The organism is Streptomyces amakusaensis, from assembly GCF_039532665.1.
Taxonomy (GTDB): Bacteria; Actinomycetota; Actinomycetes; order Streptomycetales; family Streptomycetaceae; genus Streptomyces; species Streptomyces amakusaensis.
The window spans coordinates 112,357-168,485 of sequence record NZ_BAAASB010000013.1; the positions used below are offsets into that span (position 1 = coordinate 112,357).

The window sequence follows — 56,129 nt, forward strand, 5'->3', positions numbered from 1 at the left end:
GTTCGTCGTCGGCCACTTCGGCCTCGGCGACCTCGCGGCCTGGGCGATGTCCAACAGCACGATCTACGCGGCCGTCGACCCGGGCCCCAAGCACGACGCCGTCATCCCGCTGGAGCGGCTGAACGCTCAGGCCGATCTCTACGACTCCGACACCGAGTGGGTCGAGCACGACGCGGATCGCGCGGTTCTCCGTATACGGCACTGCGCGATCTGGGACTACCGGGAACTCGCCCGAAAGCGGGGCGTCACGATCACCCTCCGGTCGCCGTGCGAATACTGCGTGCCCGCGACGACCGGAATGATCACCAATAAGGGGCTCAGCGCCACGCACGAACTCACCGAGGACCAGAGCGGAAAGGGATGCGTCTGGACCACGTCTCGCAGCGTCTCCCGGCCCGCCGAGGGCCACTGACCGCGCCGTTCTTTTCGAAAGGGTGACCACCATGGCTGGACAGACCGGACTCGATCCGCAGGCGACCGCCGACACCGAATGGGAGCTGTTCCGCACACTCCCCGCACGGCAGCAGCCCGAATGGCCCGACCGGGACGCGCTGCGCGACACGCTGCGCGCGCTCCCGCCGCAGGATCTCGTGAGCCGTGAATCGGTGAACGAACTCAAGCGCGAACTCGCCCATCTGGACGCGGGCGGCGGGCTGATCCTGCAACTCGGCGACTGCGTCGAGAACATCGAATCCGATGTGAACACCGACACGCGCAATATGATCGCCTTCCTCACCCACTTCCGCTCGCATCTGCGCACCCGTACCGGCCGTCATGTCGTCGGCGTCGGACGGTTCGCCGGGCAGTACGCCAAACCGCGCTCCCAGGACCACGAGGTGGTGGACGGGGTGACCCTGCCCAGCTTCCGCGGTCCCATCGTCAACTCCCCGTACCCGTCGGAGCAGGCGCGCAGGCCCTCGCCGGTCCGCGTCGCCGAGGCGCACGCCGCCTCGGTGACGTCGTACGCGGCGATCGCGGACTACCACCGGGCGACCGCGAACCTCGACCCCGTCTGGTCGAGCCACGAGATGCTCCTGCTGGACTACGAACTCCACTTCCTGCGCCGGGGCGAGGACGGCCACCATCTCGCCAGCACCCACTGGCCGTGGATCGGGGCGCGCACCCGGCAGCACAACGGGGCGCACATCGCCGTCGCGGCCGCCCTGAGCAACCCCGTGAGCGTGAAGATCGGACCGGACACCTCGCCGGAGGTCGCCGCCGAGCTGGCCGCCACCCTCAACCCCCGGGACGAGCCCGGCAAGGTCACCTTCATCAGCCGTATGGGCCACACCCAGGTGGAGCGGCTGGCGCCCATCGTCCGGGAGGTGCGCCGGCGGGTCGAGCATGTGCACTGGATCAGCGATCCGATGCACGGCAACACGGTCACCAGCTCGTACGGGTTCAAGACGCGCCATGTCGAGCACATCGCCGCCGAACTCACGGCCTTCCAGCGGATCCTCCTCGACGCGGGGCAGCGTCCCGCCGGTCTCCATCTGGAGGCCACCCCCGACGATGTGCACGAGTGCACGGAGAACGGCGACGAGCCGCGCGACCCGGCCCGGTACCGGTCGCTCATGGACCCCCGGCTCAACCCCGAGCAGACGGCACAGGTCCTGAGCCACTGGTTCATCTGAACCCGGCTGAACCAGGCTGAACCAGGCACTCGAAAACGGAGAAGCAGAGCCCATGACACGTTCCATCCTCGACATCGAAGACGCCGCCACGACGACCACGACGATCGACCCCGAGGAGTTTCTGCGCGCCGCGCTGCGCTGGCACTTCTCGGAGGAGACCGGTTCCCCGCTGTGGCTGGCCCTCGCCAAGGAACTCGACTTCGATCCGCTGACCGACATCCGCACCTTCGCGGACCTCGGCAGATTCCCCGACATAGCCGCGCAGCTGCGCGACCGGCCCGTCGAAGACCTGATCCCCCGGGGGCTGGCGGACGATCCGCCGCCCTCCGTCTTCGAGACCGGCGGCACCACCGGGTCCCCCAAGCGCCTCCTCTACACCGAACGCTGGGTGAAACGGGCCCTTCGCTGGAAGACGGCCGAACTCCGGGAGGCGGGGTTCCCCGTGGGCCGGCCCTGGCTGGTGGCGATGCCGTCGGGTCCGCACGCCTTCGGACACACCACCCGTCTCCAGGCCAAGGCCCTGCGGTCCGTCCTCCACACCGTGGACCTCGACCCGCGCTGGGTGAAGAAGCTGATCGCGGCGGGCCAGAGCCCCGCCCCGTATCTGGCGCATCTGATCGACCAGTTCGGCCACATCATCCGCTCGCAGGACATCGCCGCCATCACCACCACACCGCCGATCTTCTCCGAACTCCTCCTCCACGAGGAGCTGGCGGAACGGCTGCGCGGCTCGCTCAAGTACCTGGCCTTCGCCGGGGCGCACCTCGACGAGGACACGTACGACCTCATCGCCGAGACCCTGCCGGACACCGTGATCCAGAACATCTACGGCAGCACGATGATCCTCACCACCGCGAGGCCGCGCCCCGCCACCGAGGCGTCGGCGACCGTCTACGACGGCTACTCGCCGTTCGTCAGCTTCGCCGTCGTGGACCCCGAGACCCGGGAGCCCGTGGAGTTCGGCGAGCGGGGGCAGGTACGGATGACCCATGTGAGCAGCGGGATGTTCATCCCCAACAACTTCGAGCGGGACTCCGCGATCCGGGTGCCCGCCCCCGAAGGGGCCGTCGGCGACTCCCTCAGCTCGCCCGCGCCGCTCGCCGCGTTCGACGGCGAGCCCGTCATCGAGGGGGTGTACTGATGAGCACCGGCCCCTCCCCCTCCGGAGACTTGCTCGCGCTGCCGCTGCTCACCCACCGGGGCACCCACAGCACCCGTGCCCGGGAGATCGTGCACGGCGTCGACGGCCGCCCCCTCGCCTCCCTCTCCCTCAGCCCCGATCTGCTCATCTCCCAGAGCGTCCTGGCCCAGGGGCGCGCCTCCCCCCTGGCCCCCGAGGAACGGGCCCAGCGCCTCCTGGAGGCGTCCCGGCGATTCCTGGAGGACGACCTCGGCGGGATCTCCTTCGCCCGGCACCTCACCCATGTCAACCGGGTCTCCGGGCACAACGCGCCGCTCACCGAGCAGCTGAGCCGCGCCGTCGCCGCCGCGATCGCCGAAGCGCCCGCCCGTGCCGACCGCGCCAGGCCCAACGGCTCGCTCCGCTCCTGGGAGGAGGCCGCCGAAGGCGGCGGCAGCGGCGTCTGGACCCGGCGTGGCGAGACCCTCGCCGCCGTCCTCTCCGGCAACGCCCCCACCATCCAGAGCGGCTGGCTCCAGGCCCTCGCCCTCGGCTACCGGGTCGCGGTGCGCCCCTCGCGCCGCGAACCCTTCACCGCCCACCGGGTCGTCCTCGCGCTCCGCGCCGCCGGTTTCCCCGACACCAGCGTCACCTGCCTCCCCACCACCCACGAGGGGGCCTCGACCCTGCTGCGCCGCGCCGACCTGGGCTTCGTCTACGGCGGGGAGGACGTCGCCGCCAAGTACGGCGCCTCGCCCACCATCAAGGTCGGCGGCCCCGGCCGCTCCAAAACCCTCGTCGCCCACGACCGTCTCACCGCCGAGACCCTCGACTCCGTCGCCCACTCGGTCACCGCGCTCTCCGGCTCCGCCTGCGTCAACACGACCGCCGTCCTGGTCGAGGGGGACCACGAGCGCTTCGCCCACGACCTCGCCGCCCTCCTCCGCGAACGCGCCGGGGACCACCAGACCACCGACCATCACCTCGGCCCCCGCGTACCCGCCCGGTCCGCCGACACCCTCATCGGGCATCTGGAACGCACCGCCTCCCACGCCCGCCCCGCGATCCCCCTCGAAGAGATCGCCACCCCCCACCCGGACGGCGGGGTCGTCCTCGGTCCCGCCGTCTTCACCCTCACCGATCCGCATGACAGGCTCATGGCAACAGAGCTGCCCTTCCCCTGCGTCTGGGTCGCCCCCTGGACCAGGGCCGACGGCATCGCCCCCCTGCGCGACTCCCTCGTCATCAACGCGATCACCCGGGACGCGGACCTCATCAACACGCTCCTGCACGAGCCGAGCGTGAAGAACGTGCACGTCAACGCGCCGACCGTGCACAGCGACGGGAACCTTCCGCATGAGGACTACACCGGGGACTTCCTGATGCGGAACAAGGCGGTGGTGTCCTTCTGAGGGCCCCGCCCACCGGGCCCTGAGCACTGAGCACTGAACCCGACCCCGCCGTGTGACGGCGGCGGGGTCGGGTTCTCGCTCGTGCAGCCCTCGGGGCGTGGCGGTCACGCCCCCCGCTGGGCCGCCATGACGTGATCGCGGGCGCCTTCGACATGCGCGGTGATCACGCGGCGCAGCGCGGCGGCGTCACGGTCGCGCAGGGCGTCGACCATCCGCTGGTGTTCGTCGTCGATGCGTTCGAGGTCGTGGCCCGAGCGCACCCAGCGCCGGCTGTACGGCTCGACCAGGTGCAGCAGCTGGTCCACGAAGCGCAGGGTCAGCCGCTGCTCGGAGAGCGCGTAGACCCGGCGGTGGAACTCGTAGTTGAGGGTGGCCCGGCTCGCGGCGTCGGCACCCTGGCGGCGCATCTCGTCGGCGAGGTCCTGGAGTTCGTCGATGTCCCGGTCTCGGGCGCCGCGCACGATCTCTTCGGCCAGGTGCGGTTCCATCTGGAGGCGCAGCTCGAAGAGTTCGGCGATCTCGCCGTGGCTCAGCTCGGCGACGACCATGCCGCGCTGCGGCTGCAATTCGATCAGCCCCTCGGCGGCCAGCGCGTGGAGGGCCTCGCGCAGCGGGATACGGCTCACCTTCAGCTCGGCCGCGAGCTTCTCCTGCACCAGACGGGTGCCCGGGAGCAGTCCGCCGTCGCGAATGGAGGCGCGGAGCCGTTCGGCGATGACGCCGGCGCTGTTGCTCGTGCTGGGGGTGCGGGCTGCTCGGGTCACCTCGGAACTCTACCCCTTGTGTATCCACGCAGCGGCTGTATACATTCCCTTTCCTGTCCGCAGCGAATGTATACAGTCGCTGCGAATCTCGCGTTCGCGCCACCAGAAAGGGTTGCCGGATGTCACGTGCCGTCGATGTCGCCGTCATCGGAGGAGGACTGCTCGGGCTCGCCACGGCCCGGGCCCTGCTGAGGGCCCGGCCCGACCTGTCCGTCACGGTCCTGGAGAAGGAGGCACGCTGGGGCGCCCATCAGTCCGGGCACAACAGCAACGTCATCCACAGCGGTCTGTACTACGCGCCCGGCTCCCTCAAGGCCCGGCTGGCCCGGGCCGGCGGCGAGGAGATGATCCGCTACTGCGAGCAGCACGAGGTGCCCGTCAAACGCACCGGAAAGCTCGTGGTGGCCACGTCCTCGGCCCAGCTCCCCGGCCTGGACGCGCTCGCGGAGCGCGGCCGGGCGAACGGTGTCACGGTGCGGCGGCTGAGCCGCGCCGAGTTCGCCGAGCGGGAACCGCATGTCGCCGGGGTGGCCGCGCTGTCCGTCGCCGACACCGCGATGACCGACTTCGCCCAGGTGTGCCGGGCGCTGGCGGCCGAGCTGACCGGCCTCGGCGCAGAGCTGCGCCTCGATTCCCCGGCGCTCTCCTTCACCGCCGCCGGGGACCGGACCGTGATCGCCACCCCCGGCGAGGAGCTCCGGGCCCGGACCCTCGTGAACTGCGCGGGCCTGCACAGCGACAAGATCGCGGCGGCGGCCGGTGACCGCCCGTCGGTACGGATCATGCCCTTCCGCGGCGAGTACGCCGAGATCAGGCCCGGCCGCCGAGGGCTGGTCAACAACCCCGTGTACCCCGTACCCGATCCCGAGCTGCCCTTCCTCGGGGTGCACATCACCCCCATGCTCGACGGCTCGGTCCATGTGGGGCCCAACGCGGTGCCCGCGCTGGCCCGCCAGGGCTACCGCTGGCGCGATGTCGACCCCCGCATGATGGCCGAGCTGCTGCGGGACCCGGCCCTGCGCCATCTCGCGCGGCGCTTCTGGCGGCACGGGGTCACCGAGATCAGCCGGTCGCTCTTCTGGCCGCTGTTCGTCCGCGACGTACGCCGTCTGGTCCCGGAGATCGAGAGCAGGGACATGCGGCGGCACGGAAGCGGCGTACGCGCACAGGCGGTCACGGCGGACGGGCGGCTGGTCGACGACTTCGTCATCAGCCGCACCCCGCGCGCCGTCCATGTGCTCAACGCGCCGTCCCCCGCGGCCACGTCGAGCCTCCGCATCGGGAGCCGGATCGCGGCCGACGTCTTCGAGCAGCTCGGCCTCGATGTGGCCGCGGCCTGACCGCTCCCCGCCGGCCCAGGACCCCCACCCCCACCCCCACCCCCACCCGTTCACGCCCTTCCCCGTACCTACCTCTCTTTCAACGGTGATCGAGGACAGCACATGGCGAACACCCCGCACACAGCCGCTCAGGACCCCGGACCACCCCCCGCCGTCGCACGCCGCCGCGTGGCCACCGCCACCATCGTGGGCTCCGCGCTGGAGTGGTACGACTTCTATCTCTACGCCTCCATGGCCGCGCTGGTCTTCGGCAAGATCTTCTTCCCGCAGTCCGACGACTCGACCGGCACCATGGCCGCCTTCGCGACCTTCGCGGCCGGATTCCTGGCCCGCCCGCTGGGCGGCGTCCTCTTCGGCCACCTCGCCGACCGCATCGGCCGGCGGAACGTACTGATCGTCACCTTCGTCCTGATGGGCATCTCCACCGGCCTGATCGGACTGCTGCCCACCTACGAGACCGCCGGCATCGCGGCACCCGTCGCCCTGGTGGTCCTGCGCATCCTCCAGGGCCTCGGCGCCGGAGCCGAGTACAGCAGCGCGGCCGTGGTCGCCTACGAGCACGCCGACGAGAACCGGCGTGGCCGCCAGGGCGCCTGGCCGGCCCTGGGGCTCAACCTCGGACTGCTGCTGTCCTCGCTGACCGTCACCGTGCTCACCACCCTGGACGAGGAGACACTCCTGACCTGGGGCTGGCGCGTACCGTTCGTCGCGAGCTTCGCCCTCGCGGGCGTGGGCATGTGGGTGCGGAGCCGGGTGCCCGAATCACCCGACTTCCACAAGACGAAGGAGCAGCGGAAGCAGGACGCCGCCTCCCAGATACCGTTCGTCACCCTGCTGCGCGAGCAGCGCCGCAGCCTCCTCACAGTCCTGGCCGTCTCGCTGGGATACAACGCCCTCAGCTACATCTTCAAGACCTTCTCCCTGGCCTACCTCTCGGACTTCCAGGACGTGTCGGCGAGCGTCGGCGCGTTCGGCGTCACCCTCGCCAGCGCCACCGCCATCGTCACCGTCCCGCTCTTCGGCTGGGCCAGCGACCGCTTCGGCAGCCGCAAGGTGCTCGCGGGCGGCGGCATCGCCTCGGCGCTCTTCGCCTTCCCCTTCTTCATGCTCCTCGACACCCAGAACTCCATCGTGATCTGGCTGTGCCTCATCATCGCCACAGGCGTACTGGCCCCGGCCATGTTCGCCCCCCAAGGTGCCTTCCTCTCCCGCCAGTTCCCGCCCGACGTCCGCGTCAGCGGAGTCGGCACCGGCCGGGAGATCGGCGCCGCCCTCTCCGGCGGTCTGGCCCCCCTCGCGGCCCTGGCCATCGTCGGCGCGAGCGCGACCCACGCCACCTGGGGCGTCTCCCTCATCCTCATCGCCGGAGCCGTCATAGTCGTCATCGGCGCCTTCTTCGACCAGGGCACCCGCCCGCCCGCCCCACCCTCCACGCCCGCCGCCCCCGCCGCCCCCGCCGCACCGGCCACCGGGCAGGACCCCGACCAGGCATCGGCCCGGGACGACGACCGCGTGCCCCAGGCCCGCTGACGCCCAAGCAGCTCGGCCCGGACCGAACACGGTCCGGGCCGACGGTCGTACCCTCCCCGGGCAGGGTCAGACGGTGGTGGGGCGGTGTGCGGAGCGGCCGAGCTGGTGCACAGTCCAGCCGGCACGGGCCCAGCCGGCCGGGTCGACGGCGGTGCGAATGTCGACGAGGACGGGGCGGCGGACGAGACCGGCGGACGCCACGGGGAGGGACGGGTCCTTCGTGTACTGGGGCCATTCAGTGGCCAGGACCACGAGATCCGAGCCGGCCAGAGCCTCGCCGAGAGTGTCGGCGTAGGTGTATTCGGGGTGCAGACGGCGGGCCGCCGGGACGGCTTCGGGATCGTGAATGACCGTGCGAGCGGCGGCATCCTGAAGGAGTCCGGCCAGACGGAGGGCGGGTGAGGAGCGGACATCGCTGGTGCCTGCCTTGAAGGAGGCACCGAGTACGGCGATCGTGGCGGTGCCGAGCGGGCCTCCGTGGGCGTGTTCGACGAGAGCGCGGGCGGCGTCGAGCCGACTGTGGTTGATCTCCTCGACGGCGGTCAGGAGCGCGGAGGCACCAGTGGCGCCGAGTTCGCCGACGCGGTGGGTGAAGGCGGCGACGTCCTTGGGGAGGCAGCCCCCGCCGTAGCCGATGCCGGGCCGCATCCCCGCGTGGCCGATGCGGTGATCGATCCCGATGCCGTGGGCGACGGTGGCAACGTCCGCGCCGGTGATCTCGCAGATCTCGGCCATGGCGTTGATATAGCTGATCTTGGTGGCGAGGTAGGCGTTCGCGGCGCTCTTGAGGACCTCGGCGGTGGCGGGGTCGGTAACGATCAGTTCGGCGTCGCCGCGTTCGAGGATCGGCGCGTACACCTCCCGTACGGCCTTCTCGGCGGCGGAGGTGGTGAGACCGGCGACGATCCGGTCGGGACGGAGGGAGTCCTCAATGGCGTGGCCCTCGCGCAGGAACTCCGGGTTCCACACAAGGTCCACCCCGCCCTGGGCGTGCTCGGCGAGGATGGTCTGGAGGTGAGCGACGGTGCCGACGGTGACGGTGGACTTGCCCACGACAGTCGCCGGGCGCTTCAGCAGCGGGGCGAGGTCACGTACGGCTCCGATGATCTGGCCGGTGTCGTAGCCATGGCCGTCGGAGCGGATCGGAGTGCCGACCGCGATGAAGTGGAGGTCGGCGAAGTCGGCCGCCTCGGCGAGGTCAGTGGTGAACCGGAGCCGACCGGTCGGGACGTGCTTGGCCAACAGGTCGTCAAGGCCCTTCTCGTAGAAGGCGCCGCGTCCGGACTGGAGGATCTCGCAGGTTTCCGGGTTGAGTTCGACGCCGATGACCTCGTGACCGAGTTCTGCCATCGCGGCGGCGTGCGGGGCTCCGAGGTGCCCGCAGCCGATCACCGAAACACGCATGACGCTGTCCTTGGGGTGGGTGCTGTCGCAGAGGCGCTCCGTGATCCGGGCACCTCCACGACGCTATCCCTCTTCGACATCAGGGAGGTTCGGCTTCAGGCCGGTTGACAGTCAGAAGGTGACGTCCAGGAGCTTGCACAGGTGCTGGAGGGCGGGAGTCGCCTCGGCGCGGACGATGGTGTCGCCTTCGCGGGCTCCCTCGATCGGGTACTCCTCGAAGGTGCCGTTCTCCATCAGGCCCTCAGGGTCGACGTAGAAGATCTTCATGCCCTTGGCGCGGGCGCGGGCCTGGACGGAGCGCCGGTCGGCGTGCAGGCCGATCACCAGGAGGGCGCGGGCCTGGTCGAGGAGCGGTACCGGGGGGATCTTCTGGTCGTACCGGCGGACGAAGACCTCCTTCAGTCCGGCGCGGGCTGCGAGGACGTCGAAGTTGTGGGTGATGACCGGGCCGATCATGTGACCGGCGGTGTGCAGGGCCTTGAGTGCCCGGTGGGCACCGGTGGGTTCGGCAGTGAAGCAGGCCGCGAACATCCGGGTCAGCGACTCGGCCTTGCTCGGGGCGTCGAGCAGCATCTCCCGTACGAGGCTGTCGGCCTGCGGAGTGAGGGTGAAGCCGTGGGACTGGGTGAGCGCGTTGTCCTTCCGGGCGGTGACCCGGTAGACCTCGTGGAGGTAGTGCAGCGGGGGAATGCCCGCCTCGATCGAGGTGCCGCACCCGACCTCGACCTGGAAGGGGAGATGGCTCAGCAGCCCGGACAGATCCTCGGCGAAGGCCGGGGCACCGCGCTGCTCCTTGATCCGGATGCCGCCGGCGAGGACGTCCCAGGGCAGGTTCCGCAGGCGGCGGGGAACGGTGTAGCCCTCGGAGGTGATGAGGACGTCCAAGGTTCGGAAGCCTGCGGAGACGGTCCGGTCCGCGCGTTCGTCCTGGGGATGGGTGTCGTACTCGGTGAGGGTGGTGACGAGGTCGCCGTGGTGCCGGCCGGTACTACCCCGACGCCACCGGCCCTGGCCGAGCCAGCCGTCGAGGTCTTCGGCGTAGGTGTGGATCTCGCTGTCCGGGGCCGTGAACGACACGTACAGATACAGGTCGGCGAGGACGAGCCTCGGGACGGGGAAGGTGTAGTCGAGGGCGTAGGTGTAGCGGTAGTGCACAATCCGCCGACGGCCGGAAGCGTCCTCGCTCCAGCCGGACTGCTCGGCGTTGGCGGGGACCTGGGTCCGGCGCCAGATGCCCTCCTCGACGCTGCGGGGCCGCTCGTGCCCCTCACCCTCGAAGAAGGTCTTCCAGGTCATCACCTGGTCGTCGGACAACTGCTCGATGACGGGATACGGCAGATACACAGGTGCTCCTTCAGGGCTGAGGGGTGGTGGTGCGCGCGGGATTCCGGGAGGCCGTTGGCCACGAGAGCCGCCTTCGGCCGGTGAGCCGACGGCACACCACCAGAGCACCACCCGAACGGCCCTGCCGGTGATCGACTACCGCGCCCCGCACACCGCGTGCAGATGCTGCAAACGCCGTCGGCGCAACCGTCCCCGTGCCCTACCGTTTGGGCCTCAACCCGGGCGTGTGGGAGGGCTGATGCTCACCTCTGACTCAGATATCTGGGCCACCCGCGAGGCGCGCGAGCATGTCGAACGCCGTGCCCCAGGCCGCCTCGTCAGGCTCGGCCGTCATCGCCTCGGCTGGCGGCAGACCGACCTCGGAGTGCGGATCGGCTGCTCCGCCTCCACCGTCTCCCGGCTGGAAGCCAACAGGCACCCCGCAGACATCCGCCTGCTGACGGCTGCCGCGACCGCCGTCGGACTGCCGCCCACTCTTCTGGCGGCAGCCTGCGGCATCACCACCGGAGCCGCTCCCCGTCCCATTAGAGTGGCGCCGCACGCTCCGCCCGCCGAGGAGGACCCTATGCATCGCCGTACCCTGCTCACCGCCGCAGGCACGGCCGTGCCCGCCTCCCTGCTCCTGGCGATCGACGACGCCCTCGCCCTCACTCCCAGCGGTGCCGGTGCCGGTGCCGTGCCGGTCGACCAGCGTCTCGGCCAAGCCCGGAAGATGTGGGACACCGGCCGCCATACAGCCCTCCTCGCGGAGCTGCCCGGCCTCCTCGGCGACGCCCACCGGGCCGCCCGATCCCGCACCCCTCTGGACCAAGCCCGGCTCTCCGCCTGCTATCTCCTCGCCACCCAGGTCCTGGGGAAGATCGGCCGCTACGAACGGGCCCGGCTCACCGCCGACCGCGCCACCACCTACGCCGCTGTCGCCGAGTCCCCCATCGCAACCGCCGCAGCCGCCCGCGAGCTGTCGATCGTCCTGCGCCACCAAGATCAGCCTGCCGCCGCCCAGCGCTTGGTCCTGGCAGCGCTCACCGAGGTCGAGGCCACCGGCCTGACTACCGGCGCGCAGACGGCGGCGTACGCGCAGATGCTGTGCACCACCGCCTACACCGCCGCCCGCACGGGCGACCGGACCCGGGCCCTGGCCATGATCGCCGAAGCCCGCCGGGCCGCCCACCGGCTCCCCGACACCGTCGTGGCGGGTCGCCTCTTCCGTATCTCACCGGCCAGTGCCGACCTCTATGCCGTCGGCGTCCACTGGGCCCTCGGCGACGCCGGGGCCGCGCTGGAGGCCGGGCGGCATCTGCGGCCGGACCAGTTCCCCACCCCCGAACGCACCAGCCGGATGCACACCGACCTCGCCCGCGCCTGGTGGCAGTACGGCAAACCGGAACAGACGGCCCGGGAACTCCTCGCCGCGCTGCGCGTCAGCCCGGCAGAGGTCCGCGACCGCCCCTCCATCCGCACGATCGTCGGCTCACTGTCCTCTCGGCATCCCCGCACCCCCGGGGTCCGCGAACTGACGCTCGCGCTCGCCCGCTGACCCACAGCTGGCGTGTGGCGGAATCCCGCCGGCGGCCTCAGATCCGCGAGTTGCGCAGCGACTGCCACGCGGCGCCGGCCAGCGCCCGCGTCGACCGGGGGACCGACAGCCTCTCGTGCTCGCGGTACAGCTCCCAGTTGTACCGGACCAGGGACAGCTTGTTGGAGGAGAGCGATCCCGCCTGGTGGGACCTGTACACCGCGAGCGGCTCGGTCAGGCCCCGGGCGTCGGCGCCGTCGCGCATGATCGACAGCCAGAGGGCGTAGTCCTGTCGCTTACGCATCTCCGGCATGAGCCGGGTGCCCAGGACGGTGCGGTCGTACATGGCGGTCAGGGCGCCGATGTGGTCCCGGACCAGCATCGCGCGGTAGTCCACGTGTTCCCGCGCGCGGACCACGCGCCCGTTCGGGGCGAAGTCGGTGCTCTCACCCCCGTAGTCGGCGTCCATCTTGAAGTACGAGGTGAAGGTGAGAGGCGCACTGCCCGCCGCGGCGAATTCGATCTGCCGCGCGGTCTTCTCCGGAAGCCACATGTCGTCGCTGTCGAGAAAGGCGATGTAATCCCCCCGGGCCCGCTCGATGGCGAGGTTCCGCGCCCGGCCGGCACCGCCTTGTTCCGGTGCCGATTCCACCAGGACGCGCTTGTCCTGCCGGGCGAACTCCATGAGCAGGTCCATGGAGCCGTCGAAAGACTTGTCGTCGGTGACCAGGAGCTCAAGGTCGCTGTGAGTCTGCGTGAGCACCGACCGGATCGCCGCGCCGAGAGTGGCCGCCGAGTTGTACACCGGCATCACGACAGAGACCAGAGGCACAGCGCTTCTCCTTGTGAGGTGGGGCAGACGAGTCGGGCTGTACGCCGGGTTCTGTGCCCCGGGACCTCGCGGTCGTCGGGGCGACGGCCATCCATCTAGGACCGGTGTTGCCACCGGCCTCGTGCGGTCTACCCGCGGACTCGGGCGGGCAGCCCTCGAACGTCCGCGCAGGGCCGCCGGTTGGGGCGGCCCCTCTTGACCTTGCTCCGGGTGGGGTTTACCTAGCCGCCTGGGTCACCCCAGGCGCTGGTGGTCTCTTACACCACCGTTTCACCCTTACCGGGGTCCGTACGCGTACGGTCCCCGGCGGTCTGTTTTCTGTGGCACTGTCCCGCGGGTCACCCCGGGTGGGCGTTACCCACCACCCTGCCGTGTGGAGCCCGGACGTTCCTCGGGGGGATCCGGAGATCCTCACGCGGCCGTCCGCCCGGCTCGTCTGCCGTGTGGACCATGCTACCCGGCGGGGGCGGGTGGGTTGACCTTGTCGCGACGTCATGGTTTCCACTGGGGGCATGAGGATCGGAGAGCTCGCCGCGCTGGCCGGCGTGACCACACGTACCGTCCGGCACTACCACCGGCTGGGGGTGCTGCCCGAACCGGGGCGGCTGGCCAATGGGTATCGCGAGTACGGGATCCGGCACGCGGTGGCGCTGGCGAGGGTGCGGAGGCTGACGGGGCTGGGGATGGGGCTGGCGGAGGTGCGGGAGGTGCTGGCGGACGAGGCGGGGGTGGAGCTGGTGGAGATTCTGGAGGAGCTGGACGCGGATCTGGCGCGGCAGGAGGCGGTGATCGGGGGGCGGAGGGCGCGGCTCGGGGAGCTGATGAGGCAGGCGCGGGAGGGGCGGCTGCCGGTCGAGGGGCCGGTGTCGCCGGAGCTGTACGGGCTGCTCGGGGCGGTGGGGGCCGGGGATTCCGGCGTGGCGGCGAAGGACCGGAGTCATCTGGTGCTGCTCGACACGGTGCTGGGGGAGGGCGATCGGGAGCGGTTCTTCGGGGCGCTTCGGCCGTTCGCCGACGACGAGGCCCTCACCGGGCGGGTGCGGGGCTTGTACGAGCGGCTGGACGCGCTCGCGGACGCGGAGCCGGACGATCCCCGGGTGGGGCCGCTCGGGGACGAGCTGGCGGCGGTCGTGCCGGAGGAGCTGGTGCGGATGATGGGCGAGGGAGCGGAGGGCGTGGATCCGCTCGGGGACTCCTTCGGGAAGGCGCTGCTCGCCGACTTCGCGCCCGCCCAGGCCGCGACCGTCCGGCGCATGATCGCGAAAATCGCGGCCCGGGCCGGGGCCGGGAGAGACGAGGGGCCGGCGTGAGGGGCGCTCGGGTCGCGGTGTGGGGCGTACTGCTCGCGGAGATCTCGCTGCTCGTCGCGCTCGCGGCCGGGGCCCGGCCGCCGTACGGCGTGGTGCTCGCGGCCGAGGCGCTGGTCGTGGCCGCCGTCGGGTGGCGGGCCGCCGTGTTCGGCGGGCGGTACGCGGCCGAGCGGCGGGCCGGGGCCGGGAGACGGGCGGCCTGGGCCGGGACGGTGCGGGCGCTGGTGCCGCCCGTGCCGCGCAGGCTGATCGCGCACGAGGCGCGGGCGGTGGGGAGCATCGGGCTGTGGGTGCTCCGGCGGCGGCACGGGGTGGGGCGGGGCGCGTACGCGGCCGGGTACACCGGGCCGCAGACGGCCGTGATGTGGTCGCTGATCGGGGTGGCGCTGGTCGAGACGGTCGTGCTCGCCGTGGTGCTGCCGTGGCCGCTCGCGCACCGGGTGATGCTCGTCGTCGATGTGTACGGGGTGCTGATGGTGACCGGCCTGCACGCCGCCTGTGTCACCCGGCCCCATGTGGTGGAGCCGGACGGCTCGCTGCGGATCCGCTACGGCGCGCTGTTCGAGCTGCGGGTGGCTGCCGGGGAGATCACGGGCGTACGGGTGGACCGCAGGTTCCCGGTGGGGAAACTGGTGCAGCCGCGCGAGGACGGCTCGCTGGAGCTGATCGTCGGCGGGCAGACGACCGTGGCGGTGGAGCTGGCCGGGCCCCTGGCGTACACCCGGCCGCTGGGCGGGCGGGGGACCGCGCACACCGTCCGCTTCCACGCGGACGATCCGCAGGCGCTGGTGGCGGCCGTGCGGTGGGCACAAGCACAGGCCCAGACACAGGCCCAGACCTGAGCGAAGGGGCTCAGGCCGGGACGAAGAGGACCTTCGCCGTGCCCGGGGCGGCACGGGCGAGGCGTACCCGGAGCCGCTCCCCCAGCGGGAGCGGGCGGGGGCTCTCCACCCGGCCCACCACCGCCGGGTCCTCCAGATGGACCGTGCCGACATGGACCGCGCCGGCGGCCGGCTCGCGCTCCCTGACGTCGATCACACAGCCGTCGAAGACCTCGCCGACCCGGCCCGAGAGCAGCGCGGCCTCCACCAGGTCCACGCACTCGCGCTCGACCGTGTTGGCGCGGCGGGAGCCGTCCGCCATCTCGCCGGGGAGTGCGTCGAGCGCGGCGAGCACCCACTCGGGCACCCCCTGCCCGGCGCGGGCCGCGAGACAGAGTTCGCCCGTGTAGCGGTCGATCAGCCGGCGCAGCGGCGCGGTGCAGTGGGTGTACTCGGCGGCGACCGCCGCGTGGATCGCCGGGGAGGGGATTCTGCCGCCGGTGAAGACCGTGTACCCCGCGCCGCGCAGCAGGGCCGTGCACTCCTGGAGGAAGGCCGCGTTCCGGGGGCGGCGCGGGTCGAGGGAGCGGATGAGGTCCGCGTACGAGACATGGTGCGGCCAGTCGATGCCCAGCGCCTTCGCCGAGCGGCGCAGCCGGGCGACCGCGCCGTCCGGGGCGGTGGGGAGGGTACGGAGGACGCCGGTGCCGGCGGCCGTCATGATCTCGGCGGCGGCCATGCCGGTGAGCAGGGAGATCTGGGCGTTCCAGCCGTCGGCCGGGCGGGGTGCGCGGTAGGAGAGGAGGTATGCGCCGTCCTGTTCGGTGATCTCCTGCTCGGGCACCTGGAGGGAGATTCCGCCGCGCTCCCTCTCCAGCGTCTCGCGCAGTGTTCCGATCTCCTTGAGCAGGGCGAGGGGCTCTTCGGCGGCACCGGTGTCGATCAGCCGCTGGGCCGTCGCGTAGTCGAGCCGGGCGCGGCTGCGGACGAGCGCGCGGTGGACGTCGGCGGAGTGGGTGCGGCCCTCGGCGTCGAGGTCGAAGCGCCAGAGAAGGGCGGGGACCTGCTGTCCCGGGAGAAGGCTGGCGGCGGCCTCGGAGAGGGCCGGCGGGTGGAGGGGGATCTTCCCGTCCGGGAAGTAGAGGGTCTGTACGCGGCGGTGGGCCTCGGTGTCGAGCGCGCCGCCCGGGGTGACGAAGGCGGCGACGTCGGCGATGGCGTAGTGGACGCGGTAGCCGCTGCCGTGGCGGGCGAGGTGCATGGCCTGGTCGAGGTCGGTGGAGGCCGGCGGGTCGATGGTGAAGAGCGGGATGCCGGTCGCGTCGGTCTCCGGGAGCCGTGGGGCGCGTGCCGACTCCGCCGCCTCGGCGAGCACCTCGGGCGGGAACTCCCCCGGGACGCCGAGCGCCTCGCGCACCTCGCGCAGCGCGGTGCGCAGCGGGGCCTCGGCTGCGCCGGTGGCGTGGATCAGGCGGCGGGGCATGGAACCGAGCGTAGGCCGCGCGGAGGGTGTCGGCATGCCGGGCGGCGGAGGCCCCGGGGCGGGGGCGTCCAGGCGCGGTGCGGGCGGTCACCCGCACGGGCGACTGTGGGTACCGGGACGGCTACCCTACGTTGACCTTCGAGGGGGTCGGCCGGCTCGGGCGGCCCCGAGTCATCGATCGAAGGATTCCCCGTGCGACGTATCGCCTCCCTGCTCGGCTCCCTCGCGGCGGCCGTGGCGCTGACCGTCACCGTCCCGCACTCCGCCGCGTTCGCGGCGAATGGCGCGATCATGCTCAATGGCACGGTGCACCAGCAGCCCAGCGGCTGCTACCCCAGCGACCGGCGGCCGTTCCAGGTGAACAACCGGACGGACGAGATCGCCCTCGTCTTCGCGAGCCGGGACTGCTCGGGGCCGATCGTGCAGGTGGTCGCGCAGGGCGAGCCGGCCGTGTCCGAGCAGGGCAGGAGTGTGTACATCCCCTGACGGCGGCCGGGTGGGGCCGGGCGGGCCGCGTACCCTGGCGCGGGGTGGTTTTTCCCCCGGTGACCCGGGTTGCCCGGGTGGAACGCGTGAGGAGAGGGTCCGTGCTCGTACTTTTGCCGCCGTCGGAGGGCAAGGCCGCCTCGGGGCGCGGGGCCCCGCTGAAGCCCGAGTCGCTGTCGCTGTCCGGGCTGGCCGAGGCGCGCGCGGCCGTGCTGGACGAGCTGGTGGAGCTGTGCGCCGCCGACGAGGAGAAGGCGCGGACGGTCCTCGGGCTGAGCGAGGGGCTGCGCGGCGAGATCGCGAAGAACGTCGAGCTGCGGACGGCGGGCACCCGGCCGGCCGGGGAGATCTACACGGGCGTGCTGTACGACGCGCTGGGGCTCGCCACCCTGGAGCCGGACGCCCGGCGGCGCGCGCGGTCCTCGCTGCTGGTCTTCTCGGGGCTGTGGGGCGCGGTGCGGGTGGGCGACCGGATTCCCTCGTACCGCTGCTCGATGGGGGTGCGGCTGCCGGGGCTCGGCGCGCTGGGGACGCACTGGCGGAAGCCGATGGAGTCGGCGATTCCGGAGGCCGCCGGGCGGGGGATGGTGCTGGATCTGCGGTCCTCGGCCTATGCGGCGGCGTGGAAGCCGAAGGGCGCGCTCGCCGAGCGGACGGCGACGGTGCGGGTGCTGCACGCGCAGCTGGTCGACGGGGTGGAGAAGCGCTCGGTGGTGAGCCACTTCAACAAGGCGACCAAGGGCCGGATCGTACGGGATCTGCTGATCTCGGGTGCGCGGCCGAAGGGTCCCGGCGAGCTGGTGGAGACGCTGCGGGAGCTGGGGCATGTGGTGGAGGCGCAGGCTCCGGCACGGTCGGGGCAGCCGTGGGCGCTCGATGTCGTGGTGAGCCAGATCCACTGAGCCGTTGCGCGGTGTGCAACATGCGTTGCGTATCGCGCGGGTGCCACGGCAGGATGAGCGTATGACCTCCGTGCTGGATCTCGCGCCCGTCGTTCCCGTCGTCGTCATCGAGGACGCCGAGGACGCCGTACCGCTCGCGCGTGCCCTCGTCGCGGGCGGGCTGCCCGCCATCGAGGTGACGCTGCGGACGCCCGCCGCCCTCGACGCCATCCGCGCCATCGCGGCCGAGGTGCCGGACGCCGTCGTCGGCGCGGGCACCGTGATCTCCGAGGCGAATGTGGACGCGGCCGTCAAGGCCGGGGCCACCTTCCTGGTGAGCCCCGGGTGGACGGACCGGCTCCTGGACGCGATGCGGGCCTCGGGCCAGGCGCTGCTGCCCGGAGTCTCGACCACCTCCGAGGTCGTCGCGCTGCTGGAGCGCGGGGTGAACGAGATGAAGTTCTTCCCGGCCGAGGCGGCCGGCGGCACCGCGTACCTCAAGTCCCTCTCGGGACCGCTCCCCCAGGCCCGCTTCTGCCCCACCGGCGGGATCTCGCTCGCCTCCGCCCCCTCCTATCTCGCACTGCCCAACGTCGGCTGCGTCGGCGGCACCTGGATGCTCCCCGCCGACGCGCTCGCCGCGAAGGACTGGGCCCGCGTGGAGTCGCTGGCCGCCCGGGCCGCCGCCCTGCGGACGAGCTGACCGGCGATCAGTTCGCCCTGCCGGGAACGGAGTCCGCGCGCGGGGCGCTGGAGCTGCTGCGGATCTTCGACGAGGTCCGGAGCGGAGGCATGAGGTGACGCGGAGGCGTGAGGTGACGCGCGTACCCCGGCAGGCGGCGCGGATCGCGGTGCTGGATCCGGCCGGTGCCGTCTTTATGTTCCGGTACGACAACGAGGAGGTCGGCGTCCACTGGGCGCTGCCCGGCGGCGGTCTGGAACCGGGCGAGGATCCGCTGCGGGGTGCCGTGCGCGAGCTGCGCGAGGAGACGGGCTGGACCGATGTGGAACCGGGTCCGGCGTTCTGCCGGTGGGAGCACGACTTCACCCGGGCCGGGGTGCCGGTCCGGCAGCGCGAGGTCATTCACCTCGGGTACGGGCCCCGGCGCGATCCCGTCGGGGATCTGGCCGAAGCCCACGCCGAGGACGCGATCCTGCGCTGGCGCTGGTGGTCGCCGGCCGAGCTGTCCGCCGCCACGGAGGCGCTGTGGCCTCCGCGGCTGGCGGAACTGCTGGACGGCATACGGCGGAACGGGCCGCCGCGGGGCGGGCCGGTGGAGCTGGGCTTCGTCCCGAACCGGTGAACCGGCTCACTGTGGTGAACCGGCCGTGCGGCCGGTCCACCACGGTGTTCAGCCGCGCAGGTGCGAGGTGTCGTTGAGCAGGCGTACGGACGCGTTGCCGTCGGAGTAGTACGCCACCGCCGAGAGGGAGGCGGCCGACAGCTCCATCCGGAACAGGGACTCGGGCGGCGCTCCGAGGGCCAGGCGCACCAGGGTCTTGATGGGCGTGACATGGGTGACGAGGAGGACCGTACGGCCCGCTGAGCGGGCGGCGATCCGGTCGCGGGCCGAGGCCACGCGGCGGGCGACGGTGGCGAAGTTCTCGCCGCCGCCGGTGGGCGCGGCCTTGGACGAGGCGAGCCAGGCGGCGAGATCGTCGGCGTACCGCTCCTGGACCTCGGCGAAGGTCAGCCCCTCCCAGGCGCCGAAGTCGGTCTCGCGCAGCCCCTCCTCGACGCGGACGTCGAGGTTCAGCCGGGCGGCGACCGCCTCGGCGGTCTCGCGGCAGCGCTTGAGGGGGGAGCTGACGATCTCCTGGACGGTGCCGCGCGCGGCGAGGGCCGCCGCCACGGCCTCGGCCTGACGGCGGCCGGCCGGGGAGAGCGAGGGGTCGCCGCCGCCGCTGCCCGAGAAGCGCTTCTCGGGGGTGAGGGCGGTCTCGCCGTGCCGGAGGAGGACGAAGGTCGAGGGCGCGCCCAGGTCGGCGGTGGCTCCCCAGCCGACGGAGGGGGCGGCCGTGAGCGTACCGGCGGTGGATCCCGATCCGTTCCGGCCGGCGGAAGCCGCCGGGGCGGGGGCGGCGGAAGCCGCTGATCCGGCGAGGGCCGCGCGGGCCTTCGCCGCGCCCGCGCTCGCGTCGCCGACGATCCGGGCCGCCGCCTCGTCGCGGGCGGAGAACTCCGCCGTGGAGCGGGCGGGCTCCCACTGCTTGCCCCGCTTGCCCGCGTCCATCGCCTCATTGGCGAGCCGGTCCGCGTGCTTGTTCTTCTCGCGCGGGATCCACTCGTAGGTGACGGACGACGGAGGGTGGACCTTCGCCGCCTGCGCCGCGAGCGGCTTCATGTCCGGGTGCTTGATCTTCCAGCGCCCGGACATCTGCTCGACCACCAGCTTGGAGTCCATGCGGACATGGACCCTGGCCTCGGGGTCGAGCTCGTGCGCGGCCCGCAGGCCCGCGACCAGGCCCTTGTACTCGGCGACATTGTTCGTGGCGACGCCGATGAACTCCGCCGCCTCGGCCAGCGTCTCGCCCGTGGCGGCGTCGATCACCACCGCGCCGTAGCCCGCCGGGCCCGGGTTGCCCCGGGAGCCGCCGTCCGCCTCGACGACGAACTTCCGCATCAGATGCCGGACTCGGAGGTACGGATGAGGATGCGGTGGCAGTTCTCGCAGCGGAGGACGGCGTCGGCGGACGCGGCGCGCACGTCGTTCAGCTCGGTGATGTTCAGCTCCAGGCGGCAGCCCTCGCAGCGGCGCTGGTAGAGACGGGCCGCGCCGACGCCGCCCTGCTGGACGCGGAGCTTCTCGTACAGCTTGAGGAAGTCGGCGGGAATGACGGCGGCGACGGCCTCGCGGTCCTTGGTCACCGACGCGGACTCGGCGTCCAGCTGCGCCTGCGCCTCGTCCCGGCGGGCGGTGGCGTCGTCGGTCTTGGCCTGGACGGCCGTGACACGGGCGGTCAGCTCACTGACGCGCTCCTGGACGGACTCGCGGCGCTCCATCACGTCGAGGACGATGTCCTCCAGGTCGCCCTGGCGCTTGGCCAGCGAGACGATCTCGCGCTGGAGGCTCTCCAGGTCCTTGGGGGAGGCGACCGCGCCGGAGTCCAGACGCTGCTGGTCGCGCACGGCGCGCTGGCGCACCTGGTCGACGTCCTGCTCCGCCTTGGTCTGCTCGCGGGCGGTGTCGCTCTCCTCCGTCTGCGCCGCTACCAGCAGGTCGCGGAGCTGGACGAGGTCTTTGGTGAGCGATTCGATCTCGGCGTGCTCGGGGAGCGACTTGCGCTTGTGGGCGAGCTGCGACAGGCGTACATCGAGGGCCTGGACTTCGAGGAGTCGGATCTGGTCGGCGGGCGCGGCGTTCAGTTGGGGGCTCCAGGAGAAGAGAATCGGGATGACCAGGGATCGGTGACCGTACGCGAGACATGGACCCGCAGGTTCCAGCCCTGCCGGTCGGAGATTTCGTCGAGCTGGGCGGCCGCCAGCTCGCACCAGGGCCACTCGGTGGCCCAGTGCGCGGCGTCCACCAGCCCGAGCGGTGAACGCTGGGTGGCTTCGGACACGGGGTGATGGCGCAGATCGGCGGTGAGGAAGGCGTCCACCCCGGCGGCGCGTACGGCGTCGAAGAGGCTGTCGCCGGAGCCGCCGCTCACCGCGACCGTACGCACGAGCGCGTCCGGGTCGCCCGCGAGGCGGACGCCCTGCGCGGTGGCGGGCAGCCGCTCGGCGGCGCGCCGGGCGAACTCCCCGAGGGTCTCGGGGTGGTCCAGCTCACAGATCCGGCCGAGGCCGCGGCGGCCGGCCGGATCGCTCGCGTCCGGGATCAGGGGGCGTACGACGCGGAGGTCGAGCGCGCCCGCGAGGGCGTCGGAGACGCCGGGGTCGGCGCTGTCGGCGTTGGTGTGGGCGACATGGAGCGCGATGTCGTTCTTGATGAGGGTGTGCACGACGCGGCCCTTGAAATGGCCGGCCGCGACCGTCGTCGTACCCCGGAGATAGAGGGGGTGGTGGGTGATGATCAGCTGGGCGCCCAGCTCGACCGCCTCGTCCGCGATCTCCTGAACCGGGTCGACCGCGAGCAGCACCCGCAGGACCTCGGCGTCGGGGTCGCCGCAGACCGTGCCGACGGCATCCCACTGCTCGGCCCGCTCGGGGGGCCAGAGTGCGTCGAGGGCGGCGATGACTTCAGACAGACGGGGCACGCAAACAGGTTACCCGCGCCACGCGGGGGCGGGGTCCGGGCGGGGGCCCCGGCCCGGGGAACGGCCGCGGCCCCGAGGCGCGGCAGCGGCCTTTCGGCCACCCTGGCCGAGGGTTGTCGCACCCGTACCGCGGTACGTACAGGCACAACCGCTCCCCCACCACAGCGGAATCGCGATCCGACCACCCTTATGTGTGAACAGGCCGGTCTTGTGTTGTTCGGCAGGAAGTGCGAAACCTAACTTCGTCACTGGAGGTGACTGACCGATGACAGTCTGTGCCATCGAGAATGCCACGGAACGGGCGACGAAGGCCGGTGGCGGGACCGCCCGAGGGAGTGCCGGAGGGGCCGCCCAAGGGGCCCCTCAAGGGATCACGATCACCGCGAACGGCGCGTACGCGGCCCGGCTCGCGGGAGCGGGTGAGGCGCTCTTCGCGGAGCGGTGGACGCTGGACGGGCCCGAGCCCTACGCCGTACCGCTGCCGCTCGGCCAGCCCGAGGAGCGCGGCACCGATGTGCTGCCGCTCACCGACGGGCGGGTGCTGATCCGGCGGCGGGTGACCGGACGGCATCTCTTCTCGCTGGTGTACCCGACCGGACCGGGCACCGGGGAGATCCCGCTCGGCGGGGTCGAGTCGGGCGAGCTGCGGCTGCTGCCGCCCGCGCCGGACGGGACACGGGCCTACGCCGTGGTGCCCGGGGAGCGCTCGACCTCGGTCTGGCTGGTGGCCGGGGGCACCTTCGGCCCCGAGCATGTCGCCGAGGTGCCCGGCCACTGCACGGGCGGGGTGTGGCTGGACCGCACGGGCCGGATGCTGGCGCTCGACCGGCGGCTGGGGCGGGGGCCGGTCAAGACGGTGACGGTGGATCTCGCGCGGGGCGGGGAGGTCTCGCCGCTGCTCCAGATCGCCGAGGGGAGCGACGACCGGCTGCTGCTCGCGGAGCCCGACAGCGGACTCCTGCTGATCAGGTCGAACGCGCCGGGGCAGGAGCGGCTGGGGTGGGGGGTGCTGGGAAGCCACCGGCCGGTGCGCTTCCCGGAGAGCCTGCGGCCGGCGGGGTGCGCGGTGACGCCGTTCGCGGTGCAGTCCGGGCAGGCACTGCGGCCGGAGAGCTGCGGGGTGGCGCTGCGGATCGAGGGGCCGGCGGGGAGCCGGGTGGGGGTGTGGCGGCCGGCGGGGCGTCGACTGCATCTGCTGGCGCCGCCCGCCGGGTGGCTGGCGGGGGCCGGGACCTGGAGCGGGGACGGGGTGCTGGGGCTGCCGTGCGTCAGGGACGCGGAGGGGTGCGGGGTGGCGCGGCTGGACGCGGCGGGGGTGTTCGCGCGGGAGGGAACAGTATCGGGGGCACCCGGCGTTGCGGCGGTGTCGGCCGGGACGGGCGCGCAGGTCGCGCCCGTCTCGCGGGTCGCACCCGCCGGTCGTAGGCCGGTGCCTCTGCAACAGGCTCCGCTCGTGGGGCGGATGGGGCTTGGATAAACTCTGCGGGCTGCGAAGTTACTAGCGATCACGCACTGGGGGAAGTTTTCAGATGTCTGATGCACGAACCGTCACGACTGAGGGTCGTCAGCACGGGCTGGAGGAGTCGGAGAGGGAGAGGGCAGGGAAGCACCGGGGGGTCGCGGCCGCGCAGGAGGAGCCGGCGGCCGAGCCGCACGGCAAGCACCGCAGACCGTCGGCGGACCAGGCTTCCTGACCGCCGCCTGGCACGGCGCCGTTGACTCTCGCGCTTCGGGTCACCGGCTCACGTTCACCGAATTCCGGCCGCTGACTCACGGCCGCTGAATTCACGGCCGCTGAATTCACACCGGGCCCGCCCGCCCCCCAGAGCCCCACCTCTGGGTGTCCGGGCAGGCCCGGCTTTCCTCCCGGGGCCGGCCCCGGGCACTCCGGCCCCGGGCACACTCACCGCCCCCGCTCATGGCGCAGCCCCAGCACCTCCGTCGCCGCGAACGTCACTCCCGGCGGGCCGGCCGCGTAGTACGGGGTGAGCACCGCGTCCAGCTCCTCGTAGGTGAAGACCTCCTTCACCGTGTCGAACCGCGCCGCCACCCTGGGCCGCTCCACCACCGCCACCAGCCCGCCGTGGACCACGAGCAGCTGGCCGTTGACCGCCGAGGCCGCGGGCGAGGCGAGATAGCCGACGAGCGGCGAGACATGCTCGGGCGAGAGCGGATCGAGCGCCCCGGGCTCCGGCTCCGCGAAACCGGCGAAGACGTCCTCGGTCATCCGGGTCCGCGCCCGGGGACAGATCACATTCGCCGTGACGCCGTACTTCGCCAGCGCGAGCGCCGTGGAGACCGTCAGCCCCACGACGCCCCCCTTGGCCGCCGCGTAATTCGGCTGCCCCGCCGACCCGGCGAGGAAAGCCTCCGAGGAGGTGTTGACGATCCGGCCGTACACCGGCCCGCCCGCCGCCTTGGAGCGCTCGCGCCAGTGCGCCGAGGCATAGCGGGTGGTGTTGAAGTGGCCCTTGAGGTGGACCCGTACCACCGTGTCCCACTCGCTCTCGCTCATCGAGAAGATCATCCGGTCCCGGAGGATGCCCGCGTTGTTGACCAGGATGTCCAGCTTGCCGAACGTGTCGACGGCGAGGCCGATCAGCTCCCGGGCCCGCTCGTGGTCGGCGACGTCGCCGTGGTGCGCGACCGCCGTGCCCCCGGCGGCGCGGATCTCCGCGACGACCTCGTCGGCCGGGGCGGCCGAGGCCGCGCCCGATCCGTCGCGGCCGGGCGCTCCGTAGTCGTTGACGACCACGCTCGCGCCGAGGCGGGCCAGTTCGCGCGCCTCCGCGCGGCCGAGGCCCCGGCCGGCCCCGGTGACGATCGCGGAGAGTCCGTCGAGCGGTTGCTGAGACATCCGATTCCCCTTCGGCTTCCGTCTTCGGCCTTTGGTGTCTTGGTGTCTTGGTGTCTTGGTGTCTTTGGTGTCTTTGGTGGGCTGGGGCGGCGCGGGGCGTCAGATCTCGACGCAGGTGCGGAGCGCCTCCCCCGTACGCATCTGCTCCAGCGCGTCGTTGATCCGGGCCAGCGGCACCCGGTGGGTGATCATCGACTCCAGGTCGACGCGGCCCGCCCGCCAGAGCGCGATCGCCCGTTCGTAGGAGGCGAGCACGTCCCCTCCCCCGTACATCGACGGCAGGATCCGTTTCTCGTCGAAGAACAGCTCGAACATGTTGAGCCGGAGGAAGTCGTCCATCGAGCCCGCGCCGACGACGCAGAGGGTGCCGCCGCGCCGGGTCGCCTCGTACGCCGTACGGGCGGTGGCGGACTTGCCGACCACCTCGAAGACATAGTCGAAGCCCTCGCCCCCGGTGATCCGCTTCCGCGCCTCGCCGAGCCCTTCGGGGGCCACCGCCTCCGTCGCGCCGAAGCGGAGGGCCGCCTCGCGGCGGGAGGCGATGGGGTCGACGGCGACGATCCGGGCCGCGCCCTTGAGCCCGGCACCCTGGATCACGGAGATTCCGACCCCGCCGCAGCCGATGACGGCGACCGAGGAACCGGCTTCCACCTCGGCCGTGTTGATCGCCGCACCGAGGCCTGTGGTCACTCCGCAGCCGATCAGGGCGGCGATGTCGAAGGGCACGTCGTCGGGGATGGGCACGGCGCAGGCCGCGTCGATCACGGCCTCCTCGGCGAAGGTGCCGGTGCCCGCGAAGCCGAAGACATCGCCGCCGGAGCGCCTGAAGTTGGGGGTGCCCGCGTTGAGGAATCCGGCCAGGCACAGCCGGCCCTGGCCGCGCCGGCAGGAGGGACACGTACCGCACGGCGGAAGCCAGCAGACCAGGATCCGGTCCCCCGGCCGGAGTCCGGTGACCCCGTCGCCGACCTCGACGACCTCGCCCGCGCCCTCGTGGCCGGGGACGAACGGGGCGGGCTGCGGCAGGACTCCGTTCATCGCGGAGACATCGGAGTGACACAGTCCGGTGGCCCGGATCCGGACCCTGACCTTCCCCGGGCCAAAGCCCACGGCCTCGACGTCGTCCAGCACATCGAGCTTCAGCTGCCCGGTCTCGTGGAGTACGGCTGCGCGCACGGTGCGGCTCCTCTCGTGGTTCCGGTTCTGGTTCCGGTTCGGGTTCCGGTTCTCGTGGGGTGGGGCTCAGGTGTGCTCGACGACGGCGTCCGCGAGCACCGGCGCGTCGTCGCGTTCGACGGCGGTGACGGACGCCCGGACGCGGTCCGCCCCGCTCCACATCCGGATACGGAGGGTCTCGCCGGGGAACACCACCCCGGCGAAGCGGGCGGTGTACGAGCGGACCCGGGCCGCGTCACCGCCGAGCAGGGTGTCCACCACCGCCTTGAGCGTCATTCCGTACGAGCAGAGGCCGTGCAGGATGGGCCGGTCGAAGCCCGCCCGGGCGGCGAACTCCGGTTCCGCGTGGAGCGGGTTGAGGTCGCCGGAGAGCCGGTAGAGCAGCGCCTGGTCCTCGCGCGTCCGCTTCTCCACCGTCTCGTCGGGTTTGCCGGGGTCGCCGAGGTCGCCGGAGGGCGGTTCGGCGCGGACGGAGGGGCCCCGGTCGCCGCCGAAGCCCCCCTCGCCCCGGACGTAGATCTGGGATTGGCCGGTCCACAGCGGGCCGTCGGCGTCGGAGACCTCCGTGCGCAGCACCAGGACCGCCGCCTTGCCCTTGTCGTACACGGCGGCGACCTTGGAGGTGGAGAGGGCGGTGCCACGGGGCGGCAGGGGCCGGTGGACACGGACCGACTGGCCGCCGTGCAGGACGGAGGCGAGGTCGACGTCGATGCCGGGGCCGATGCTCGTGCCCGGGGTGGCGGCCGTGCCCGGAGGGCCGGCCTCGCCCCGTTCGGTGGTCCGGGCCGCGCCCGCGACGGTGGCGAAGCTCGGCAGCACCTGGAGCCGGGACTCCAGGGTGTAGCGGAGTTCGGCGGGGTCGGTGGCGGGGACTCCCGCGCCGATACCGAGGTGGTAGAGCTGGACGTCCCGGTGGTCCCAGCTGATCTCGGCACGGCGGGGGGCGGCGGCTACGGCCCTGACGGGGTCGATGGGCATGGGCTGCTCCCTCGCTGGTCGGACGGGGTCACGAGCGGGGTTCGGGCGGCGCGCGGGTGGGCGCGCGCGGGTGGGAGACCCCGGTGCGGACGTCCGCACCGCCGGCCGCACCGAGGTCGTCACGGGGGCGCACGGAACCGGTGGCCGGGCGCCGGTTCTAGAACGCGTTCCAGAATTGGCCGGTCCCCTGTATAACGCAGGGCCCGGCGGTTGTGAAGAGGATTGACGGGATGTCGGACAGGGGGGCTGGGCAGATGAGGCGGTGGTGGTGGGCGGTGGGCGGGCCGGGACATTTGTCACTGCCGAGTCCGTACATTGCGCATCTGCCGTGCGCGCGGGGGCCTCCGTAGCGTTGCTCCCATGACCCAGACTCCCTCTGCGGCACCCGCTGTGAACCTCGGCGGGGCTGCCAAGTCCTTCGGTTCCCTGCCCGCCGTGGACTGCGTCGACCTCACGGTCCGGCGCGGCGAGACGGTGGCGCTCCTCGGCCGTCACGGCTCGGGAAAGTCCACCGCGATCGGTCTGATGCTCGGTCTGACCGCCCCCGACTCCGGCGGTGTCAGCCTCTTCGGCGACTCCCCGGCACAGGCGGTGGCCCTGGGGCGGGTCGGCTTCATGCTGGACAACTGCCGGCCGATCCCCCGGACCACGGTCCGGGAGCAGATAGCCTTCGCCTCCCACACCTTCCCGAGCCCGCTGGCCGTCCCCGAGGTGCTGCGGCTGGCCGGTCTCACCGAGTTGGCCGACCGCCGCGCGGATCTGCTCTCCGACGGCGAGGCGCGGCGGCTGCGGTTCGCCCTCGCACTGATCGGCGACCCCGAGCTGATCATTCTGGACGAGCCCACCGCCGGTCTGGACGCCAAGGCGCGCACCGCCTTCTGGGCGGCCGTCCACGGATACGCGGGGCGGGGCAACACCGTCGTGTTCTCCACCCACTATCTGGAGGAGGCCGACGACAACGCCGACCGGATAGTGGTGATGGACCACGGCCGGATCGTCGCCGACGGCAATGGCGAGGAGCTGCGGCGCTCGGCCGGCGGCACCGTCGTCGCGGTCGATCTGGCCGGCCGGGGCAGCCACGGCCTCACCGAACTGCCGGGCGTCGTCTCCGTGGAGATACGGCGCGACCGGGCCCGGCTCGCCACCACCGATGCCGATGCCACGGTCGTCGCCCTCGCCAGAATGGACGCCATACGGGGGCTGGAAGTCGCCCCCGTCTCCCTCGAAGACGCCTTTCTCGCCCTGACCTCCCGGCTGGAGGCGACCTTGCTGAGCGCCTCGCTCGCCCGGTGAGAGGTGCCGCGCGGGGAGCCGGACCCTCGCCGTGCGCGGGGAGCCGGCCGTCTCGTACCGTCGGTGGCCGAGGGCGGTACGGCACCGCCCTCGGGGGAAGCGGGAACCAGCGATGTGGATGAAGAGAATCGGGGCGCACCCCAGTGAGCTGGGGCCGCCCAGCAGCTTCGCGATGCTGCCCTGGCTGCTGTTGGGGACGGGTGCGCTCTCCACCCTGTTCCAGGGCGGGACTCCCTACCCGTGGATCGGCGGCATCGGGCTGCTGGTCTTCAACACCCTCTATGTGAACCTCGCCTTCCGCGCCTTCGACAAGACCACCCGGGAGGCTCCCGCCACCCGCTGGCTGCTGCTGGCCCTCGCCGTCATCGGCTTCGGGCTGGCGGCCGGGTACGGCGGAGCCTGGCTGCTCTTCTTCCCGCTGCTCGGGCTGGCGACGGGCACGGTGCTGCGCGGGCGGCAGGTGAAGATATGGATCGTCCTGCTGACGGTCGGGGCGAGCGGGGTCGCGTTTCTGCGGGAGGGCTGGGGCGCGGTCGGCATCGCCTACGGGACATTCATCTCGGGGATGGTGTCGACGGCGATCCTGGCGCTCTCCGAGGCGGTGGGGAAGCTGCTGGAGACCCGTCAGGAGCTGGCGCGCATCGCCGTCGAGAAGGAGCGGCTGCGCTTCTCCCGCGATCTGCACGATCTGCTCGGGCACACGCTGTCGGTGATCGTGGTGAAGTCGGAGGTCGCCCGGCGGCTGGGGCCCAAGGACATGGAGGCCGCGCTGGCCGAGATAGCGGACATCGAGTCGGTCGGCCGGCAGGCCCTCACCGAGATCCGTGAGGCGGTCACGGGCTATCGGGAGGGCACCCTCACCACCGAGCTGGACCGTGCGCGGCTGGCGCTGACCGCGTCCGGGATCGAGCCCGTCGTCCATCAGTCGGGGACGCCGCTCGCGCCGCAGACGGCGGCGCTGCTGGGGTGGGTGGTGCGGGAGGCGGTGACCAACGCGGTGCGGCACAGTGCCGCGACGACCTGTGAGATCACGGTGCGCGGCACGGCGGACCGGGCCCGGGTCACCGTCGTGGACGACGGTGTGGGGGTCCCGGCCGGCGGGCGGGAGAAGGATGCTCCGTTCGCGGCGGATCCGGCGGATCCGGCGTCGCGGGCGGACGGGACCGGGCTGCGGGGTCTGGCCGAGCGGCTCGCGGCGGTGGGCGGCTCGCTGGAGGCCGGGCCGCTCGGCCGTGGCGGCTTCCGGGTCAGCGCGGAACTCCCGATGGACGACGACCCGATGGCGTTCCTCTCCGGGACGAGAGCGGAAGCGATACCGGGGGCGGGGCCGGCCCGGTAGAGCGCCGCGTGCCGGACACCGGGGTTCGAGGGCCGGCCGCCCCAAGCGCCTCGCCGTCGCCCCGGGGAGGCGTGGTCCCGTCCTCCGCCCGGCGGAGGGGGTGCAGCGGCGGGCGAGCCTACGATGATGCCGTGGAAGAGATGCCCCGGGACCACCGGCCCGCCAAGTCCGTACGCCTGCTGCTCGCCGAGGACCAGGGCATGCTGCGGGGAGCGCTGGCGATGCTCCTCGGGATGGAGCCCGACATGGAGGTGGTCGCCCAGGTGGGCCGGGGGGACGAGATCACCCCCAAGGCTCTGGAGGTGCGGCCGGATGTGGCCCTGCTGGACATCGAACTGCCGGGGCGCAGCGGTCTGGACGCGGCGGCCGAGCTGCGGGACGAGGTTCCGGAGTGCCGGGTGCTGATTCTGACGACGTTCGGCAGGCCGGGGTATCTGCGCCGGGCGATGGAGGCGGGGGCGGTGGGGTTCCTGGTCAAGGACGGGCCGGTGGAGGAGTTGGCGCGGGCGATCCGGCGGGTGCTGACCGGGGAGACCGTGATCGATCCGGCGCTCGCCGCCGCCGCGTTGAGCGCCGGGCCGAGCCCGCTGACCGTGCGGGAGCGGGATGTGCTGAACGCGGCGGTGGACGGGGCGACCGTGGCGGACATCGCGGGGGCGGTGCATCTGTCGGAGTCGACGGTGCGGAACTATCTCTCGTCCGCGATCGGGAAGACGGGCACCCGCAACCGTATGGAGGCGGTGCGGGCGGCCCGCCGTCAGGGCTGGCTGTAGCGCCGGGGCTGTTCGGCCGGGACAGTCCTCAGGACTGTTCGGCGGGGTGTCCGGTGGGCTGTTCGGTGCGGCGGGGCAGCCAGAGCAGGCAGAGCACGGCGCAGGTGAACAGCAGGCCGGTGCCGACCCGGAAGGCCAGCGCGTATCCGGCCGCCAGGTCCGCCGGGGCGGTGCTGCCGCCGGTGCGGGAGGCGGCGACGGTGGAGAGCACGGCGAGGCCGAGCGCGCCGCCCATGGTGCGGGAGGTGTTGATCATTCCGGAGACCAGTCCCGCGTCGCCCGGCTCGGCCCCGGCGGTGGCGAGGGAGGCGAGCGGGGTGGCGGCGAGGCCGATACCCATCATCATCAGGATGCCGGGGCCCAGGATCGTGGTGAGGAAGGTGCCGTCGGCGGTCATCAGGGACTGCCAGCCGAAGCCGGCGGCGGCGATCAGCGCTCCGGCGGCGGCGATGTTCACGGCTCCGGCGCGTGCCATCAGCCGGGGGGCGAGTTTGGAGCCGATGATCACGCTGATGGAGCTGGGGACGAGGGCGAGGCCCGCTTCCAGCGGGGTGTAGCCGAGCACGTTCTGCGCGTACACCGTCATGAAGAACCACATGGCGAAGGAGGACGAACCGCAGAGCATCATCGTCACATTGGCCGCCGTGACCGCCCGGGAGCGGAAGAGTTTCAGCGGCATCAGCGGGGCCGCCGTCCGCGACTCGACGGCCACGAAGAGCCCGAGCAGCGCGAGTCCGGCGGAGAGCGGCAGCAGGGTGGCGGCGGCGGTCCAGCCGGACTCCTCGGTCTGGACGATGCCGTAGGCGACGGCGGCCAGGCCGCCCGTGACCAGGATCGCGCCCGGGAGGTCCAGCCGGCGGCCCGCGCCGGCCCGGCTCTCGGTGAGCCAGATCGCCGCACCGAGCAGCACCAGCGCGCCGACCGGCACATTGATCAGCAGCACCCAGCGCCAGGAGAGCAGATCGGTGAGGACGCCGCCGACGAAACCACCGGCCGCGCCGCCCGCCGCGCCCACCGCCGACCAGGTGCCGATCGCCCGGGTGCGGGCCGGTCCCGGCGGGACGGCGGCGGTCACGATGGTGAGGGTCGCCGGCGCGAGCACGGCGGCCCCCAGTCCCTGGACCGCGCGGGCGGCGAGCAGCTGCCAGCCCTCCTGGGCGAGGCCGCCCGCGAGAGAGGCGGCGGTGAAGAGCCCGAGCCCGAAGATGAAGGTCCGCTTGCGGCCGAAGAGATCGGCCGCCCGGCCGCCGAAGAGCATGAACCCGGCGAACGCGATGGAGTAGGCGTTGAGCACCCATTGCAGACCGGTGGTGGAGAGGCCGAGGTCGGCGCGCATCGAGGGGAGCGCCACATTGACGACGGAGACATCGAGGACGACGAGGAACTGACCGGCGCTGGCGGCGAGGATCACCAGCCAGGTACGGGCGGGGCGGGCTGCGGAGGGGGATATTCGGCTCTGCTGGGCATCTGCCGGGGCTTGGACCATGGCTGTCATGGTCTCAGCCGCGTTCGGGTCCGTACATCCGGATATCGGGGTGGTTCGGGTGGAGGGCTAGGGCTAGGGCTTGCGGAAGAGGGTGACGACGGCGGCTCCGCCGAGGCCGATGTTGTGGGCGAGGCCGACTCCGGCTCCGGGGACCTGGCGGGGGCCGGCCTCGCCGCGCAGCTGCCAGACCAGCTCGGCGGTCTGGGCCAGCCCGGTCGCGCCGAGCGGATGCCCCTTGGAGATCAGCCCGCCGGAGGGATTGACCACCCACCGGCCGCCGTAGGTCGTCGCGCCGCTCTCCACCAGCTTCCCGGACGCGCCGTCCGGGCACATGCCGAGCGCCTCGTAGGTGAGGAGTTCATTGATCGAGAAGCAGTCGTGGAGTTCGAGGACGTCGACGTCCTCGATGCCCAGGCCCGAGGACTCGTACACCGCGAGCGCCGCCGCCCGTGACATCGGCCGTCCCACGACGTCGATGCAGGAGCCGGAGTCGAAGGACGCGCCGGTGTCGGTCGTCATCGTCTGGGCGGCGATCTCCACGGCCCTGGCGCGCAGTCCGCGCTCGGCGGCGAAGCGTTCCGACACGACGACCGCCGCCGCCGCGCCGTCGGAGGTGGGCGAGCACTGGAGCCTGGTCAGGGGCGCGTGGACGGTCCTGTCGGCGAGGATCTCCTCGACGGAGTAGACGTCCTGGAACTGCGCGCGGGGGTTGAGCGCCGAGTGCCGGTGGTTCTTGGCCGCGACGGCCGCGAGCTGGGCCTCGGTGGTCCCGTGGCGGTCCATGTGCTCACGGGCCGCGTTGCCGAAGATCTGCGCGGCGGGCGGCGAGGCCGCGAAGCCGTGGCCCGCCGCCATCACCCCGTAGTGCCGGGCCACGGGCGAGGCCGCGAGGTCGCCGCCGCTCGCGCCGCCGCCGAGCGCGCCCTTGCGCATCCGCTCGAAGCCGAGGGCGAGCACACAGTCGCTGATGCCGCCCGCCACGAGCTGACGGGCCATCATCAGCGCGGTGGCACCGGTGGCGCAGTTGTTGTTCACGTTGTAGACGGGGACCCCCGTCAGCCCCAGTCCGTAGACGGCGCGCTGCCCGGCCGTGGAGGGCTGTAAGCAGTGGCCCACAGGGACCTGTTCGACGTCCTCGTACGAGATCCCGGCGTCGGCGAGCGCCTGGGAGCCGGCCTCGGCGGCCATGTCCCCGTAGGACCACTCCCTGGCCCCCGGCTTCTCGAACCGGGTCATGCCGACGCCGACGACATAGCTCTTCGCGTGACTCTTCACCATGACGCGCTCTCTCCTTCGGTCGCCCGGGAGCCCCTGGGCCCGCAGAGTAGAACACGTTCCTGTTCGATGGTAGGCCCGCCGGCCCGGCGACCGGGAGGCGCTCGATCGTCCCCGCGCCGATCTGAAGCCGACAGGCCTCAGCGGCCCCGCCCGCCGGCAGGATCGGCACCGGCCGGGTCGCCACTGTGCGCGGTGTCCGGGCCCGGCAGCCGGCGGGGGCCCGGGCCCTGTCCGGCGAGGTCGTCGCCGGGGTTGAGGACCCGGCAGCGCTGGAGGGAGAGACAGCCGCAGCCGATGCAGCCGGTGATCTCGCGCTCCAGCTCCTCGATGGCCCGCCGGCGGGCCGCCAGAAGATCGGCCCAGTGCTGGGAGATGCGTTCCCAGTCGCGCTTGCCGGGCATCCGGCCGTTCGGCAGGGTCGCGAAGACGTCGGCCACCTCGGAGAGCGGGATGCCCATCCGCTTGGCCACCAGGATCAGCGAGATCCGCCGCAGCACATGCCGGGGGTAACGGCGCTGATTGCCCCCGGTGCGCTCGGCGGAGATCAGCCCCCGCTCCTCGTAGAAACGGACCGCCGAGGCGGCTATCCCCGTCCGGCTGGCGACCTCGCCGACGGTGAGCAGGTCCGTCGGAGCCTTCACGGCCATTCACCTCGACCTCACGTCGACTCGGAGTCCCAGCGTATCCACCGCCCTCCGGCCCGCCCAAAGCCCTGGCGGAGATGTGGCGGAGATACGGCGTGACGGGCTCCCGGGCGCCGGGCGACGGCCCGGGAGCACCCCGTACCGTCGAGAGGCACACACCCCGCCCCGCCTCCCGGAGGAACACCCGCCATGCACGAAGCCGTCCCCCAGCCGGAGATACTCGCCGCCTTCGAGAGCGCCAAGGGGTTCATGCCCCGGGTGGAGGGGCTCGCCCTGTACGGGGCCGCCGTGGAGGCGGGAGCGCTCGGGCTGCCGCTGCTGGAGGTGGGGACGTACTGCGGGCGGTCGACGATCCTGCTCGCCGACGCGGCGCGGGCGGCGGGCACGACGGCGGTCACCGTCGACCACCACCGGGGCAGCGAGGAGCAGCAGGAGGGGTGGGAGTACCACGATCCGTCGGTGGTGGACCCGGAGGTGGGGCGGATGGACACGCTGCCGGCCTTCCGGCGCACCCTGCACCGTGCGGGGCTGGAGGACCACGTCATCGCGGTGGTCGGCCGCTCCCCGCAGGTGGCCCGGGTCTGGAGCACCCCCCTCGGGCTGGTCTTCATCGACGGCGGGCACACCGACGAGCACGCGAACGGCGACTACGAGGGATGGGCCCCCCGGCTGGCCGTCGGCGGGCTGCTGGTGATCCACGACGTCTTCCCCGACCCGGCCGACGGCGGCCAGGCCCCGTACCGGGTCTACCGGCGGGCGCTGGACTCCGGCGCGTTCACCGAGGTCTCCGTGACCGACTCGCTGCGCGTGCTCCGGCGCACCGGCCCCGGCGTCTGAACCCAGCGGCCCGGCGGCGGGTCCGTCCGTACCGGTCCCGGAATGGCCCCCCTTGTCCGGCGCACCGGGCCGGGGCGCACCGCGCGGACGGGCGGCGATCCCCTACCATCGCGCAGGTGTCGTACGACGAGACCGACCGCCCCCGCCGCCCGAGGCCCGGCCCGTCCGCCATCGCCGCCGCCGTGCTCGTGCCGGCCGCGGCGCTCGCGGGGTGGCTGGCCATAGAGTCGGTGAGCGGGGCCCAGGAGAGCGGGGCCCGGCCTTCCGGGACGCCCGCGTCACCCGGTACGAGTGCGCGTACGGGCCCCGGTTCGCCGCCGCCGTCCACTGCGGCGAAGCGCCCCGAGGACGGCGGCGGCCGGGGCCCGCTCCACGGCCGTACGATCGTCATCGACCCCGGTCACAACCCCGGCAACTTCCGGCACCCGGACGAGATCAACGCGCTCGTGGACATCGGGACCAACCGGAAGCCGTGCGACGCGACGGGCACCTCGACCGACGACGGCTACACCGAGGCCGCCTTCACCCGCGATGTCTCCCGGCGGCTGCGCGCACTCCTCGAAGAGCGGGGCGCGCGCGTCGAGCTGACCCATGACGGGGACCGGGAGTTCGGCCCCTGTGTGGACGAGCGCGCCAGGATCGGCAACCGGGCCCGCGCCGACGCCGTCGTCTCCGTCCACGCCGACGGCGCGGCCAGGGGCAGCCGCGGCTTCCATCTGATCCTGCCCGGCCCGGTCAGGGCGGGCGAGGCGGACACCCGGAAGATCGTCGGCCCCTCGCGCGAGCTGGGCGAGCGGATCGCGGGGGCCTTCGCCCGCGCCACCGGGAGCGAGCGGTCCAACTACATCGGCGGCGGCACCGGACTGGATGTGCGCACCGATCTGGGCGGGCTCAATCTGTCCACCGTGCCCAAGGTGTTCATCGAGTGCGGCAACATGCGCGACCCGGCGGACGCGGCGCTGCTGACCAGCGCAGGATGGCGGCAGCGGGCCGCGCAGGGCATCGCGGACGGGCTCCACGCCCAGTTGTCCACACACTCGGAACCGCCCCCTCCGGCCCCCTCGGGGACGAGATGACTCCCGACGCCCGGCAGACGACCGGAACGGGCAGACGATAGATTCACTCCCACGAGGGGGAGCCCACCCCCGGCCCCACCCGGGCTCCACCCCGGCCCCGCGCCACGCACACCGCCCCGGGGCGGCAGCGAAGACCGCCCCGATGAGACGACCCAAGAAGGACTTTTTACGTGAACATCCGCTCCCTCACACGAGGTGATGGCGTGGTGATCGGAGCAGCGGTACTGCTGTTCATCGCCTCGTTCCTGGATACGATCGACTGCTCCGGCGCCCTCTGCGGTGATGTGCCCAACGCCTGGGACAACGGCTCCCTGCTGCTCGGCGTGTATCTGGCGGGCATCATCAGCGCGGTTCTGATCGTCCTCTCCCATCTGCTGCCCCGGCCGCCGAAGCTGCTCGGCATCGAGCTGGGCCACTTCGGCATCGCGCTGGCGATCTTCACGGCCTGGTCCGGGCTGGGTGCGATCTTCGACCCGGCGGGCTCGTTCAACGGCGAGCTGGACCCCGACGCGGGCACCGGTCTGATCCTCGGCTTCGTCGCGGCCCTCGTGCTGGCGGCGGGCGCGGTCGGCGGCCAGCTGGTCCCGGCGCTCAAGGCCCCGCTCCTCGGGGCTCCGCGCCCGGCGGCCCCCGCGCCCTACGGCGGCCAGCCGCAGAGCGGCTACGGCTACCCCGGCGCGCAGCAGCAGCCGTACGGCGGTCAGCAGCCCGGCCAGTCCCAGCCCTCCTACGGCGGCCAGCCGGCCCAGCCCGGCCCCGCCGCCGCGCCGCAGCCGGCCCCGGCGGCCGACTTCGCGCCGTTCTGGTTCGCGGTGCCGGTGGCCCGTCCGCTGTACGGCGAGGACGGCTCCCCCACCCCGATCGCGGAACTCGCGCCGGGCACCTGGTACCTCGCGGTCGAGCAGCGCGGCTCGGGCCTGATCGCCCAGACACAGGACGGCCGGCGCGGAGTGCTCCAGGACACCTCGGGCATCCAGCGCGGCTGATCCGCCGGAGACACACGAAGCGAACACACGGAGGGGTGCCGCCGGAGCGAATCCGGCGGCACCCCTCCGTCATGCGTCACGCGTCACGCGTCACGTGTCGTGCCTCAGCCGAGGTTCTCTCCCCAGCCGCTCTGGATCATGGTCTGGAACGCCCATGCGCCGTTCCGCTTGATCAGGATGTCGGCGTACCTCGGCAGCTGCTGGGACTGTCCCCCCGAGGTCATGACGGAGTCGGTGAAGACGACCACCATGGCGGACGAGAGGAAGACGGGCGTACGGGTGGACTCGAAGCCGATGTCCTCACCGGCCCCGTCCATCACCTGGGTCATGGTCTCGACGAACCGCTTCCGGTCCCACTGGGCCGACGCGCCCTCACCCTTGGAGTCGTCGCTGACCAGGTTGAGGGGGAAGACCGCGACATCGGCCATGCTCTCGATCCGGTGCTCGGCGCTGTACTTCTCGTAGACGGCGAACCATGTGTGGATCTCGGCCAGCTCGTCGGCGGTGGGGGTGTAGCCGGCGTCGGGCAGCAAGGACATACGGATTCTCCCGTTCGGAACGATCACGCTCGGACAGTCGGGAACGTTATCCCCGTTTCCGCGACTAGTCAAACTTGATTAGCCATTCCCCTTCCCCCCGGCGAGCGGCGGGCGTAGTCTGACGCACCATCAGATACAGAGAGAGGGCGGGAACGTGGGGCTGCGACTGGGACTGGCGCTCGGTTACTGGGGCCGGGGCCCCGCGCCCGGCCGTCTCGCTCTCGTACGGGAGGCCGAGCGGCTGGGCTACGACTCGGTGTGGACCGCCGAGGCCTGGGGCTCCGACGCCTTCACCCCGCTCACCTGGATCGCCGCGCACACCTCACGGATCAGACTGGGCACCGCCGTCGCGCAGATGGCCGCCCGCGCCCCCACCGCGACCGCGATGCACGCGCTCACCCTGGACCATCTCTCCGGCGGGCGGATGCTGCTCGGCCTGGGCCTCTCGGGGCCGCAGGTGGTGGAGGGGTGGTACGGCAGACCCTTCCCCAGCTCCCCGCTCACCGCGACCCGGGAGTACGTCTCGGTGATCCGCCAAGTCCTGCGCAGACAGGGCCCCGTCGAGCTGGCGGGCCGCTTCCACCCGCACCCCTACCGGGGGCCGGACGGCACCGGGCTCGGCCGGGCCCTCAAGCCGATCACCCACCCCCTGCGGGCCGGGCTTCCGCTGCTCATCGGCGCGGAAGGTCCCAAGAACATCGCCCAGACGGTCCGGATCGCCGACGGCTGGATCCCGCTCCACTGGTCCCCCTCGCACGCGGGCGCCCACCGCGAGGCGCTCGCCGCCGCGCCCGAGGGCTTCATGGTCGCGCCGATGGCGCACGCCCGGGTCTGCGACGACGTCGCGGAGGGGCTGCTGCCGGTCAAGGCCGCGCTCGGCTTCTACCTCGGGGGCATGGGGCACACGAGCAGGAACTTCCACGCCGATCTGATGGCGCGTACGGGGTACGAGTGCGAGGCGCGGCTCGTTCAGCGGCTGTTCGCCGAGGGCCGGCGGGAAGAGGCGGTGCGGGCGGTGCCCGACGCCTACGCCGACGAGATCTCGCTCGTCGGGCCCAGGGAGCGGATCGCCGAACGGCTCTCGGCATGGCGGTCCGGGCCGGTGACGGATCTGCTGCTGACCGCCCCGGACACCCTCACCCTGCGGACCCTGGCGGAGCTGGTGCTCTGACCGTACGGGACCGGGACCGTACGGGGTCAGCGCTCGCAGCAGTCGGGGGCGAGCCCGCTCGGCAGCCGCTCCCCGCCGAAGACCGCGGTGGTCGCCTCGTCACCGCCGAGCGCGGCGACCGCGAGCAGCAGTGAGCCGGCCGTCCAGGAGGTGCGCTCCTCCGGCCAGATCGCCCGGTCGCCCTCGAAGACATAGCCGGTCCAGTACATGCCGTCCGGGGCGCGGAGATGCGCGAGGGACTGGAGTATCTCCAGCGCCCGGTCGGACTCCCCCATCACCCAGAGCGTCAGGGCCAGTTCACAGCTCTCGCCGCCGGTCACCCAGGGGTTGGGCAGGACACAGCGCACACCGAGGCCGGGGACGACGAACTCGTCCCAGCGCTCCTCGATCCGGGCCTTGGCCTCCGGCCCGGTGATCGCGCCGCCCAGGACCGGGTAGTACCAGTCCATGGAGTAGTGGTTCTTGTCCAGGAAGCGTTCGGGGTGGCTCCGCACGGCGTGGGCGAGCGCGCCCGCCGCCAGCTCCCAGTCCGGCTGGGGCTCCTCGCGCTCGTCGGCGATGGCCAGGGCGCAGCGCAGCGCGTGGTGTATCGACGAACTGCCGGTCAGCAGCGCGTCGGTGACGGGGGTGCCGTCGGCCTCGCGCTTCCAGCCGATCTGGCCGCCGGGCCGCTGGAGCCGCAGGGTGAACTCGACGGCCGCGTACACCACGGGCCACATCCGGTCGAGGAAGGCCTCGTCGCCGGTGGCGAGGAAGTGGTGCCAGACGCCGACGGCGGCATAGGCGCAGAAGTTGGATTCGCGGCTCCGGTCGGTGGGCCGGTCCGGGTCTCCGTCGTGGTAGGCGGCGTACCAGGAGCCGTCCTCGTTCTGGTGGCGCAGCAGCCAGGCGTACGCGCGTGCCGCGGCCTCGTGCTCGCCCGCCGCGTCCAGGGCCATGGCGGCCTCGATGTGGTCCCACGGGTCGAGGTGGTGGCCCCGGAACCAGGGGATGGCGCCGTCCTCGCGCTGGGTGGCGAGGATGCCGGCGACGGTCTCGGCGGCCTCTTCGGCGGTGAGGACGCCGGGGAGGACCAGGTGTTCGGTACGGGGTGTGGTCACGCCTTCGCCCCGGTCTCGGTAGTGGTCGCGGTGTCGGTCGCGGGCTCGGACTCGGTCGCGGGGAGCTGGGGCTTGGTGGCGTAGGCGACGAAGCTCTTGCCGATCAGCGGGTTGAGCGCCTGTTCGGCGAGCCGGGTGGCGAGCGGCTTCTTCATGATGTCCCAGACCAGGAGCTGGTGGTACGCCTTGACCGGGAGGGCCTTGTCGTTGTCCACGCCGAAGGCGCATTTGAGCCACCAGTAGGGGCTGTGCAGCGCGTGGGCGTGGTGGGTGCCGTAGGGGACGAGGCCGGCCTCCTCGATCCTGGCGAGGAGTTCGTCGGCCTTGTAGATCCGGATGTGGCCGCCCTCGACCTCGTGGTAGGCGTCGCTGAGCGCCCAGCAGATCTTCTCGGGCCCGTACCGGGGCACGGTGACCGCGATCCGGCCGCCGGGCCTGAGCACGCGCACCATCTCGGCGAGTACGCCCTTGTCGTCGGGGATGTGCTCCATCACCTCGGAGATGATCACGACGTCGAAGGACTCGTCGGGGAAGGGGAGGTTGAGCGCGTCGCCCTCCATGGCGGTGGCGGTCGCGCCCTCGGGGGCCTCGCCCTCCGCCTTCATCGCCGCGAACCACCGGGCGACCTCGCGGATCTCCTCGGCGTTCCGGTCGAGGGCGACGACCCTGGCTCCGCGCCGGTAGCACTCGAAGGCGTGCCGTCCCGCGCCGCAGCCCAGGTCGAGGACGCGGTCGCCCGCCGCGAGCGGAAAGCGGGAGAAGTCGACGGTCAGCACAGGTTCCCGCTTTCGCAGTCGAGGGTTGGGGGGCAGGGACGAGGACGGGTTGCGGCAGGGCGGCGGTACGGGGCGGGGAAGGGGAAGGCGGGTGGTGCGGCCGGGGCGTGCTGCCGGGTCAACGGGCCACCCGGGAGATCGCCGCGCGGTACAGCTCCACCGTCCCCTGCGCCGCTTTCGTCCAGGTGAATCGCTCCAGCACCCGCTGCCGTCCGGCCTCGCCCAGCCTGGCCCGGAGTCCGGGGTCGCCGAGGAGGCGGCCGAGCGCGGCGGCGAGCGCGGGCGCGTCGCCGGGCGGGACGGCGAGACAGCTCTCGCCGTCGGGTCCCGAGACCTCGGGGATCGCGCCGCCGGTCGTGGCGACCAGCGGGGTGCCGGTGGCCATCGCCTCGGCGGCGGGCAGGGAGAACCCCTCGTACAGCGAGGGAACGCAGGCGATCTGCGCGCCGCGCACGAGGTCGACCAGTTCGGCGTCGGTGATGCCCTTGACGAACTCGATGGCGTCGGTGAGGCCGTGGCGGGCCATGGCGCGGGCGACCGGGCCGTCCTCGGCGCGCTTGCCGACGACCACGAGATGGGCGCGGGGGTGTTCGGCCCGGAGCAGCGCGAGCGCCTCCACCAGGTGGACGAGGCCCTTGAGCGGCACATCGGCGCTGGAGGTGGTGACGATCCGGCCGGGGATCTCCGGGACCGCGGGGTCGGGCGAGAAGAGGTCGGTGTCGGCCCCGATGTGGACGACGTCGACGCGGTCCGGCCGTACGCCGAGGTGGTCCACGATCTCCTGCCGGGAGGAGCCGGAGACGGTGAGCACGGACGGCAGCCTGCGGGCGACTCGCCGCTGCATGCGGGTGAAGCCGTACCAGCGGCGTACGGAGGCCCGCCGGCGGCGGCTGTCGGCGGCGGCCAGGTCGAGCTTGCGGTCGACGGTGATGGGGTGGTGGACCGTGGTGACCAGGGGCGCGCCGAGGTCGCCGAGGAGTCCGTAGCCGAGGGTCTGGTTGTCGTGGACGACGTCGAACTGTCCGCGCCGGGCGGCGAGATGGCGGCGGGCGCGCAGGGAGAACGTCAGCGGCTCGGGGAAGCCGCCGGTCCACATCGTGGCGACCTCCAGCGCGTCGATCCAGTCGCGGTACTCGTCGCGGCCCGGGGTGCGGAAGGGGTCGGGGCTGCGGTAGAGGTCGAGGCTGGCGAGTTCGGTGAGGGTCACGCCCTCGTCGAGCACGGGGTAGGGCTGGGCCCCGATCACCTCCACGCGGTGGCCCAGACGGGCCAGTTCGCGGGAGAGATGGCGGACGTAGACGCCCTGGCCGCCGCAGAAGGGGTTGCCCTTGTAGCTGAGGAGGGCGATCCGCAGGGGCGGGCCGCCGTCGGCCGCGGTGGTGGTGCCGGAGCCGGCGCGAAGGCCCTTTTCCGGGCTCGCGTGAGGGCCGGCCTCGATGGCCTCAGCGGTCACTCACGGCCCCCTTCATCACTGCGTTTCGCCGGAGCGTAACCGCTCGCGCTAATCTAGAACAAGTTTCAGACTTGGTCGCTCAACGAGCTTCGAATCTACCGGCAGGTAGCGCCGGTGTAAGGGCATGAACAGGTGATTCGCACCACGGCGGGCGCGCTCTCGTGCCGCGTGGCCGTCCCGTGTCCGATACTCGCCCGGTAGCAGCCCGGAGCGGGTGGCGCACAGACACGGAACGGGACGATCCGCCTCGTGAGGAACGGGACATATGACAGCCGAAGCCAGGCCTGAGGGGCCCGCCTCGCCACCGCTGACAGAGCGCCAGGAGGCGCGCCGCCGCCGCATCCTGCACGCCAGCGCCCAACTGGCGAGCCGAGGCGGCTTCGACGCGGTGCAGATGCGCGAGGTGGCCGAGGCGGCCGGGGTCGCGCTCGGCACGCTCTACCGGTACTTCCCCTCCAAAATCCATCTCCTGGTCGCCACCATGCAGGACCAGCTTCAGCATCTGCACACCACCCTGCGCAAGCGCCCCCCGGGCGGGGAGAGCGCCGCCGAACGGGTGACCGAAACCCTGATGCGCGCGTTCCGGGCCCTCCAGCGCGAACCCCATCTCGCGGAGGCGATGGTGCGCGCGCTGACCTTCGCGGACCGGAGCGTCAGCCCCGAAGTGGACACCGTCTCCCGCCAGACCACGGCCATCATCCTCGACGCGACGGGCCTGACCCGCCCCACCCCCGACCAGCTGTCGGCGGTCCGGGTGATCGAGCACACCTGGCACTCCGCGCTGATCACCTGGCTCTCCGGGCGCGCCTCGATCGCCCAGGTGCGGATGGACATCGAGACCGCGTGCCGCCTGATCGACCTCCCCGCCCCCGACCGCCCGGACCGCCCCGGCCGGTCCTGAAACACCCGGCCCCAGCCGGTCCTGAACCGCCCCGGCCTCAGTCCTCCGGCGGGAACACCGGCCGCCCGCTCCCCACCAGCGTGATCGCGATCGCCTCCACCGGGCAGTTCTCCGCCGCGTCCAGCACCGCCTCACTCGCCTCGGCCTCCGCCCCCACCGGATGCGCCTGCCTCGCACCGTCCAGCCGAAACCCGTCCGGCGCGGCCCCGGCGCACATGCCGGAGCCGATGCAGAGACTCCGGTCGACCTCGATGTGCCAGCGATCCCCCATCAGTCGCCTCCGTCACTCGTGTGTCCAGCGGGCAGATGGATCATCTTGTGCTCCAGATAAGCACCGTAACCCTCGGGTCCCAGCTCGCGCCCGATGCCGGAGTGTTTGTATCCGCCGAATGGGCCGAGCATGTCCAGGCTGAAGGTGTTGACGCTGTAGGTGCCGGTGCGGATGCGGCGGGCGAAGCGGATGCCGCGGTCGGTGTCGGAGGTCCAGACGCTGCCGCTGAGGCCGTAGTCGGAGTCGTCGGCGATGCGGGCGGCGTCGGATTCGTCGTCGTAGGGGAGGAGGCAGACGACCGGGCCGAAGATCTCTTCGCGGGCGATGCGCATGGTGTTGTCGACTTCGCCGAAGAGGGTGGGTTGGACGTACCAGCCGTGGTCGGGGGCGGGTGGGCGGGTGCCGCCGGTGAGGAGGCGGGCGCCTTCGCGGAGGCCGGTTCGGATGTAGTCGAGGGAGCGGGTGCGCTGGCGGCGGGTGGCGAGGGGGCCGATCCGGGTGGCGGGGTCGAGGGGGTCGCCGACGGTGAGGGAGGAGGCGGCGGCGGTGAGGGCGTCGGCGATCTCGGGGTAGCGGGAGCGGGGGGCGAGGACGCGGGTCTGGGCGACGCAGGCCTGGCCGTTGTTCATCCAGGCGGCGGGGACGATTCCGGCGACGGCGGTCTCGAGGTCGGCGTCGGGGAGTATGACGGCGGCGGATTTGCCGCCCAGTTCGAGGGTGACGCGGGTGAGATGGCGGGAGGCGACCTCCATGACGCGTTTCCCGGCCGCGACGGAGCCGGTGAAGGAGATCTTGTCGACGCCCGGGTGGCCGATCAGATACTCGCTGACCTCGCGGTCGGCGGGGAGGACCGAGAGGACGCCCTCGGGCAGTCCGGCTTCCTGGGTGATCTCGGCGAGGAGGTAGGAGTCGAGGGGCGACTCGGGGGACGGTTTGAGGATCGCGGTGCAGCCGGCGAGGAGCGCGGGGGCGAGTTTGGCCGCCGCGGTGAACTGGGGCACGTTCCACGGCACCACGGCGGCGACGACGCCGACCGGCTCGCGGCGGATCAGCAGGGGGCCGAGCGCGCCGGCGCGGGTCTCCTCGTGGGGGAAGTCCCGGGCGACCGTGAGACAGGCGTCCCAGACCATCATCGCGCCGAGGGCCTGGGCGAGCACGCTCCAGGAGTACGGGGAGCCGCTCTGGGAGCTGATGGAGCGGGCCAGCTCCTCATGGCGTACGGCGATGGCGTCCCTGATCCGGCCGATCACCGCGGCGCGCTCGGCGAGCGGGAGCCGGGGCCAGGGTCCCTGGTCGAAGGCGGTGCGGGCGGTGGCCACCGCGCGGTCCACATCGGCGCGGGAGGCGTGCGGGACCCGGCCGATGATCTGTTCGGTGTGGGGCGAGACGACCTCGATGGTGGCGCGCCCGAGCGGGTCGGTGAACCTCCCGCCGATGAAGAGCTTTCCGTGTTCCACCAGCTCCGCCATGGCCGCCGCCCTCCGCGTCGCCCGAACGTATCTGACAGTGTGTCAGAACTGATATCACCTCTCGCGGTGACGGGCAATGCCCTCGGCCGCTCCGGGAGACGCCGCGGCGGCGGCAGTAAGCGGGGGCTCACCCTCCGGATAATCGCCCGGCGGCCGGTAGAGTGGGCAGGTCGTCATCACACCCGTACGGGGGGAAGCCGGTGCGAATCCGGCGCTGACCCGCAGCCGTGAGCCGTTCCCCGACCCGTCGGAAGCGGCGAGCCGGAATGCTCCGTACGCGACCGTGAACGGCTCGTGCCACCGGCAGCCCGCCGGTGACCGGCACCGTCGAGGAATACGGAACCGGAGCCCTGGTGCCTGAGCGTGCCCGTGCCCGGCTCCCGCAGGAGAGGCCAGCCCCGCTCATGACCACCGTTCGCCGCCGCAGCGCCGCCGCGCTCGCCGTCTCCGCCGTCCTCGGTGTGGCCATCTCCTCCGCCGCCGTGCCCGCCGCCGTCGCCGCGCCCACCCCCTCGCCCTCCGCCGCGCTGCCCGCCGGTCTGTACGGCACGGGCGACCCGACCTACGACGGCGTCTGGCGGCAGTCCCTGGCACTGCTCGCGCAGGACACCGTCGGGGTGAAGCCCGCGGACAAGGCCGTCGAGTGGCTCACCGGCCAGCAGTGCGACAGCGGCGGCTTCCTCTCCTACCGCGCGGACACCGCCGCCCCGTGCGCCGCGAAACTGCCGCTGGACTCCAACGCCACGGCGGCGGCCGTGCAGGCGCTCGCCGCGCTCGGCGGGCAGGACAAGGCCGTGGAGAAGTCCGTGGACTGGCTGACCTCGGTGCAGAACGCCGACGGCGGCTGGGGCTACAACCCCGGCGGGGCCAGCGACGCCAACTCCACCTCCATCGTGATCGGCGCGCTCGCGGCGGCCGGGGCCAAGCCCGCCGAGGTGACCTCGAAGGACGGGAAGTCCCCGTACGACGCGCTGCTGACCTTCGCCACGCCGTGCGACAGCAAGGAGCGCGGGGCCTTCGTCTTCCAGCCGAAGCAGCCCGGGATCGTCGCCGACTCCACCGCCGCCGCCGTGGTCGGCGCGAAGGGACAGGGCCTGGTCGTGAAGGCCGGGCCGAAGGACTCCGGCGGCACCGACTGCGAGCCCGCCAAGACCATCGAGGGCGCGGCCCACAACGGCGCGGCCCACCTCGCGACCGCGCTCGCCAAGACCGGCCATCTCCTCACCCCGCCGATGCCCGGCTCCACCGACCCGGCCGAGAAGCCGGACTACGGCAACACCGCCGACGCGGTGGTCGCGCTGACCGCCCAGGGCATGACCGAGCAGGCGAAGAAGCCGCTGGCCTGGCTGGAGGCGAACGCGGCGGACTGGGCGAAGGAGTCCGGCCCGGCGGCGTACGCGCAGCTCATCCTCGCCGCCGACGCGGCCGGGGCCGACCCGGCGAGCTTCGGCGAGACCGACCTGGTGGCGGGCCTCAACGCGACGGGCCCGGAGCCCCGGGCCGAGAAGAAGTCCGCCGAGGACTCCGACTCCGGCACCGACTCCAGCACCTGGTGGTTCATCGGCGCGTTCTTCGCGGCGGCGATCGGCGTGGGCGTGCTGTTCGGCGGCCGTCGCAAGTCCCAGCGGTGAGGCGCGCCCGGCCCCTGGTGTCGTGGGCCCTCGCCGTCGCGGCCGCGCTGACGCTGCTCGGCGCGGGACCGGCACAGGCGGCGGGCTACCGCTACTGGTCGTTCTGGCAGGGCGACGGCACGGCCTGGACGTACGCGACCGAGGGCCCCGCCACGGCCCGCCCGGCCGACGGCTCCGTCAACGGCTTCCGCTTCTCCGTGAGCGAGAACAGCTCGGACTCGGCGCGCCCACGCCGGGCCCCCGACTTCGCCGAGATCTGCGGGACGACCCCCGCCGAGCCCGGCGCCAAGCGCGTCGCCCTGGTCATCGACCCGGGCACCCGTGAGGACGCGCCCGCGGGCGAGACCCCGCCGCCGCTCCGCGCCGCCTGCGCCCAGGTGCCCACCGCCGCGACCTCGGCGGACGCCCTGGCCGCGGTGGCGAAGCCGCTCCGCTACAACAGCCAGGCGCTGCTGTGCGGGATCTCCGGCTACCCGAGGACGGGCTGCGGCGACCAGGTGTCCTCGTCCGGCGAATCCGCCGCCCGGGAGACAGCCGCGCCCGAGCCGGCGGCCGACGGAAACCCCGGCGGGGACTCCGGCGGCGGCCCGGCCCTGGGCGCGATCGCCGGGGTCTGCGCCGTCGCCCTGCTCGGCGCGGGGGCCCTCTGGCAGTCCCGCCGCCGCGGCCGATGAGCACCGAACCGCGCCCACGCCCCCCGTCGGAGTCCGCCGAACCGGCAGGCGGCCGGACGGCCGACGTCCGGCCCCGGGCCCGGCGCCTCCCGTCTGGAACATCCAGGCGTGTTTCTCCAGACCCGCAGGAGACCGTCGTCCCCCGGCCCGCCTCCGGCCACACGAGCGGCCGCGAGCCGGGCGCGCCACGGTGGGAGCGGTGGCGCGCGCCCGAGGCGGACCGGCGCAACGCGGTGCATCCGGGGGCGTGGTGGCTCTGGGCGCTGGGGCTGGCGGTCGCGGCCTCCCGGACCACCAACCCCCTGCTGCTCGCGCTCGTCGTCGCCGTGTCGGGTTATGTCGTCTCGGCCCGCCGCACCGACGCGCCCTGGGCCCGCTCCTATCTGGCCTTCGTCAAGCTCGGGCTGCTCGTCATCGCCGTACGGGTGCTCTTCTCCACCCTGCTCGGCTCTCCCGTCCCCGGCGCCCATCTCCTCCTCACCCTCCCCGAGGTCCCGCTGCCCCCGTGGGCGCAGGGCATCCGGATCGGCGGCCCGGTCACCGCCGAGCAGCTCGTCTTCGCGCTGTACGACGGGGCGAAGCTCGCCGCACTCCTCATCTGCGTCGGCGCGGCCAACGCCCTCGCCAACCCGGCGCGGCTGCTGAAGTGCCTGCCGGGCGCGCTGTACGAGGTGGGCGTCGCCGTCGTCGTCGCCATGACCTTCGCGCCGAACATGGTCGGCGACGTCGCCAGACTCCGTACCGCCCGCAGGCTGCGCGGCCGTCCCACCGGCGGGATCAAGGCGATCGCGCAGATCGGTCTGCCCGTGCTGGAAGGCGCGCTCGAACGCTCGGTGGCCGTCGCCGCGTCGATGGACGCGCGGGGGTACGGGCGGAGCGCCGACGTGCCGCGCGCGGTGCGCCGCACCACCACCGTCTTCACCCTGGGCGGGCTCCTGGGCATCTGCGCAGGGTCCTACGGGCTGCTCGCGGCCGAGGGCGCGGGGTACGGGCTCCCGCTGCTGGCCGCCGGGCTCGCCGCCGCCGTGGCGGGGCTGCGGCTGGGCGGGCGGCGCTCGCTGCGCACCCGCTACCGTCCCGATCTCTTCGGCGCGCGCTCCTGGGTGGTGGCGGGTTCGGGCGCGGCGGTCGCGGCGCTGATGATCTGGGCCGGTTCGGTGAACCCCGAGGCGCTGCACCCGTCCGTCGTGCCGCTGGTCGCGCCCGTCCTGCCGCTGTGGCCCGCGCTGGCGATCGCGGTGGGGCTGCTGCCCGCGTTCGTCGCGCCCGTGCCCGCCCTCGCACCGGCACCCGTATCCGCACCCGCACCCGCACCCGCTCTGAAGGAGTCCCCGTGATCCGGTTCGACGCGGTGTCGGTCACCTACGACGAGGCGGCGCGGCCCGCGCTCCAGGGTGTCGATCTCACCGTGCCCGAGGGCGAGCTGGTGCTGCTCGTCGGGCCTTCGGGGGTCGGCAAGTCGACTCTGCTGGGCACGGTCTCCGGGCTGGTCCCGCACTTCACCGGCGGCACCCTGCGCGGGCGGGTCACCGTGGCCGGCCGGGACACCCGTACCCACCGCCCGCGCGAGCTGGCCGATGTGGTCGGCACGGTCGGCCAGGACCCGCTGGCGCACTTCGTCACCGACACGGTCGAGGACGAGCTGGCGTACGGCATGGAGTCGCTCGGCCTCGCCCCCGACGTGATGCGCCGGCGGGTGGAGGAGACCCTCGATCTGCTCGGCCTGGCGGAGCTGCGCGAGCGTCCGATCGCGACTCTGTCGGGCGGACAGCGGCAGCGGGTGGCGATCGGCTCGGTGCTCACCCCGCACCCGAAGGTGCTGGTGCTGGACGAGCCGACCTCGGCGCTGGACCCGGCGGCGGCCGAGGAAGTGCTCGCGGTGCTGCAACGGCTGGTGCACGACCTGGGGACGACGGTGCTGATGGCCGAGCACCGGCTTGAGCGGGTGGTGCAGTACGCGGACCAGGTGATCCTGCTGCCCGGGCCGGGGCAGGCCCCGGTGCTGGGGACCCCGGCCGAGGTCATGGCCCTGTCGCCGGTGCATCCGCCGGTGGTGGCGCTGGGCCGGCTGGCGGGCTGGGACCCGCTGCCGCTGTCGGTGCGGGACGCCCGCCGCCGGGCCCCGGCGCTGCGGGAGCGGCTGGCAGACGTACCCGTACCCTCGCCGGCGGCAGCTCGGGAACCGGTCCTCGCACCGGCACCGGCACCGGTGCCCAGTGGCCGGAAGGGATGGTTCCGACGACAGACCGCCACCGTCGGACCGAACCACCGCGGGGGTACGCGCGGGGGTACGGGGGCCACCGCCGCCGTGGACCGTCTCACCGTCCGCAGGGGCCGGATCACCGCCCTCCACGAGGTGGACCTCACCCTCGCCCCCGGCGAGACCGTCGCGCTCATGGGCCGTAACGGAGCCGGGAAGTCCACCCTCCTCTCCGCCCTCGTCGGCCTCCTCGAACCCACCTCCGGCACGGTCTCCGTCGGCGGACTCACCCCCCACCGCACCGCGCCCGCCGAGCTGATCCGGCGGGTCGGCCTGGTGCCGCAGGAGCCGCGCGATCTGCTGTACGCGGACACCGTGGCCGCCGAGTGCGAGGCCGCCGACGCCGACGCGAACGCCCCGGCCGGCACCTGCCGCGCCCTGGTGGACGAGCTGCTGCCCGGAGTCCCGGGCACCGCCCACCCCCGCGATCTCTCCGAGGGCCAGCGGCTCGCGCTCGCCCTCGCGCTCGTCCTCACCGGACGCCCCCCGCTGCTGCTGCTCGACGAGCCGACCCGGGGACTGGACTACGCGGCGAAGGCCCGGCTGGTCACCGTGTTGAAGGGGCTCGCGGCGAAGGGGCACACCATCGTGCTCGCCACCCATGACGTGGAACTCGCCGCCGAGCTGGCGCACCGGGTGGTGATCCTGGCCGACGGCGAGACCGTCGCCGACGGGCCGACCGCCGAGGTCGTGGTCTCCTCGCCCGCCTTCGCCCCCCAGATCGCCAAGATCCTCGCCCCGCAGCACTGGCTGACCGTCACCCAGGTACGGGAGGCGCTGTGAGCCGCTCCACACCCGCCGCTCGGCCCATCCGGCTGGGCCCGCGCTCCATGGCCGCGCTGGCCCTGGTCAGCGCCGTGGGAGTGATCGCCTTCGGCTGGCCGCTGCTCGCCGACCCCGGCTCCGGGCTGATCGCGCACCGCGCCGACGCCCCCTGGCTCTTCGCCGCGCTGCTGCCGCTGCTGGTGGCCGTGGTCGTCGCGACGATCGCCGACACCGGCATGGACGCCAAGGCGGTGGCCATGCTCGGGGTGCTCGCCGCCGTCGGGGCCGCGCTGCGCCCGCTCGGCGCGGGCACGGCGGGCCTGGAGCCCATGTTCTTCCTGATGGTGCTGAGCGGGCGGGTGCTGGGCCCGGGGTTCGGCTTCGTCCTGGGCTCGGTCACGATGTTCGCGTCCGCGCTGCTCACGGGCGGGGTGGGGCCCTGGATGCCGTTCCAGATGCTGGCCATGGGCTGGTTCACCATGGGGGCCGGGCTGCTGCCGGGCGCGGACCGGATCAGGGGCCGGGCCGAGGTGCTGATGCTCGGGGCGTACGGAGTCGTCGCGGCCTTCGCGTACGGCACGGTGATGAACCTCCAGGGCTGGATCCTCGTCGGCGGGCTCTCCTCCGGGATCTCCTTCCACCCCGGGGACCCGGTCCAGGAGAACCTGGTCCGCTTCCTCGCCTACTGCCTGGCCACCTCCCTCGGCTGGGACCTGGGACGGGCGGTGCTCACCCTCGTACTGACGCTCGTCCTCGGGGCCACCGTCCTCAAGGCGCTGCGGAGGGCGACCCGGCGGGCCGCCTTCGAGGCGCGGATCACTTTCGAGGACCCCGCGCGGGGCCCTCGCGGGTGAGGCGGCCCACAGGGCTTTGGTCCTCCACTAGGCGGGGCCGTAGCCGTACGGGGGCGGCCGGGGGCACCCGTACCCCCGGCGGCCCTCCCCCGGTGGGGGTACGGGTACGAGCCCGGCTAGTAGCGGATGCCGTTGCCACCCGCCCGGCGGGCCCGTACAACTGATCAGGTCGCCGGGCACGGCGGCCCGCCCCACCCGCCACCCGGCGGGACCGGACCGGGCCGGGGCCGTGCCACCGGGCGGACTCCCTCGTACCGACGCGGGATCCGGCCTGCCCGGGTGCGACCCGACCTGTTCCCGACGTTAGGCGCTCTCTGTGTCCCGCTCCGTCCTCAGCCGTGTCTCCCTGCGTCCCCGTACCGCCCTGCTCGGCTCGGCCCTCGTGGCGACCTCCGCCGCGATGGTGCTGGGTGTGAACGCGCCGTCGGCCTCCGCCGCGCCCACCGCGGCCGAGACCGCCTCCGCGAAGGCGGTCGCGCAGAAGATGATCAAGGACAAGGCGCAGTTCGACTGCTTCAGCAGGATCGTCACGCATGAGAGCAACTGGGACGTGAACGCGCAGAACCCCTCCAGCGGCGCGTACGGGCTGGTGCAGGCCCTGCCCGCCGGGAAGATGGCGACGGCCGGCGCGGACTGGAAGACCAACCCCGAGACCCAGATCGAATGGGGTCTCGACTACATGAAGGACCGCTACGGCAGCCCGTGCGCGGCCTGGACCACCTGGCAGACCCAGGGCTGGTACTGACTCTGCGGGAGCCCTAGAGCCGCTGGATGATCGTCCCGGTCGCCAGTGCGCCGCCCGCGCACATGGTGACCAGGGCGAATTCCTTGTCCGTACGCTCCAGCTCGTGCAGGGCCGTGATGATCAGGCGCGCGCCGGTCGCGCCGACGGGATGGCCGAGCGCGATCGCGCCCCCGTTGACGTTGACCTTCTCCAGGTCCTGGTCGAAGACCTGCGCCCAGCTCAGCACCACCGAGGCGAAGGCCTCGTTGATCTCGACCACATCGATGTCGCGGAGCGACATCCCCGCCTTGCCCAGCACGGCCCGGGTCGCGTCGATCGGCCCGTCCAGATGGAAGTGCGGGTCGGCCCCGACCAGCGCCTGAGCGACGATCCGGGCCCGGGGGCGCAGTTTCAGCGCCCTGGCCATCCGCTTGGAGGCCCACATCATCGCGGCCGCGCCGTCGGAGATCTGTGAGGCGTTGCCGGCGGTGTGCACCGCCGTCGGCATGACGGGTTTCAGCGTCGCGAGCGCCTCCATGCTGGTGTCGCGCAGCCCCTCGTCCCGGTCGACCAGCCGCCACATGCCCTGCCCCGCCAGCTGCTCGTCCTCGCTGGTGGGGACCTGGACCGAGAAGGTCTCGCGTTTGAACCGCTCCTCGGACCAGGCCGCGCGGGCCCGCTCCTGGGAGAGCAGCCCGAGCGAGTCGACCCGCTCACGGGTCAGCCCCCGGCGGCGGGCGATGCGCTCGGCCGCCTCGAACTGATTGGGCAGATCCACGCTCCACTCGTCGGGGAAGGGCTTGCCGGGGCCGTGCTTGGAGCCGCTGCCCAGCGGCACCCGGGACATGGCCTCGACCCCGCAGCTGATGCCCACGTCGACGACTCCCGCCGCGATCATGTTCGCGACCAGGTGCGAGGCCTGCTGCGAGGATCCGCACTGACTGTCCACGGTCGTCGCGGCCGTCTCATAGGGGAGCCCCATCGCCAGCCAGGCGGTGCGCGCGGGGTTCATCGACTGCTCGCCGGCGTGGGTGACCGTGCCGCCGACGATCTGTTCCACGCAGTCGGGCTGGATCCCGGTCCGGCCGAGGAGTTCGCGGTAGGTCTCGCCCAGCAGATAGGCGGGGTGCAGGGCGGCGAGCGCGCCCCCGCGCTTGCCGATCGGCGTGCGTACGGCTTCGACGATGACGGGTTCCGCGGCCATGGCTCGTCCTCTCCTGACAGGCGTCGGCGTCCCGGCGCCCGACCTCGTCGGCATCCCGGCACTCCAGGGCGGACCTGGTACACGTTCTAGTTCTGTCGCCAGTCTCATAAGGACCACCCCCGATGCACAAGGGCCTTGCAAGCCCTTACTGGTGCCGCCCGGGGCGATGGATTCCGCCGCGCCCCTTGCCTCTTGAAGCACTCGTCACTAACTTTCGGGCAACTTCTGATGGGTCGTCAGAGATGCTGCCGCCCGTGCCAGAGCTGGAGTTGCCGATGCCCTGCCCCCATCTGCCGGAAGGGTTCGACTTCACCGATCCCGAGCTGCTCGGGACCCGTGTGCCGCACCCCGAGTTCGCGCTGACGAGACAGACCGCTCCGGTGTGCTGGGTCCCCCAGCGGCGCGGTTCCTCGGGCTTCGACGACGAGGGCTACTGGGCGGTGACCCGGCACGCGGACGTCAAATACGTCTCCACGCGCCCGGAGCTGTTCTCGTCCTTCCTCAATACGGCGGTCATCCGCTTCAACGAGTCGATCGAGCGCGACCAGATCGACGTCCAGCGGCTGATCATGCTCAATATGGACCCGCCGGAGCACACCCGCGTACGGCAGATCGTGCAGCGCGGATTCACCCCGCGCGCGATCGGCTCGCTGCGGGCCGCGCTCCACGACCGCGCCCGGCGGATCGTGGCCTCGGCCGGCGGCGCGGCGGCGGACGGCTCCTTCGACTTCGTCAGCGAGATGGCGGTGGAGCTGCCGCTCCAGGCCATCGCCGAGCTGATCGGCGTACCGCAGGAGGACCGGGCCCGGATCTTCGACTGGTCCAACACCATGGCCTCGTACGACGATCCCGAGTTCGCGGTCACCGCGGCGGCCGGCATCGAGGCGACGATGGAGTTCCTCTCGTACGCGATGGATCTGGCGGCGGCCCGCAAGAAGTGCCCCGCCCAGGACATCGTCAGCCAACTGGTGGCGGCGGAGGGGGCGGGCAACCTGTCCTCGGACGAGTTCGGGTTCTTCGTGATCCTGCTGGCGGTGGCGGGCAATGAGACCACCCGCAACGCGATCACTCATGGGATGCACGCTTTTCTGACCCACCCCGAGCAGTGGGAGCTGTACCAGCGGGAGCGCCCCGAGACGGCGGCGGAGGAGATCGTGCGCTGGGCCTCGCCCATCGTCTCCTTCCAGCGCACCGCCACCCGGGACCTCACCCTGGGCGGCCGGGAGATCCGCGAGGGGGACCGGGTGGGGCTCTTCTACTCGTCCGCCAACAACGACCCCGAGGTCTTCGACCGGCCGGAGGTCTTCGACATCACCCGCGATCCCAATCCGCATCTCGGGTTCGGCGGCGGCGGCCCGCACTTCTGCCTGGGCAAGTCACTCGCGGTGATGGAGATCAATCTGATGTTCGACGCGCTGGCGGACGCGGCACCGGATCTCCGGCTCGCGGGCGAGCCGCGCCGGCTGCGCTCGGCCTGGCTGAACGGGATCAAGGAACTCCGGGTCATCAGGGGCGGCGGCCCGAGTGTGCCGAGTGGCGGAATCGGGCGCGCGGGCGGATCCTGACGGAACGCGGCGATCCACCCCAGGGGGTGCGGGAACCTTCCCGTACCCCCTGGGGCAGCACGCGCTACGACGGAGGGCCGGCCGGGACCGCCGCCTGGGGCTCCTGGGGATCGCCCGGGTCCTTCGAGTGGAGGGCCTTCTGCGGCTCCCCCGCCCCCCGGGGCTCCCGCGCGGCCGGGACCTGGACCGGGACCGCGGCCGGGACCTGGACCGGAACCGGAACGGCCTCGGGGACGGCGGCGGACTCCTCCGTACCCTCCTTGCGCAGCTCGCGCCGGCCGGAGAGCAGATACGTCAGGGCGAAGCCGGAGACGACGACGACCGCGCCGCCCAGCGCGTCCAGGATCCAGTGGTTCGCCGTGCCGACGATGACGACCAGCGTGATCAGCGGGTGGAGCGTGGCGAGCAGCTTCATCCACAGCTTCGGCGCGAGCAGCACGACCACCACGGCGCACCACAGCGACCAGCCGAAGTGCAGCGACGGCATCGCCGCGTACTGGTTGGTGACCTGCGTCAGCGGGCCGAACTCCGGATTGGCGAGATCCTCGGTCCGGTGGACGGTGTCGATGAAGCCCATGCCGGGCATCAGCCTCGGCGGCGAGAGCGGGTAGAGCCAGAACCCGAGCAGCGCCAGCAGGGTGGCGAAGGCGAGCGCCGAGCGGGCCCAGCGGTAGTCCGAGGGACGGCGGACGTAGAGCACTCCCAGGATCAGCAGCGGGATCGGGAAGTGGAACGACGTGTAGTAGAAGTTGAAGACGGCTTCCAGCCACTGGGTCCGCACCACCGCCTGGTTGGCCCAGTGCTCGATGTCGATGCCGATGGCCTGCTCGATCGAGATGATCTGCCGGGCGTGCTCCCGGGCCGCCTCCACACCGCCGGTCGCGGCGAGGCGGATCTGCGAGTAGACGGAGTAGCCGACCCTGATCACGATCAGTTCGAGCAGCAGATTCGGCCGGCTGACCACGCGCCGCCAGAACGGCAGCAGCGGGATCCGGCTCCAGCGGGACGGCAGCGGCTTGCGGTACTCGGTGGGGACGGGCTGTGCGAAGCCCGGCGAGGTCCGCAGGAGGAACGGCACCGCGCAGGCCGCCGCCAGGGCGGCGATCAGCACCGCGTTGTCGCGCACCGGGTGGAGCACGGCGATGTTCGGCAGCAGCATCTTGGCCGGCAGGGTGAGCGCCAGCACCGTCAGCACCGGCCACAGCATCCGGTCCGACCAGCTCTTGCCGACCCGGCCGACGACCGCGAGCAGCACCCACAGCAGCTGGTGCTGCCAGGTGGTGGGCGAGACCGCGACGGCGACACAGCCGGTCACGGCGACGGCCAGCAGCAGCTGACCGTCCTGGGCGTAGCGCACCGCGCGGCGCAGGCCCAGCCAGACCACCGCGGCGGCGAGCGCCAGACAGAGGGCGATCTCCAGCGGCCCTTCGAGGCCGAAGCGGAGCAGCGCGCCGTGCAGCGACTGGTTGGCGAGCCCCTCGGGGTGGGTGCCGAGCCCGGCCCCGGCGGCGTGGTCGACCCAGTACTTCAGGGAGTCGCCGGGCATCGCGGCCCAGGCCAGCGCCGAGCAGACGGCGAAGGTCGCGGCCGAGGCGATCGCGGCCCGGCGGCGGCCGGTGAACCAGAGCAGCGGGGCGAAGAGCAGCACGGTGGGCTGAAGCGCGGCGGCGACGCCGATCAGCAGGCCGGACCGTCTCTCGCCGCGCGCCGCGAAGCAGCCGAGGAGGACGAGGAGAACGGGGATGATGCTGGTCTGACCGAGGTGGAAGCTGTTGCGCACCGGGAGCGAGAGCATCAGCAGGCTGAGGGCGGCCGGGGCCGCGAGCAGTCGGCTGCGGTGCGAGACGGGCCCGGGGAGGGCGCGCGCCACGACCAGGGCGATGCCGACGACCAGCAGCAGGGTGCCGAGGGCCCAGGCGATGCCCAGGGTCTGCTCGGCGGCGTGGGTCAGCGGTTTGAGCACCAGCCC

General features: G+C 72.8%; 52 protein-coding genes, 1 other RNA gene and 1 riboswitch (2 of these 54 only partly in view). Of the genes, 30 read left to right on the top strand and 23 right to left on the bottom strand.

Annotated elements, in window-relative coordinates:
- The 4 genes in view from ABD371_RS23275 to ABD371_RS23290 are tightly spaced (at most 52 nt apart) and all read left to right on the top strand, a layout consistent with a single transcriptional unit that may run on beyond the window.
- A protein-coding gene (locus tag ABD371_RS23275; protein ID WP_344479801.1) for a hypothetical protein crosses the window boundary here: on the top strand, positions 1-412 show its 3' portion. Its footprint begins 269 nt before the window's first position; the window shows 412 of its 681 coding nt (coding positions 270-681); its start codon lies off the left edge, out of view; it ends in the stop codon at positions 410-412.
- 31 nt (positions 413-443) lie between these two features.
- Entirely contained in the window at positions 444-1,634 is a 1,191-nt protein-coding gene (locus ABD371_RS23280) for a 3-deoxy-7-phosphoheptulonate synthase (protein ID WP_344479803.1), read from the top strand.
- Positions 1,635-1,686: 52 nt separating this feature from the next.
- Positions 1,687-2,775, top strand: a complete 1,089-nt coding sequence (locus ABD371_RS23285; RefSeq protein WP_344479804.1) for an AMP-binding protein — start codon at positions 1,687-1,689, stop codon at positions 2,773-2,775.
- Entirely contained in the window at positions 2,775-4,166 is a 1,392-nt protein-coding gene (locus ABD371_RS23290; RefSeq protein WP_344479806.1) for an aldehyde dehydrogenase family protein, read from the top strand. The genes ABD371_RS23285 and ABD371_RS23290 overlap by 1 nt, the downstream gene beginning before the upstream one ends.
- 104 nt (positions 4,167-4,270) lie before the next feature.
- Here ABD371_RS23290 and ABD371_RS23295 read toward each other — a convergent pair whose 3' ends face one another.
- The gene (locus ABD371_RS23295; protein ID WP_344479807.1) at positions 4,271-4,930 is read right to left on the bottom strand and encodes a GntR family transcriptional regulator; all 660 of its coding nucleotides are present in this window, start codon (positions 4,928-4,930) and stop codon (positions 4,271-4,273) included.
- A 119-nt stretch (positions 4,931-5,049) separates the two neighbouring features.
- On the opposite strand from ABD371_RS23295, the gene lhgO reads away from it, so the two are divergent.
- Positions 5,050-6,270 carry an L-2-hydroxyglutarate oxidase gene (gene lhgO / locus ABD371_RS23300; protein ID WP_344479809.1) on the top strand — a complete coding sequence of 407 codons (1,221 nt, stop codon included), beginning with the start codon at positions 5,050-5,052 and terminating at the stop codon, positions 6,268-6,270.
- Positions 6,271-6,372: 102 nt separating this feature from the next.
- Positions 6,373-7,800 (top strand): MFS transporter, encoded by a 1,428-nt coding sequence (locus ABD371_RS23305; RefSeq protein WP_344479811.1) that lies wholly within the window; start codon positions 6,373-6,375, stop codon positions 7,798-7,800.
- A gap of 66 nt (positions 7,801-7,866) precedes the next feature.
- Here ABD371_RS23305 and ABD371_RS23310 read toward each other — a convergent pair whose 3' ends face one another.
- Positions 7,867-9,204, bottom strand: coding sequence for a UDP-glucose dehydrogenase family protein (locus ABD371_RS23310; RefSeq protein WP_344479812.1), 1,338 nt, complete (start codon positions 9,202-9,204; stop codon positions 7,867-7,869).
- 111 nt (positions 9,205-9,315) lie between these two features.
- Positions 9,316-10,548 (bottom strand): SIR2 family protein, encoded by a 1,233-nt coding sequence (locus ABD371_RS23315; RefSeq protein WP_344479814.1) that lies wholly within the window; start codon positions 10,546-10,548, stop codon positions 9,316-9,318.
- A gap of 238 nt (positions 10,549-10,786) precedes the next feature.
- On the opposite strand from ABD371_RS23315, the gene ABD371_RS23320 reads away from it, so the two are divergent.
- Positions 10,787-12,085, top strand: a complete 1,299-nt coding sequence (locus ABD371_RS23320; RefSeq protein ID WP_344479815.1) for a helix-turn-helix domain-containing protein — start codon at positions 10,787-10,789, stop codon at positions 12,083-12,085.
- Between the two features lie 37 nt (positions 12,086-12,122).
- Here the strand turns inward: ABD371_RS23320 and ABD371_RS23325 are convergent, their stop codons facing one another.
- A complete protein-coding gene (locus ABD371_RS23325; protein WP_344479817.1) occupies positions 12,123-12,896 on the bottom strand; it encodes a glycosyltransferase family 2 protein in 774 nt (257 codons plus the stop codon).
- Between the two features lie 24 nt (positions 12,897-12,920).
- An RNA gene (gene rnpB, locus ABD371_RS23330) (RNase P RNA component class A) lies at positions 12,921-13,331 on the bottom strand.
- 77 nt (positions 13,332-13,408) lie between these two features.
- Between rnpB and ABD371_RS23335 the strand changes: the two genes are divergently transcribed.
- Complete coding sequence (locus tag ABD371_RS23335; protein WP_344479819.1) at positions 13,409-14,206, top strand: MerR family transcriptional regulator; 798 nt, start codon at positions 13,409-13,411, stop codon at positions 14,204-14,206.
- Complete coding sequence (locus tag ABD371_RS23340) at positions 14,203-15,048, top strand: hypothetical protein (protein ID WP_344479820.1); 846 nt, start codon at positions 14,203-14,205, stop codon at positions 15,046-15,048. The genes ABD371_RS23335 and ABD371_RS23340 overlap by 4 nt, the downstream gene beginning before the upstream one ends.
- Positions 15,049-15,058: 10 nt before the next feature.
- Here ABD371_RS23340 and ABD371_RS23345 read toward each other — a convergent pair whose 3' ends face one another.
- Entirely contained in the window at positions 15,059-16,510 is a 1,452-nt protein-coding gene (locus ABD371_RS23345) for an RNB domain-containing ribonuclease (RefSeq protein WP_344479822.1), read from the bottom strand.
- A 192-nt stretch (positions 16,511-16,702) separates the two neighbouring features.
- Between ABD371_RS23345 and ABD371_RS23350 the strand changes: the two genes are divergently transcribed.
- The 4 genes from ABD371_RS23350 to ABD371_RS23365 all read left to right on the top strand — a co-directional run bounded on the left by ABD371_RS23350 (position 16,703) and on the right by ABD371_RS23365 (position 19,181).
- Entirely contained in the window at positions 16,703-16,996 is a 294-nt protein-coding gene (locus tag ABD371_RS23350) for a hypothetical protein (RefSeq protein WP_344479823.1), read from the top strand.
- Between the two features lie 101 nt (positions 16,997-17,097).
- On the top strand, positions 17,098-17,898 hold the full coding sequence (yaaA, locus tag ABD371_RS23355; protein ID WP_344479824.1) for a peroxide stress protein YaaA: 801 nt from the start codon (positions 17,098-17,100) through the stop codon (positions 17,896-17,898).
- Between the two features lie 61 nt (positions 17,899-17,959).
- Entirely contained in the window at positions 17,960-18,580 is a 621-nt protein-coding gene (gene eda, locus ABD371_RS23360; protein WP_344479825.1) for a bifunctional 4-hydroxy-2-oxoglutarate aldolase/2-dehydro-3-deoxy-phosphogluconate aldolase, read from the top strand.
- 112 nt (positions 18,581-18,692) lie between these two features.
- Positions 18,693-19,181, top strand: a complete 489-nt coding sequence (locus ABD371_RS23365) for an NUDIX hydrolase (protein ID WP_344479827.1) — start codon at positions 18,693-18,695, stop codon at positions 19,179-19,181.
- A gap of 48 nt (positions 19,182-19,229) precedes the next feature.
- On the opposite strand, the gene ABD371_RS23370 is transcribed toward ABD371_RS23365, so the two are convergent.
- The 3 genes from ABD371_RS23370 to ABD371_RS23380 are packed head-to-tail and all read right to left on the bottom strand — an operon-like array spanning position 19,230 to position 22,080.
- A complete protein-coding gene (locus ABD371_RS23370) occupies positions 19,230-20,501 on the bottom strand; it encodes a bifunctional RNase H/acid phosphatase (protein ID WP_344479829.1) in 1,272 nt (423 codons plus the stop codon).
- Positions 20,501-21,244 carry a zinc ribbon domain-containing protein gene (locus ABD371_RS23375; protein WP_344480021.1) on the bottom strand — a complete coding sequence of 248 codons (744 nt, stop codon included), beginning with the start codon at positions 21,242-21,244 and terminating at the stop codon, positions 20,501-20,503. The genes ABD371_RS23370 and ABD371_RS23375 overlap by 1 nt, the downstream gene beginning before the upstream one ends.
- Positions 21,241-22,080, bottom strand: coding sequence for a Nif3-like dinuclear metal center hexameric protein (locus ABD371_RS23380; protein WP_190121957.1), 840 nt, complete (start codon positions 22,078-22,080; stop codon positions 21,241-21,243). Before ABD371_RS23380 ends, ABD371_RS23375 begins: the two co-directional genes overlap by 4 nt.
- A gap of 265 nt (positions 22,081-22,345) precedes the next feature.
- Here ABD371_RS23380 and ABD371_RS23385 point away from each other — a divergent pair, with 265 nt between their 5' ends.
- A complete protein-coding gene (locus ABD371_RS23385; protein ID WP_344479830.1) occupies positions 22,346-23,557 on the top strand; it encodes a hypothetical protein in 1,212 nt (403 codons plus the stop codon).
- A 52-nt stretch (positions 23,558-23,609) separates the two neighbouring features.
- A complete protein-coding gene (locus tag ABD371_RS23390) occupies positions 23,610-23,774 on the top strand; it encodes a hypothetical protein (protein WP_344479832.1) in 165 nt (54 codons plus the stop codon).
- A 209-nt stretch (positions 23,775-23,983) separates the two neighbouring features.
- Here the strand turns inward: ABD371_RS23390 and ABD371_RS23395 are convergent, their stop codons facing one another.
- The 3 genes from ABD371_RS23395 to ABD371_RS23405 form a co-directional block, all read right to left on the bottom strand.
- Positions 23,984-24,937, bottom strand: coding sequence for a 3-oxoacyl-ACP reductase (locus ABD371_RS23395; protein WP_344479833.1), 954 nt, complete (start codon positions 24,935-24,937; stop codon positions 23,984-23,986).
- A gap of 99 nt (positions 24,938-25,036) precedes the next feature.
- Entirely contained in the window at positions 25,037-26,113 is a 1,077-nt protein-coding gene (locus tag ABD371_RS23400) for a Zn-dependent alcohol dehydrogenase (RefSeq protein WP_344479835.1), read from the bottom strand.
- A gap of 66 nt (positions 26,114-26,179) precedes the next feature.
- Positions 26,180-27,091, bottom strand: coding sequence for a MaoC/PaaZ C-terminal domain-containing protein (locus ABD371_RS23405; protein WP_344479836.1), 912 nt, complete (start codon positions 27,089-27,091; stop codon positions 26,180-26,182).
- 360 nt (positions 27,092-27,451) lie between these two features.
- On the opposite strand from ABD371_RS23405, the gene ABD371_RS23410 reads away from it, so the two are divergent.
- The 3 genes from ABD371_RS23410 to ABD371_RS23420 all read left to right on the top strand — a co-directional run bounded on the left by ABD371_RS23410 (position 27,452) and on the right by ABD371_RS23420 (position 30,496).
- Positions 27,452-28,384, top strand: a complete 933-nt coding sequence (locus ABD371_RS23410; protein ID WP_344479838.1) for an ABC transporter ATP-binding protein — start codon at positions 27,452-27,454, stop codon at positions 28,382-28,384.
- A gap of 118 nt (positions 28,385-28,502) precedes the next feature.
- On the top strand, positions 28,503-29,723 hold the full coding sequence (locus tag ABD371_RS23415; protein WP_344479839.1) for a sensor histidine kinase: 1,221 nt from the start codon (positions 28,503-28,505) through the stop codon (positions 29,721-29,723).
- Positions 29,724-29,863: 140 nt separating this feature from the next.
- Complete coding sequence (locus ABD371_RS23420) at positions 29,864-30,496, top strand: response regulator (protein ID WP_344480023.1); 633 nt, start codon at positions 29,864-29,866, stop codon at positions 30,494-30,496.
- 28 nt (positions 30,497-30,524) lie between these two features.
- Here the strand turns inward: ABD371_RS23420 and ABD371_RS23425 are convergent, their stop codons facing one another.
- The 3 genes from ABD371_RS23425 to soxR all read right to left on the bottom strand — a co-directional run bounded on the left by ABD371_RS23425 (position 30,525) and on the right by soxR (position 33,901).
- The gene (locus ABD371_RS23425; protein ID WP_344479841.1) at positions 30,525-31,991 is read right to left on the bottom strand and encodes an MFS transporter; all 1,467 of its coding nucleotides are present in this window, start codon (positions 31,989-31,991) and stop codon (positions 30,525-30,527) included.
- A 63-nt stretch (positions 31,992-32,054) separates the two neighbouring features.
- Positions 32,055-33,260 carry a thiolase C-terminal domain-containing protein gene (locus ABD371_RS23430; RefSeq protein ID WP_344479843.1) on the bottom strand — a complete coding sequence of 402 codons (1,206 nt, stop codon included), beginning with the start codon at positions 33,258-33,260 and terminating at the stop codon, positions 32,055-32,057.
- A 137-nt stretch (positions 33,261-33,397) separates the two neighbouring features.
- Positions 33,398-33,901, bottom strand: a complete 504-nt coding sequence (soxR, locus tag ABD371_RS23435; RefSeq protein ID WP_344479844.1) for a redox-sensitive transcriptional activator SoxR — start codon at positions 33,899-33,901, stop codon at positions 33,398-33,400.
- A 192-nt stretch (positions 33,902-34,093) separates the two neighbouring features.
- On the opposite strand from soxR, the gene ABD371_RS23440 reads away from it, so the two are divergent.
- The 3 genes from ABD371_RS23440 to ABD371_RS23450 all read left to right on the top strand — a co-directional run bounded on the left by ABD371_RS23440 (position 34,094) and on the right by ABD371_RS23450 (position 36,803).
- Positions 34,094-34,741 carry a class I SAM-dependent methyltransferase gene (locus tag ABD371_RS23440; protein ID WP_344479846.1) on the top strand — a complete coding sequence of 216 codons (648 nt, stop codon included), beginning with the start codon at positions 34,094-34,096 and terminating at the stop codon, positions 34,739-34,741.
- A gap of 116 nt (positions 34,742-34,857) precedes the next feature.
- Positions 34,858-35,817, top strand: coding sequence for an N-acetylmuramoyl-L-alanine amidase (locus ABD371_RS23445; RefSeq protein WP_344479847.1), 960 nt, complete (start codon positions 34,858-34,860; stop codon positions 35,815-35,817).
- Between the two features lie 170 nt (positions 35,818-35,987).
- Entirely contained in the window at positions 35,988-36,803 is an 816-nt protein-coding gene (locus ABD371_RS23450) for a hypothetical protein (RefSeq protein ID WP_344479849.1), read from the top strand.
- Between the two features lie 104 nt (positions 36,804-36,907).
- On the opposite strand, the gene ABD371_RS23455 is transcribed toward ABD371_RS23450, so the two are convergent.
- Positions 36,908-37,342, bottom strand: a complete 435-nt coding sequence (locus ABD371_RS23455; RefSeq protein ID WP_344479850.1) for a nuclear transport factor 2 family protein — start codon at positions 37,340-37,342, stop codon at positions 36,908-36,910.
- A gap of 160 nt (positions 37,343-37,502) precedes the next feature.
- On the opposite strand from ABD371_RS23455, the gene ABD371_RS23460 reads away from it, so the two are divergent.
- Positions 37,503-38,513, top strand: a complete 1,011-nt coding sequence (locus tag ABD371_RS23460; RefSeq protein ID WP_344480025.1) for an LLM class F420-dependent oxidoreductase — start codon at positions 37,503-37,505, stop codon at positions 38,511-38,513.
- 26 nt (positions 38,514-38,539) lie between these two features.
- On the opposite strand, the gene ABD371_RS23465 is transcribed toward ABD371_RS23460, so the two are convergent.
- The 3 genes from ABD371_RS23465 to ABD371_RS23475 all read right to left on the bottom strand — a co-directional run bounded on the left by ABD371_RS23465 (position 38,540) and on the right by ABD371_RS23475 (position 41,842).
- Positions 38,540-39,613 (bottom strand): prenyltransferase/squalene oxidase repeat-containing protein, encoded by a 1,074-nt coding sequence (locus ABD371_RS23465; RefSeq protein ID WP_344479852.1) that lies wholly within the window; start codon positions 39,611-39,613, stop codon positions 38,540-38,542.
- Complete coding sequence (locus ABD371_RS23470) at positions 39,610-40,389, bottom strand: class I SAM-dependent methyltransferase (RefSeq protein WP_344479853.1); 780 nt, start codon at positions 40,387-40,389, stop codon at positions 39,610-39,612. The genes ABD371_RS23465 and ABD371_RS23470 overlap by 4 nt, the downstream gene beginning before the upstream one ends.
- Before the next feature lie 118 nt (positions 40,390-40,507).
- The gene (locus ABD371_RS23475; protein WP_344479855.1) at positions 40,508-41,842 is read right to left on the bottom strand and encodes a glycosyltransferase family 4 protein; all 1,335 of its coding nucleotides are present in this window, start codon (positions 41,840-41,842) and stop codon (positions 40,508-40,510) included.
- Positions 41,843-42,107: 265 nt separating this feature from the next.
- Here ABD371_RS23475 and ABD371_RS23480 point away from each other — a divergent pair, with 265 nt between their 5' ends.
- Positions 42,108-42,743 carry a TetR family transcriptional regulator gene (locus ABD371_RS23480; RefSeq protein WP_344479856.1) on the top strand — a complete coding sequence of 212 codons (636 nt, stop codon included), beginning with the start codon at positions 42,108-42,110 and terminating at the stop codon, positions 42,741-42,743.
- Positions 42,744-42,780: 37 nt separating this feature from the next.
- Here ABD371_RS23480 and ABD371_RS23485 read toward each other — a convergent pair whose 3' ends face one another.
- Together ABD371_RS23485 and ABD371_RS23490 are read right to left on the bottom strand one after the other, a co-directional pair.
- Positions 42,781-43,014, bottom strand: coding sequence for a ferredoxin (locus ABD371_RS23485; RefSeq protein ID WP_344479858.1), 234 nt, complete (start codon positions 43,012-43,014; stop codon positions 42,781-42,783).
- A complete protein-coding gene (locus ABD371_RS23490) occupies positions 43,014-44,483 on the bottom strand; it encodes an aldehyde dehydrogenase (protein ID WP_344479859.1) in 1,470 nt (489 codons plus the stop codon). The genes ABD371_RS23485 and ABD371_RS23490 overlap by 1 nt, the downstream gene beginning before the upstream one ends.
- Before the next feature lie 192 nt (positions 44,484-44,675).
- Positions 44,676-44,753, top strand: a riboswitch (cobalamin riboswitch).
- Between the two features lie 134 nt (positions 44,754-44,887).
- Here ABD371_RS23490 and ABD371_RS23495 point away from each other — a divergent pair.
- The 6 genes from ABD371_RS23495 (at position 44,888) to ABD371_RS23520 (ending at position 51,412) form a co-directional block, all read left to right on the top strand.
- The gene (locus ABD371_RS23495) at positions 44,888-46,114 is read left to right on the top strand and encodes an SCO2321 family membrane protein (RefSeq protein ID WP_344479861.1); all 1,227 of its coding nucleotides are present in this window, start codon (positions 44,888-44,890) and stop codon (positions 46,112-46,114) included.
- Positions 46,111-46,788, top strand: coding sequence for an SCO2322 family protein (locus ABD371_RS23500; protein WP_344479862.1), 678 nt, complete (start codon positions 46,111-46,113; stop codon positions 46,786-46,788). The genes ABD371_RS23495 and ABD371_RS23500 overlap by 4 nt, the downstream gene beginning before the upstream one ends.
- Complete coding sequence (locus tag ABD371_RS23505; RefSeq protein ID WP_381734191.1) at positions 46,785-48,125, top strand: energy-coupling factor transporter transmembrane component T; 1,341 nt, start codon at positions 46,785-46,787, stop codon at positions 48,123-48,125. The genes ABD371_RS23500 and ABD371_RS23505 overlap by 4 nt, the downstream gene beginning before the upstream one ends.
- Positions 48,122-49,831, top strand: coding sequence for an ABC transporter ATP-binding protein (locus ABD371_RS23510; protein ID WP_344479866.1), 1,710 nt, complete (start codon positions 48,122-48,124; stop codon positions 49,829-49,831). Before ABD371_RS23505 ends, ABD371_RS23510 begins: the two co-directional genes overlap by 4 nt.
- 47 nt (positions 49,832-49,878) lie before the next feature.
- Positions 49,879-50,667 carry an ECF transporter S component gene (locus ABD371_RS23515; protein WP_344480027.1) on the top strand — a complete coding sequence of 263 codons (789 nt, stop codon included), beginning with the start codon at positions 49,879-49,881 and terminating at the stop codon, positions 50,665-50,667.
- Positions 50,668-50,983: 316 nt separating this feature from the next.
- Positions 50,984-51,412: an aggregation-promoting factor C-terminal-like domain-containing protein gene (locus ABD371_RS23520; RefSeq protein WP_344479868.1), complete on the top strand. Its 429-nt coding sequence runs from the start codon at positions 50,984-50,986 to the stop codon at positions 51,410-51,412.
- 13 nt (positions 51,413-51,425) lie between these two features.
- Here ABD371_RS23520 and ABD371_RS23525 read toward each other — a convergent pair whose 3' ends face one another.
- Positions 51,426-52,595: a steroid 3-ketoacyl-CoA thiolase gene (locus ABD371_RS23525; protein ID WP_344479869.1), complete on the bottom strand. Its 1,170-nt coding sequence runs from the start codon at positions 52,593-52,595 to the stop codon at positions 51,426-51,428.
- 275 nt (positions 52,596-52,870) lie between these two features.
- On the opposite strand from ABD371_RS23525, the gene ABD371_RS23530 reads away from it, so the two are divergent.
- Entirely contained in the window at positions 52,871-54,160 is a 1,290-nt protein-coding gene (locus tag ABD371_RS23530) for a cytochrome P450 (RefSeq protein WP_344480029.1), read from the top strand.
- Positions 54,161-54,224: 64 nt separating this feature from the next.
- On the opposite strand, the gene ABD371_RS23535 is transcribed toward ABD371_RS23530, so the two are convergent.
- A protein-coding gene (locus tag ABD371_RS23535; protein ID WP_344479871.1) for a bifunctional glycosyltransferase 87/phosphatase PAP2 family protein crosses the window boundary here: on the bottom strand, positions 54,225-56,129 show its 3' portion. It continues 189 nt past the right edge of the window; only the last 1,905 of its 2,094 coding nucleotides appear in the window; its start codon lies beyond the right edge, outside the window; the stop codon is at positions 54,225-54,227.

Bases quoted from the DNA above. Each gene is read 5' to 3' on its own strand.
- lhgO (WP_344479809.1), top strand. From the start codon at position 5,050: ATGTCACGTGCCGTCGATGTCGCCGTCATCGGAGGAGGACTGCTCGGG.
- ABD371_RS23395 (WP_344479833.1), bottom strand. From the start codon at position 24,937: ATGTCTCAGCAACCGCTCGACGGACTCTCCGCGATCGTCACCGGGGCC.
- ABD371_RS23490 (WP_344479859.1), bottom strand. From the start codon at position 44,483: ATGGCGGAGCTGGTGGAACACGGAAAGCTCTTCATCGGCGGGAGGTTC.
- ABD371_RS23440 (WP_344479846.1), top strand. From the start codon at position 34,094: ATGCACGAAGCCGTCCCCCAGCCGGAGATACTCGCCGCCTTCGAGAGC.
- ABD371_RS23290 (WP_344479806.1), top strand. From the start codon at position 2,775: ATGAGCACCGGCCCCTCCCCCTCCGGAGACTTGCTCGCGCTGCCGCTG.
- ABD371_RS23345 (WP_344479822.1), bottom strand. From the start codon at position 16,510: ATGCCCCGCCGCCTGATCCACGCCACCGGCGCAGCCGAGGCCCCGCTG.
- ABD371_RS23425 (WP_344479841.1), bottom strand. From the start codon at position 31,991: ATGACAGCCATGGTCCAAGCCCCGGCAGATGCCCAGCAGAGCCGAATA.
- ABD371_RS23485 (WP_344479858.1), bottom strand. From the start codon at position 43,014: ATGGGGGATCGCTGGCACATCGAGGTCGACCGGAGTCTCTGCATCGGC.
- ABD371_RS23410 (WP_344479838.1), top strand. From the start codon at position 27,452: ATGACCCAGACTCCCTCTGCGGCACCCGCTGTGAACCTCGGCGGGGCT.
- ABD371_RS23310 (WP_344479812.1), bottom strand. From the start codon at position 9,204: ATGCGTGTTTCGGTGATCGGCTGCGGGCACCTCGGAGCCCCGCACGCC.
- ABD371_RS23515 (WP_344480027.1), top strand. From the start codon at position 49,879: ATGGCCGCGCTGGCCCTGGTCAGCGCCGTGGGAGTGATCGCCTTCGGC.
- ABD371_RS23415 (WP_344479839.1), top strand. From the start codon at position 28,503: ATGAAGAGAATCGGGGCGCACCCCAGTGAGCTGGGGCCGCCCAGCAGC.
- ABD371_RS23495 (WP_344479861.1), top strand. From the start codon at position 44,888: ATGACCACCGTTCGCCGCCGCAGCGCCGCCGCGCTCGCCGTCTCCGCC.
- ABD371_RS23480 (WP_344479856.1), top strand. From the start codon at position 42,108: ATGACAGCCGAAGCCAGGCCTGAGGGGCCCGCCTCGCCACCGCTGACA.
- ABD371_RS23430 (WP_344479843.1), bottom strand. From the start codon at position 33,260: ATGGTGAAGAGTCACGCGAAGAGCTATGTCGTCGGCGTCGGCATGACC.
- ABD371_RS23525 (WP_344479869.1), bottom strand. From the start codon at position 52,595: ATGGCCGCGGAACCCGTCATCGTCGAAGCCGTACGCACGCCGATCGGC.
- ABD371_RS23420 (WP_344480023.1), top strand. From the start codon at position 29,864: ATGCCCCGGGACCACCGGCCCGCCAAGTCCGTACGCCTGCTGCTCGCC.
- ABD371_RS23530 (WP_344480029.1), top strand. From the start codon at position 52,871: ATGCCCTGCCCCCATCTGCCGGAAGGGTTCGACTTCACCGATCCCGAG.
- ABD371_RS23285 (WP_344479804.1), top strand. From the start codon at position 1,687: ATGACACGTTCCATCCTCGACATCGAAGACGCCGCCACGACGACCACG.
- ABD371_RS23385 (WP_344479830.1), top strand. From the start codon at position 22,346: ATGACAGTCTGTGCCATCGAGAATGCCACGGAACGGGCGACGAAGGCC.
- ABD371_RS23335 (WP_344479819.1), top strand. From the start codon at position 13,409: ATGAGGATCGGAGAGCTCGCCGCGCTGGCCGGCGTGACCACACGTACC.
- ABD371_RS23405 (WP_344479836.1), bottom strand. From the start codon at position 27,091: ATGCCCATCGACCCCGTCAGGGCCGTAGCCGCCGCCCCCCGCCGTGCC.
- ABD371_RS23505 (WP_381734191.1), top strand. From the start codon at position 46,785: ATGAGCACCGAACCGCGCCCACGCCCCCCGTCGGAGTCCGCCGAACCG.
- ABD371_RS23390 (WP_344479832.1), top strand. From the start codon at position 23,610: ATGTCTGATGCACGAACCGTCACGACTGAGGGTCGTCAGCACGGGCTG.
- eda (WP_344479825.1), top strand. From the start codon at position 17,960: ATGACCTCCGTGCTGGATCTCGCGCCCGTCGTTCCCGTCGTCGTCATC.
- ABD371_RS23280 (WP_344479803.1), top strand. From the start codon at position 444: ATGGCTGGACAGACCGGACTCGATCCGCAGGCGACCGCCGACACCGAA.
- ABD371_RS23455 (WP_344479850.1), bottom strand. From the start codon at position 37,342: ATGTCCTTGCTGCCCGACGCCGGCTACACCCCCACCGCCGACGAGCTG.
- ABD371_RS23370 (WP_344479829.1), bottom strand. From the start codon at position 20,501: ATGCGGAAGTTCGTCGTCGAGGCGGACGGCGGCTCCCGGGGCAACCCG.
- ABD371_RS23305 (WP_344479811.1), top strand. From the start codon at position 6,373: ATGGCGAACACCCCGCACACAGCCGCTCAGGACCCCGGACCACCCCCC.
- ABD371_RS23320 (WP_344479815.1), top strand. From the start codon at position 10,787: ATGCTCACCTCTGACTCAGATATCTGGGCCACCCGCGAGGCGCGCGAG.